This is a genomic window from Corallococcus silvisoli, assembly GCF_009909145.1.
Lineage (GTDB): Bacteria > Myxococcota > Myxococcia > Myxococcales > Myxococcaceae > Corallococcus > Corallococcus silvisoli.
On the sequence record NZ_JAAAPJ010000023.1, the window covers coordinates 57,672 to 115,006 of the forward strand.

At 69.9% G+C, this 57,335-nt stretch carries 43 protein-coding genes (2 of these 43 cut by a window edge); 17 read left to right on the forward strand and 26 right to left on the reverse strand.

Going from position 1 to position 57,335, the window contains the following annotated elements; all coding sequences use genetic code 11:
- The 4 genes in view from GTY96_RS33340 to GTY96_RS33355 are tightly spaced (at most 5 nt apart) and all read left to right on the forward strand, a layout consistent with a single transcriptional unit that may run on beyond the window.
- A protein-coding gene (locus GTY96_RS33340) for a type I polyketide synthase (RefSeq protein ID WP_161666823.1) crosses the window boundary here: on the forward strand, positions 1-4,793 show its 3' portion. Its footprint begins 835 nt before the window's first position; the window shows 4,793 of its 5,628 coding nt (coding positions 836-5,628); the start codon falls outside the window, past its left edge; it ends in the stop codon at positions 4,791-4,793.
- Positions 4,790-11,683, forward strand: a complete 6,894-nt coding sequence (locus GTY96_RS33345) for a type I polyketide synthase (RefSeq protein ID WP_161666824.1) — start codon at positions 4,790-4,792, stop codon at positions 11,681-11,683. The genes GTY96_RS33340 and GTY96_RS33345 overlap by 4 nt, the downstream gene beginning before the upstream one ends.
- Entirely contained in the window at positions 11,680-17,106 is a 5,427-nt protein-coding gene (locus GTY96_RS33350; protein ID WP_161666825.1) for a MupA/Atu3671 family FMN-dependent luciferase-like monooxygenase, read from the forward strand. The genes GTY96_RS33345 and GTY96_RS33350 overlap by 4 nt, the downstream gene beginning before the upstream one ends.
- A gap of 5 nt (positions 17,107-17,111) precedes the next feature.
- The gene (locus GTY96_RS33355; RefSeq protein ID WP_143905678.1) at positions 17,112-18,110 is read left to right on the forward strand and encodes a thioesterase domain-containing protein; all 999 of its coding nucleotides are present in this window, start codon (positions 17,112-17,114) and stop codon (positions 18,108-18,110) included.
- A gap of 165 nt (positions 18,111-18,275) precedes the next feature.
- On the opposite strand, the gene GTY96_RS33360 is transcribed toward GTY96_RS33355, so the two are convergent.
- The 4 genes from GTY96_RS33360 to GTY96_RS33375 all read right to left on the reverse strand — a co-directional run bounded on the left by GTY96_RS33360 (position 18,276) and on the right by GTY96_RS33375 (position 22,915).
- Entirely contained in the window at positions 18,276-19,934 is a 1,659-nt protein-coding gene (locus GTY96_RS33360; protein WP_161666826.1) for a CAP domain-containing protein, read from the reverse strand.
- A 90-nt stretch (positions 19,935-20,024) separates the two neighbouring features.
- A complete protein-coding gene (locus GTY96_RS33365) occupies positions 20,025-20,537 on the reverse strand; it encodes a hypothetical protein (protein WP_161666827.1) in 513 nt (170 codons plus the stop codon).
- Positions 20,538-20,682: 145 nt separating this feature from the next.
- Complete coding sequence (gene cml, locus GTY96_RS33370; RefSeq protein ID WP_201756642.1) at positions 20,683-21,936, reverse strand: CmlA/FloR family chloramphenicol efflux MFS transporter; 1,254 nt, start codon at positions 21,934-21,936, stop codon at positions 20,683-20,685.
- Positions 21,937-22,228: 292 nt separating this feature from the next.
- Positions 22,229-22,915, reverse strand: a complete 687-nt coding sequence (locus GTY96_RS33375) for a hypothetical protein (RefSeq protein WP_143905670.1) — start codon at positions 22,913-22,915, stop codon at positions 22,229-22,231.
- Positions 22,916-23,147: 232 nt separating this feature from the next.
- Here GTY96_RS33375 and GTY96_RS33380 point away from each other — a divergent pair, with 232 nt between their 5' ends.
- Positions 23,148-24,641 carry a DUF1570 domain-containing protein gene (locus GTY96_RS33380; protein WP_161666828.1) on the forward strand — a complete coding sequence of 498 codons (1,494 nt, stop codon included), beginning with the start codon at positions 23,148-23,150 and terminating at the stop codon, positions 24,639-24,641.
- 39 nt (positions 24,642-24,680) lie between these two features.
- Here the strand turns inward: GTY96_RS33380 and GTY96_RS33385 are convergent, their stop codons facing one another.
- The 5 genes from GTY96_RS33385 to GTY96_RS33405 form a co-directional block, all read right to left on the reverse strand.
- Positions 24,681-25,031 carry a hypothetical protein gene (locus GTY96_RS33385; protein ID WP_143905666.1) on the reverse strand — a complete coding sequence of 117 codons (351 nt, stop codon included), beginning with the start codon at positions 25,029-25,031 and terminating at the stop codon, positions 24,681-24,683.
- A gap of 304 nt (positions 25,032-25,335) precedes the next feature.
- A complete protein-coding gene (locus GTY96_RS33390) occupies positions 25,336-25,929 on the reverse strand; it encodes a hypothetical protein (RefSeq protein ID WP_161666829.1) in 594 nt (197 codons plus the stop codon).
- Positions 25,930-26,040: 111 nt separating this feature from the next.
- On the reverse strand, positions 26,041-26,238 hold the full coding sequence (locus tag GTY96_RS33395; protein ID WP_143905662.1) for a hypothetical protein: 198 nt from the start codon (positions 26,236-26,238) through the stop codon (positions 26,041-26,043).
- Between the two features lie 22 nt (positions 26,239-26,260).
- Positions 26,261-26,980: a DUF1775 domain-containing protein gene (locus tag GTY96_RS33400; RefSeq protein WP_143905660.1), complete on the reverse strand. Its 720-nt coding sequence runs from the start codon at positions 26,978-26,980 to the stop codon at positions 26,261-26,263.
- Positions 26,981-27,080: 100 nt separating this feature from the next.
- Positions 27,081-27,944: a hypothetical protein gene (locus GTY96_RS33405; RefSeq protein WP_161666830.1), complete on the reverse strand. Its 864-nt coding sequence runs from the start codon at positions 27,942-27,944 to the stop codon at positions 27,081-27,083.
- A 198-nt stretch (positions 27,945-28,142) separates the two neighbouring features.
- Between GTY96_RS33405 and GTY96_RS33410 the strand changes: the two genes are divergently transcribed.
- Positions 28,143-28,880, forward strand: a complete 738-nt coding sequence (locus GTY96_RS33410) for a class I SAM-dependent methyltransferase (RefSeq protein ID WP_161666831.1) — start codon at positions 28,143-28,145, stop codon at positions 28,878-28,880.
- Positions 28,881-29,030: 150 nt separating this feature from the next.
- On the opposite strand, the gene GTY96_RS33415 is transcribed toward GTY96_RS33410, so the two are convergent.
- The 4 genes from GTY96_RS33415 to GTY96_RS33430 form a co-directional block, all read right to left on the reverse strand.
- Positions 29,031-29,660, reverse strand: coding sequence for an MXAN_6652 family MXYO-CTERM-anchored protein (locus GTY96_RS33415; protein WP_235686054.1), 630 nt, complete (start codon positions 29,658-29,660; stop codon positions 29,031-29,033).
- Positions 29,661-29,691: 31 nt separating this feature from the next.
- On the reverse strand, positions 29,692-30,891 hold the full coding sequence (locus GTY96_RS33420) for an MxcI protein (protein ID WP_235686055.1): 1,200 nt from the start codon (positions 30,889-30,891) through the stop codon (positions 29,692-29,694).
- Between the two features lie 277 nt (positions 30,892-31,168).
- Positions 31,169-32,095 carry a serine protease gene (locus GTY96_RS33425; protein ID WP_161666834.1) on the reverse strand — a complete coding sequence of 309 codons (927 nt, stop codon included), beginning with the start codon at positions 32,093-32,095 and terminating at the stop codon, positions 31,169-31,171.
- Positions 32,096-32,146: 51 nt separating this feature from the next.
- Positions 32,147-33,727, reverse strand: coding sequence for a M6 family metalloprotease domain-containing protein (locus tag GTY96_RS33430; protein WP_161666835.1), 1,581 nt, complete (start codon positions 33,725-33,727; stop codon positions 32,147-32,149).
- A 241-nt stretch (positions 33,728-33,968) separates the two neighbouring features.
- On the opposite strand from GTY96_RS33430, the gene GTY96_RS33435 reads away from it, so the two are divergent.
- On the forward strand, positions 33,969-37,325 hold the full coding sequence (locus GTY96_RS33435) for a bifunctional serine/threonine-protein kinase/formylglycine-generating enzyme family protein (RefSeq protein WP_268903996.1): 3,357 nt from the start codon (positions 33,969-33,971) through the stop codon (positions 37,323-37,325).
- Between the two features lie 12 nt (positions 37,326-37,337).
- On the opposite strand, the gene GTY96_RS33440 is transcribed toward GTY96_RS33435, so the two are convergent.
- The 4 genes from GTY96_RS33440 to GTY96_RS33455 all read right to left on the reverse strand — a co-directional run bounded on the left by GTY96_RS33440 (position 37,338) and on the right by GTY96_RS33455 (position 41,368).
- The gene (locus tag GTY96_RS33440; RefSeq protein WP_161666837.1) at positions 37,338-38,390 is read right to left on the reverse strand and encodes a hypothetical protein; all 1,053 of its coding nucleotides are present in this window, start codon (positions 38,388-38,390) and stop codon (positions 37,338-37,340) included.
- 101 nt (positions 38,391-38,491) lie between these two features.
- Positions 38,492-39,301, reverse strand: a complete 810-nt coding sequence (locus GTY96_RS33445; protein ID WP_161666838.1) for a DUF4347 domain-containing protein — start codon at positions 39,299-39,301, stop codon at positions 38,492-38,494.
- A gap of 19 nt (positions 39,302-39,320) precedes the next feature.
- Positions 39,321-39,830 carry a hypothetical protein gene (locus GTY96_RS33450; RefSeq protein ID WP_161666839.1) on the reverse strand — a complete coding sequence of 170 codons (510 nt, stop codon included), beginning with the start codon at positions 39,828-39,830 and terminating at the stop codon, positions 39,321-39,323.
- 47 nt (positions 39,831-39,877) lie between these two features.
- Complete coding sequence (locus GTY96_RS33455) at positions 39,878-41,368, reverse strand: sigma-54-dependent Fis family transcriptional regulator (RefSeq protein ID WP_161666840.1); 1,491 nt, start codon at positions 41,366-41,368, stop codon at positions 39,878-39,880.
- Between the two features lie 211 nt (positions 41,369-41,579).
- Here GTY96_RS33455 and GTY96_RS33460 point away from each other — a divergent pair, with 211 nt between their 5' ends.
- Positions 41,580-42,107: an ureidoglycolate lyase gene (locus GTY96_RS33460; protein ID WP_143905650.1), complete on the forward strand. Its 528-nt coding sequence runs from the start codon at positions 41,580-41,582 to the stop codon at positions 42,105-42,107.
- Positions 42,108-42,190: 83 nt separating this feature from the next.
- Here GTY96_RS33460 and GTY96_RS33465 read toward each other — a convergent pair whose 3' ends face one another.
- On the reverse strand, positions 42,191-43,582 hold the full coding sequence (locus GTY96_RS33465; RefSeq protein ID WP_161666841.1) for a hypothetical protein: 1,392 nt from the start codon (positions 43,580-43,582) through the stop codon (positions 42,191-42,193).
- Between the two features lie 143 nt (positions 43,583-43,725).
- Positions 43,726-44,640: a DMT family transporter gene (locus GTY96_RS33470; RefSeq protein ID WP_161666842.1), complete on the reverse strand. Its 915-nt coding sequence runs from the start codon at positions 44,638-44,640 to the stop codon at positions 43,726-43,728.
- Positions 44,641-44,764: 124 nt separating this feature from the next.
- Here GTY96_RS33470 and GTY96_RS33475 point away from each other — a divergent pair, with 124 nt between their 5' ends.
- Both GTY96_RS33475 and GTY96_RS33480 read left to right on the forward strand, forming a co-directional pair.
- A complete protein-coding gene (locus GTY96_RS33475; protein WP_161666843.1) occupies positions 44,765-45,712 on the forward strand; it encodes a LysR substrate-binding domain-containing protein in 948 nt (315 codons plus the stop codon).
- A 103-nt stretch (positions 45,713-45,815) separates the two neighbouring features.
- Entirely contained in the window at positions 45,816-46,130 is a 315-nt protein-coding gene (locus GTY96_RS33480) for a hypothetical protein (RefSeq protein ID WP_161666844.1), read from the forward strand.
- Positions 46,131-46,198: 68 nt separating this feature from the next.
- On the opposite strand, the gene GTY96_RS33485 is transcribed toward GTY96_RS33480, so the two are convergent.
- Positions 46,199-46,831 (reverse strand): NAD(P)-dependent oxidoreductase, encoded by a 633-nt coding sequence (locus GTY96_RS33485; RefSeq protein WP_161666845.1) that lies wholly within the window; start codon positions 46,829-46,831, stop codon positions 46,199-46,201.
- Between the two features lie 98 nt (positions 46,832-46,929).
- On the reverse strand, positions 46,930-47,916 hold the full coding sequence (locus GTY96_RS33490; protein WP_161666846.1) for an NAD-dependent epimerase/dehydratase family protein: 987 nt from the start codon (positions 47,914-47,916) through the stop codon (positions 46,930-46,932).
- Positions 47,917-48,021: 105 nt separating this feature from the next.
- On the opposite strand from GTY96_RS33490, the gene GTY96_RS33495 reads away from it, so the two are divergent.
- The gene (locus tag GTY96_RS33495) at positions 48,022-48,657 is read left to right on the forward strand and encodes a TetR/AcrR family transcriptional regulator (protein WP_201756637.1); all 636 of its coding nucleotides are present in this window, start codon (positions 48,022-48,024) and stop codon (positions 48,655-48,657) included.
- Between the two features lie 36 nt (positions 48,658-48,693).
- Here GTY96_RS33495 and GTY96_RS33500 read toward each other — a convergent pair whose 3' ends face one another.
- Positions 48,694-49,578: an NAD-dependent epimerase/dehydratase family protein gene (locus tag GTY96_RS33500; protein WP_161666848.1), complete on the reverse strand. Its 885-nt coding sequence runs from the start codon at positions 49,576-49,578 to the stop codon at positions 48,694-48,696.
- Between the two features lie 247 nt (positions 49,579-49,825).
- On the opposite strand from GTY96_RS33500, the gene GTY96_RS33505 reads away from it, so the two are divergent.
- Positions 49,826-50,005 carry a hypothetical protein gene (locus GTY96_RS33505; protein WP_143905631.1) on the forward strand — a complete coding sequence of 60 codons (180 nt, stop codon included), beginning with the start codon at positions 49,826-49,828 and terminating at the stop codon, positions 50,003-50,005.
- 37 nt (positions 50,006-50,042) lie between these two features.
- Here GTY96_RS33505 and GTY96_RS33510 read toward each other — a convergent pair whose 3' ends face one another.
- Positions 50,043-51,128 (reverse strand): aldo/keto reductase, encoded by a 1,086-nt coding sequence (locus GTY96_RS33510; protein WP_161666849.1) that lies wholly within the window; start codon positions 51,126-51,128, stop codon positions 50,043-50,045.
- Positions 51,129-51,217: 89 nt separating this feature from the next.
- Between GTY96_RS33510 and GTY96_RS33515 the strand changes: the two genes are divergently transcribed.
- Positions 51,218-51,625: a MarR family winged helix-turn-helix transcriptional regulator gene (locus tag GTY96_RS33515; protein ID WP_186002070.1), complete on the forward strand. Its 408-nt coding sequence runs from the start codon at positions 51,218-51,220 to the stop codon at positions 51,623-51,625.
- A 146-nt stretch (positions 51,626-51,771) separates the two neighbouring features.
- The gene (locus GTY96_RS33520; protein WP_161666850.1) at positions 51,772-53,151 is read left to right on the forward strand and encodes a hypothetical protein; all 1,380 of its coding nucleotides are present in this window, start codon (positions 51,772-51,774) and stop codon (positions 53,149-53,151) included.
- A 22-nt stretch (positions 53,152-53,173) separates the two neighbouring features.
- Here GTY96_RS33520 and GTY96_RS33525 read toward each other — a convergent pair whose 3' ends face one another.
- Positions 53,174-53,473 (reverse strand): DUF3817 domain-containing protein, encoded by a 300-nt coding sequence (locus GTY96_RS33525; protein ID WP_143905625.1) that lies wholly within the window; start codon positions 53,471-53,473, stop codon positions 53,174-53,176.
- Positions 53,470-53,838 carry a hypothetical protein gene (locus GTY96_RS33530; RefSeq protein WP_161666851.1) on the reverse strand — a complete coding sequence of 123 codons (369 nt, stop codon included), beginning with the start codon at positions 53,836-53,838 and terminating at the stop codon, positions 53,470-53,472. The genes GTY96_RS33525 and GTY96_RS33530 overlap by 4 nt, the downstream gene beginning before the upstream one ends.
- A gap of 202 nt (positions 53,839-54,040) precedes the next feature.
- Here GTY96_RS33530 and GTY96_RS33535 point away from each other — a divergent pair, with 202 nt between their 5' ends.
- Positions 54,041-55,000, forward strand: coding sequence for a GlxA family transcriptional regulator (locus GTY96_RS33535; protein WP_161666852.1), 960 nt, complete (start codon positions 54,041-54,043; stop codon positions 54,998-55,000).
- A 5-nt stretch (positions 55,001-55,005) separates the two neighbouring features.
- Here the strand turns inward: GTY96_RS33535 and GTY96_RS33540 are convergent, their stop codons facing one another.
- Positions 55,006-55,938 carry an MBL fold metallo-hydrolase gene (locus tag GTY96_RS33540; RefSeq protein ID WP_143905619.1) on the reverse strand — a complete coding sequence of 311 codons (933 nt, stop codon included), beginning with the start codon at positions 55,936-55,938 and terminating at the stop codon, positions 55,006-55,008.
- A gap of 109 nt (positions 55,939-56,047) precedes the next feature.
- On the opposite strand from GTY96_RS33540, the gene GTY96_RS33545 reads away from it, so the two are divergent.
- Complete coding sequence (locus GTY96_RS33545) at positions 56,048-56,935, forward strand: LysR family transcriptional regulator (protein WP_143905617.1); 888 nt, start codon at positions 56,048-56,050, stop codon at positions 56,933-56,935.
- Positions 56,936-56,972: 37 nt separating this feature from the next.
- Positions 56,973-57,335: the 5' portion of an NYN domain-containing protein gene (locus GTY96_RS33550; protein ID WP_143905615.1), read on the forward strand. 225 nt of this gene lie beyond the right edge of the window; only the first 363 of its 588 coding nucleotides appear in the window; it begins with the start codon at positions 56,973-56,975; the stop codon falls past the right edge of the window.

The window sequence follows — 57,335 nt, forward strand, 5'->3', positions numbered from 1 at the left end:
GCCTGTCGGATGCGCTGGCGGACGGCAGCCCCATCCTGGCCCTCATCCGCGGCTCCGCCGTCAACCAGGACGGGCCCAGCGGCGGCATCACCGTGCCGAGCGGCCCCGCGCAGCAGGCCGTCATCCGTGGCGCGCTGGAGAGCGGCGGGGTGGATCCTTCGCAGGTGCGCTTCGTGGAGACGCACGGCACGGGCACCTCGCTGGGGGACCCCATCGAAGCGGGGGCCCTGGGCGCGGTGTTCGGAGCGAGCCACACCCGGAATCGGCCGCTGGTGATTGGATCCGTGAAGAGCAACGTCGGGCACCTCGAGAACGCCGCCGGAATCGCGGGGCTGCTCAAGGTCGTGCTGGCCCTCAAGCACGAAGCGCTCCCGCCGAGCCTGCACTTCCAGCGGCCCAGTCCGCACATCCCATGGGAGCAGCTGCCCCTGGATGTCGCCACGGAGCTGCTGCCCTGGCCTTCGGGGCAGGGGCGCCGGCTCGCGGGGGTGAGCTCCTTCGGCTTCAGCGGAACCAACGTCCACGTGGTGCTCGAGGAAGCACCGTCACCCGACGCAATCCCAGCGCGCCCGGTGGAGCTCTCCACGGGCGGGGAGCCGGCGCGAGAGCGCCCCGCGCACCTGCTGCCCTTGTCGGCGCGCACCGAGCCAGCGCTGCGTGAGCTGGCGCGGTCCTACGCGGCGCACCTCGGCGCGCACCCGGACCTGCCCCTGGCGGACGTCTGCTACTCCGCGGGCACCGGCCGCTCGCAGTTCGCGCACCGGCTGGCCATCACGGCGGCGACCTCCGCCGAGGCTCAGGAGGCGCTGTCCGCGTTCAGCGAGGGACGGGAGGCCGCTTCCGCGGTCGCGGCCGATGGCGCGACGCCGCCCAAGGTCGCCTTCCTCTTCACGGGCCAGGGCTCGCAGTACGCGCGGATGGGCCGCCAGCTCTACGACACCGAGCCGGCGTTCCGCCGGACCGTGGACGAGTGCGAAGCCTTGCTGCATCCGCACCTGGGAGCACCCCTGCTGCCCGTTCTCTTCGCCGAGGGGGCGGAAGCCTCGCGGCTGGATGAGACGCGCTTCACCCAGCCCGCGATCTTCGTCCTGGAGTACGCGATGGCCTCGCTGCTGAGGTCCTGGGGCATCGAACCCGCGTTCGTGATGGGCCACAGCGTGGGCGAGTACGCCGCAGCGTGCCTCGCGGGGGTGTTCAGCCTCGAGGACGGCCTGAAGCTGATCGCGGCGCGGGCGCGGCTGATGCAGGCCCTGCCACGCGATGGCGCGATGGTCTCCGTGACGGCCAGCGTCCAGCGCGTGCAGTCCGCGCTGAGGGCCGTCGCGGACCGCGTGTCCGTCGCCTCGCTCAACGGCTCCGACAGCACCGTCATCTCCGGCCACGCCGAGTCCGTGCGGCAGGTGGCCTTCGCGCTCCAGGCGGAAGGGGTGCGGGTGACGCCGCTCAACGTGTCCCACGCCTTCCACTCGCCGCTGATGGAGCCGATGTTGGCGGACTTCGCCCAGGTGGCCAGACAGGTGCGCTACGCGGCGCCTCGCCTCGGCTGGGTCTCCAACCTGACCGGAGCGCTTCATCCCGCCGCGCCCCCGTCCCCCGATGATTGGGTCCGCCAGGTGCGTGAGCCCGTCCGCTTCGCCGCGGGCATGGAGACGCTGGAGAAGCTGGGCTGCGACACGTTCGTGGAGATCGGCCCCCGGCCCACGCTGCTGGGGCTGGGGCGGGCATGCCTGCCAGACTCACGGCACCACTGGCTGCCCACCTTGCGCCAGGGGCAGCCGGAAGGACCGGCCCTGCTCCGCGCCGTGGGCGAGCTGTATGCCCGGGGAGCCTCCGTGGACTGGGCGGCCGTCGAGTCGCGCGCGCCGCGCAAGCGAGTGACGCTGCCGGCCTACCCCTTCCAACGCCAGCGCTACTGGCTCGACCTCCCGGAGCAGCCCACCCACGGCGCGGGTCCCTCCACGGGAGGCCCCGCGCTCCACCCGCTGCTGCACCGCGCGCTGCGCTCCCCGCTCGTCAAGGAGATCGGCTTCGAGTCCCGGCTGGGCACCGACACGCTGCCCTTCATGGACGACCACCGCATCCACGGCATCGTGGTCGTGCCCAGCGCCAGCCATGTGTCGATGCTGGTGGCCGCGACGGAGCTGGCCTTCGGCGCCACGTCCTGCACCCTGCGCGATGTCCTGTTCCCCCAAGCCCTGGCGCTGCCTGACTCCGGTCAGCGCACCGTCCAGGTGGTCCTCACCCCGGGCGCCGGGGGCGAGGCCAGCTTCAAGTTGATCAGCCTCCGGGGCGACAGCCTGGAGCGTGACGAGACCTTCTCCGTCCACGCCACCGGGAGCCTGAGCTGGCCGGACCGGGGCGCGGCGGGACTACTGGAGCGCGCATCGCTCGAAGAGGTACGGGCGCGCTGCGGCGAGGAGATCTCCGGCGCCGGCTTCTACGAAGTGATGGGCCAGCATCAGGCCCGGCTCGGCGAGCGCTTCCAGGTCATTCAGTCGCTGCGGCGGGGGAACGAGGAGGCCGTGTGCGAGCTGCGGCTGCCCTCCGCCCTGGGTGACGTGCGCGACCACCAGCTCCATCCCGTCCTGCTCGACGGCTGCTTCCAGATCCTGGGCGGGATGATCCCCGGCGGCAATGAGGGCACCTACGTCCCCTTCGGCCTCGAGCGGTTCCGCTTCCTGGCGCGGCCCGTGGGCGAGCGGTTCTGGTGCCACGCGCGCATGCGTCGCGGGCAGCAGGGCACGAGCGTCTTCCTGGACGTGCGCCTGCTCGGAGAGGCAGGCGAGGAGATCGCCGTCATCGAAGGCCTCCAGTACCAGCAGGCCAGCCTCGGCGCGCTGGAGCGTGCGTTGCGCCCCAGCCACGCGGATTGGCTCTACGCCCCCACCTGGGAGCCTCGGCCCCTGGCGACCGCGGCCCGCAAGGCTCCCGCGCTCGCGCCTGATCAGGCGTGGCTTGTCTTCACCTCCGAAGGAGCGCTCGGTGACGGACTGATCCGCTCCGCGAAGGAGCGGGGCGGGCACGGCATCCGGGTGAGCGCGGGTGCGTCGTACGCGAGGCTAAGCGGCGCCCACTTCCAGCTCGACCCCTCGCGTCCGGAGGACTTCGCGCGGCTGTTCGAGGCGCTGTCCGTCGAAGGCAAGGCCGTCGCGGGCATCGTCCACCTCTGGAGCCTCACGGCGGCGCCCGTTCGCGAGGAGGCCACCGACGCGCTCGCGGCGCTGGAGCGTGCGCAGCAACTGGGCTGCGGCAGCGTCCTGCACCTCATCCAGGCACTGGCCCAGGCGGGGCTCGCGCGCGCCCCGCGCCTCTGGCTGGTGACGCGCGGCACCCAGCCGGCGGGCGGCCATCCCCTGCCCCTGAACGCCGAGCATGCGCCGCTCTGGGGTCTGGGACGGGTCATCGCGATAGAGCACCCGGAGCTCTCGTGCGTCCGCGTCGACCTTCCCCCCGACGAATCCGCCGGGGATGTCCCCGCGCTGCTCGAAGCGCTGGAGGCCACGGACGGCGAGGATCAACTCGCCTACCGCGAGGGAGCGCGCTTCGTCGCACGGCTCGCCGCGCATCGCGCGACCCCGCCGCCTCGCGAAGTCGCCGTCCATGCACAGGCCAGCTACCTCGTCACCGGGGGCCTCGGAGCGCTCGGCCTGGAGGTGGCGAAGTGGCTCGTGACGAAGGGCGCACGCCACCTGGTGCTGCTCGGGCGCAACCCGCCCTCCAGTCACGCGACGACCACGCTCCAGGCGCTCGACCAGCAAGGAGCGCGGGTGCACGTGGTGGCCGCGGATGTGTCGCGGGCCGATGAGCTCTCGGGCGCGCTCGCGTCCCTGCCCTCCGGGATGCCTCCGCTCGCGGGCGTCGTCCATGCCGCCGGAGTCCTCGAGGATGGCGTCCTCGTCCGCCAGGGCTGGGAGCGCTTCTCCCGGGTCCTGGCCCCCAAGACCGCGGGCGCGTGGAACCTCCATGTGCTGACGCGTGGGCTGTCCCTGGACTTCTTCGTCTGCTTCTCCTCCGCGGCCTCGCTGCTGGGAGCTCCCGGCCAGGGCAACTACGCCGCGGCCAATGCCTTCCTCGATGCCCTGGCGCACCGCCGCCGCGCGCTCGGCCTGCCCGCGCTGAGCATCAACTGGGGCCCCTGGAGCGGTGTCGGAATGGCCGCCACGGGCGCGCAGCGCCGCGCCGCCTCGGACTGGCTTGGCCCCCTCGCCCCCGAGCAGGGGCTTCAGGTGTTGACCGGCCTGCTCGAAGAGGACACGCCCCAGGTGGGCGTCCTGCCTGCGACCTGGTCCAGGCTCGAAGCCCGTCCGGGCGCGGCCCCCTTCCTGGAGCGCTTCACCCGCGAGAAGAGCCCGCCCGCCGCGCCCGTCCCGCTCATCCTCCGCCAGTTCGAGTCGGCGGCCCCCGGTGCCCGGAAGACGGTGCTCGAGCGGCAGACGAAGGCGCTCGTGGCCCGGGTGCTGGGGCTGCGCGCCGACGACCTGGGCCCCCGGCAGAGGTTCTTCGACCTGGGCGCGGACTCCCTGATGGCGGTGGAGCTGAAGAACCAGCTGGAGACCCAGGTGGGCCGCACGCTGCGCTCCACGCTCATCTTCGACTTCCCCACCCTGGACGCGCTGGTCGAACACCTGCTGGCCGAACTCTCCGGAGCCGTCCCGGAGGTGGCCCCAGCGCCGCCTCGCGGCGAGTCCGAGCACGCCGCCCGCCCCGAGGAGCTCGAGGAGCTTTCGCAGGACGAGCTGGCGAACCTGCTGTCCCAGAAGATCGCATCGCTTCAGCGAGGTCGCGCGCCATGAGCACGAGCGCAGAAGGACGGGACTACCGGTCCCTGATGAAGAACGCCCTGGTCGAGCTGGAGCGGCTGCAAGGCCAGCTCGACGCCGCGGAGGCCGCCCGACGCGAGCCCATCGCCATCATCGGACTCGGGTGCCGTTTCCCTGGCGGCGCGGACACCCCCGAGCGGTACTGGCGACTGCTGCGCGACGGCGGCAGCGGCATCGTCGAGGTGCCACCGGATCGCTGGGACGTGGATGCCTGGTACGACCCGGATCCGGACGCCCCGGGGAAGATGTACACGCGCTTCGGCGGCTTCCTGGGACCGGTGGATGGGTTTGATCCGCGGTTCTTCGGGATCTCGCCTCGCGAGGCGAACAGCCTGGATCCCCAGCAGCGCCTGTTGCTGGAGGTCACCTGGGAGGCGCTGGAGCGGGCCGGGATTCCCCCCGAACGCCTCTATGGCACCCAGACGGGGACGTTCCTGGGCGTGAGCAACTTCGAGCACGCCACCTCGCTGGGGAAGGTCCCCCCGGCGCGGATCGACGCGTACTTCGGCACCGGCGGTGCGCTCAGCGTGGCCTCTGGTCGGCTCTCGTTCGCGCTGGGGCTGACGGGGCCGAGCATGACGGTGGACACCGCGTGCTCCTCGTCGCTGGTCACCGTCCACCTCGCCTGCCAGAGCCTGCGGAACCGGGAGTGCGACCTCGCGCTCGCCGGTGGCGTGAACGTCATCTTCGCCCCGCAGGTGGGCATCACCTTCTGCAAGGCCCGCATGCTGGCGCCGGATGGGCGCTGCAAGACCTTCGACGCCGCCGCGGACGGCTTCGTCCGAGGCGAGGGCTGCGGGATGATCGTCCTCAAGCGGCTGAGTGACGCGCGGGCGGCGGGCGACCCCATCCTCGCGCTCATCCGCGGCTCGAGCGTCAACCAGGACGGCCCGAGCGGAGGCCTCACCGTGCCCAGCGGCCCCTCACAGGAGGCCGTCATCCGGCAGGCCCTGGCCCGCGGAGGCCTCACGCCTCAAGAGATTGACTACGTGGAGGCGCACGGCACGGGCACCTCCCTGGGGGATCCGATCGAGGTCGGCGCGCTCGGAGCGGTCTTCGGCCCGGGCCGCACCGGGGGCCCGCTGCTGATTGGCTCGGCGAAGACCAACCTGGGCCACCTGGAGGGCGCGGCGGGCATCGCGGGCATCATCAAGGTGGTGCTCGCGCTCCAGCACCGTGAGCACCCGCCCCACCTGAACTTCAAGAACCCCAGCCCGCACATCCCCTGGGAGCGGCTGCCCGTGGAGGTGCCCACCACGCCCAGGGCCTGGCCCATCCGGGAGGGCGCGCGCAGGGCGGGGGTCAGCTCCTTCGGCTTCAGCGGCACCAACGCCCACGTGGTGCTGGAGGAGGCGCCGCCCGTCGAGGCGTTGGAGACGGCCATGGAGCGGCCGATGCATGTGCTGGTGCTCTCGGGGCGCACGCCCCAGGCGCTGGAGCAGCAGGCGAGCCGGTTCGAGGCGCACCTGGACACAACGGACGCGCGGCTCGCGGACATCTGCTTCACCGCGGCGGCCGGCCGCTCGCACCACGCCCACCGGCTGGCGCTCGTGGCCAGCTCGCGGGAGCAGGCGCGCGAGCTGCTGTCAGCGTTCCGCGCGGGCCAGGAGTCCGCGGGCCTCTTCACTGGGCAGGCGCGGACCACCGGCCGGCCCCGCCTCGCCTTCCTCTTCTCCGGCCAGGGCTCGCAGTACACCGGGATGGGGCGGCAGCTCTACGAGACGCAGCCCGCATTCCGCCGGATCCTCGACACGTGCGCGGAGGTCGTGCGGCCCCACCTCGAGCGCCCGTTGCTCGACGCGCTCTTCGCGCCGAGCGGTGACGGGGCGCTGGACGAGACCGGCTACACCCAGCCCGCGCTGTTCGCGCTCGAGTACGCCCTGGCCCAGCTCTGGCGCGAGTTCGGCGTCGAGCCATCCATGGTGATGGGGCACAGCGTCGGCGAGTACGCCGCGGCCTGCGTGGCCGGGGTCTTCAGCTTCGAGGACGGCCTGAAGCTCATCTGCGCGCGGGGGCGGCTGATGCAGCGGCTGCCCCCAGGCGGGGAGATGCTCGCGGTGATGGCGGAGGAGGAGCAGGTCGCGCCACTGCTCGCGACACACGCCTCCGCGCTGTCCCTCGCGGCCCGCAATGGCCCCCGCAGCGTCGTCCTCTCCGGGACCCAGGCGGCCATCCGCGAGGCCAGCGCCGCGCTGAAGGCCCAGGGAATCAGCGTGACGCCGCTCAAGGTCTCTCACGCGTTCCACTCGCCGCTGATGCAGCCCATGCTGGCCGACTTCGAGCAGGCGGCCCGGCAGGTGACGTACGCCCCCCCGACCCTGCCGCTCATCTCCAACGTGACCGGCGGACTCGCGGGCGACGAAGTGGCCACGGCTGACTACTGGTGCCGGCACGTCCTCGCGCCGGTGGACTTCGCCCAGGGCATGCGGACCCTGCACGCCGAAGGCTGCGGCGTCTTCGTGGAGATCGGCCCCAAGGCGACCCTGCTGGGACTGGGACGCGACTGCGTTCCTCCCGACGCCGGCACCTGGCTGCCGAGCCTGCGCGCCAACGGGCAGGAGTGGCAGGCCCTGCTCGACGCGCTCGGCAGGCTCTACGTCCTCGGCGCCCCCATCTCCTGGTCCGGCTTCGACCAGGACTTCGCGCGGCGCCGCGTCACCCTCCCGACCTACCCGTGGCAGCGCCAGCGCTATTGGCTCGACGGGCTTGGAGAGGCCGCGCCGGACGCCGCGCCCAGTGTCTCCAACGTGTCCCCAGCCCGGCCCGCGGGCCCCACCCTGCATCCGCTGGTCGGAGCGCGGCTGCGCTCGGCCCTGCGGGAGATCCAATACGAGGCGCGGCTGAGCGAGGACGCCCCGGCCTACCTGCGGTACCACCGCGTCTTTGATCAGGCGGTGGTCCCCGCCGCCGCGTATCTCGACATGGCGCTCGCGGCCGGAGGGGCGCTCCTGGGCTCCTCCGAGCTGGTGTTGCAGGACGTGCTCATCCAGCACGCCATGGTCCTCCCTCAGGGCACGACCCGGGCCGTCCAGACCGTGCTGTCACCTCCGGAGGGAGGCTCGCTCGGCTTCCGCATCCTCTCCGCGCCGGAGGGAGCGCAAGACGTGGAATGGACGCTCCATGCGTCCGGGACCGTGCGCCTCCGCGAGGCGGGCGACGCCCTGCCCGGCGTGGACCTGCCCGCGCTCCAGGCCGCGCTCTGCGACGAGCTCGCGCCCGAAGCGTATTACCGGACCGCGCGGGAACACGGGGTCGACTATGGGCCGGCCTTCCAGGGCATTGAACGGCTCTGGAGGCGCCCTCATGAAGCGCTGGCCCGCGTCCGCTTCCCGGACGGCGGAGCACCAGGGTCGGAGGGGTACGTGCTCCACCCGGTGCTCCTGGACGGCTGCCTTCAGGTGCTGGCCTCCGCCTTCGAGGACGACGGCCGGAACGAGCCGTACCTGCCGGTGGGCTTCGAGCGCCTGCGCGTCCACCGGAGCCCAGGCCCCGTGCTCTGGAGCCACGCGCGCGTCCGCCCCGTGCTCGATACGGGGCGGCTGACGCACACCGTGGACCTGACGCTGCTCTCCGAGGAGGGCGAGCGGGTCGCCACCGTGGAGGGCATGATGCTCAAGCGCGTGGACGTGCGGGCCCTGCTGGGCACCGCGCTCACGCCAGCCCTCGCGCAGAGCCTCTACGAGCTCACCTGGCGTCCCCGCGAGCGCCGCCACCAGCCTCCTCCGGACTTTCTGCCGGATCCCCAGGCACTCTCCGAACGGCTCACGCCCCAGGTGAACGCGCTCTTCGCCGAGGAGGACTTCCGCGTCTACGCGGAGCAACTGCGGAAGCTGGAACCGCTGTCCGGCGCGTACGTGCTCCAGGCGCTCTCGCGGCTGGACGTGACGCTCCGGCCCGGCGAACACCTGACCCTGGAGGCCCTCGCGGAGCGCGCTGGCGTGACCCGGCAATACCACCGGCTGCTGAGCCGCCTCCTCGACATGCTCACCGAGGACGGCGTCCTGCGCCGCGTGGGAACGGGCTGGGAGGTCATCACCGCGACGCCCATGCCCGACGTGCGCAGCCGGGTGCTCGAACTCCAGGCCAGCGCCCACGCCATCAAGGCCGAGCTGACCTTGCTCGACCGCTGCGGGACCCAGCTGTCCGACGTGCTCCGGGGACGGCGGGATCCCCTGTCGCTCCTCTTCCCCGAGGACGACACCACGACCGCGGCCATCTACACCGACACGCCGGGCGCACGGGCGATGAACACCCTGGTCCAGCGCGCCATCGCGGAGGCCGTTCAGGCGCTCCCCGGCGGGCGCCGGCTCCGTGTGCTGGAAGTGGGCGGAGGCACGGGCGGCACCTCCCGCCACGTCCTCCCCATCCTCCCGGCGCACCGGACGGACTACCGCTTCACGGACGTCTCCCCGCTGCTCGTCGCCAAGGCGAAGGCCCAGCTCCAGGAGTGGGCGTTCGTCGACTACCGGGTGCTCGACATCGAGCGAGAGCCCGCCGCGCAGGGCTTCGAGCCGCACCGCCACGACCTCATCGTGGCGGCCAACGTGCTTCACGCGACCAGCGATCTCCAGCGGACGCTGGAGCACCTCCGGCGGCTGCTGGCGCCGGGAGGTCTCCTCGTGCTCCTCGAGGGCACCGCGCCGGTGCGCTGGCTGGACCTGACCTTCGGCCTGACCCCGGGTTGGTGGCGCTTCACCGACGTGGAGCTGCGACCAGACCACCCACTGCTGGCGACCCACCGCTGGGAGTCCCTGCTGCGACAGAGTGGCTTCCCCGACGTCGCGAGCCTCGCCCCCAAGCTGCCCGGCGGCGATGAGCCCTCGCAGCAGGCGGTCGTGCTGGCCCGCGCGGCGCGCGCCTCCACGCCCCCGCGCGAGGCCACGGGCCCCTGGCTCATCCTCGCGGACGCCCAGGGCACCGGCCACCGGCTGGCGGACGCGCTCCGTGCGCGCGGGGCCTCCTGCATCCTCGTCCGCCCGGCCGACCCGGACCTGCCCGAGGAGCCAGGGGTGCTCCGGGTGGACCCTGCCCTTCCGCGGGACTTCGACCGCCTGCTGGAGGCCGTTCGCCAGCCGGGCCAGCCGCCCCTGCATCGCGTCGTGCATCTGTGGAGCCTGGATGTCCGCGACGCCCGGGAGCTGGAGGCGAGCGCGGGCGAGCGCGGCGTGACGGCGGAGGAGACCGCAGCGGTGGAAGGGGCCGCCCGCCACGGGAGCCTCGGTCTGCTGCACCTGACGCAGGCCCTGGCACGCCGCAAGGAGTCCACGTCGGTGTGGGCCGTGACGCGCGGCGCGCAGGCCGTCGGGGGCCCCCACCCGGTCGCCGTCACCCAGGCACCGCTGTGGGGGATGGGCCGGGTGCTCGCGCTGGAGGAGCCCCAGCTCTGGGGAGGCCTCATCGACCTGTCTCCGGCTTCAAGCCCTCAGGAGAACGCCGAGACCCTGCTGGGCGAGCTCTGGGAGCCAGAGGACGAGGAGCTCATCGCGTGGCGCGAGGGCATGCGCCACGGCGCGCGGCTCACTCGCGCCAACGCCACGGCCGCCCCGGCGCTCACCCTCCATGCCCAGGCCACCTACCTCATCACGGGAGGCCTGGGGTTCCTCGGGCTGCGGCTCGCCCAGTGGATGGTGGCCCAGGGGGCTCGCCATCTGGTGCTGGTGGGGCGCGGTGGGCTTCCCACCCGGGAGCGCCGGACGGACGCGGACCTCCCCACGGACCTGCGGCGGCGCCTCGACGCCATCCAGGCGCTGGAGGCCGCCGGCGCCACGGTGCGGGTCGAGCAGGCCGACGTGGGGGATGCCACCCGCATGGGGCGCCTCATCGAGGAGCTGGGGGCGACGCTGCCTCCCCTGCGAGGCGTGATCCACGCCGCGGGGGTGACGGGCGAGGGCTACCGCGACGTGCAGGAGGCCTCCGCCGAAGGGCTCACCGCGACCTTGCACCCCAAGGTGGCGGGGGCCTGGGTGCTGCACCGGCTCACCCGGAAGCAGCCGCTGGACTTCTTCATCGCCTTCTCGTCGGCCAGCTCCATCTGGGGGAGCCGGGGTCAGGTCCACTACGCGGCGGCGAACCAGTTCCTGGATGCGCTGGCGCACGACCGACATGCCCAGGGGCTGCCCGCGCTGACCGTCAACTGGGGCCTGCTGGCCGGAGGCGGAATGGTCGACGCCGGGTTCGACCAGTGGCTGAAGCAGACCGGCCTGGAGGCGCTGACACCGGAGCAGGGCTTCACCGCGATGGCGCATCTGGTGGGCACGGGCGCGGTCCAGGCCACGGTGGCCAGGGTGGACTGGTCGCGCTTCAAGCCCCTCTACAACGTCCGCAAGCAGCGGCCACTCCTGGCGGAGCTCGACGACGCGGCGCCCGTCGCGGCGCCACGGGCCGAGGAGCGAGGCTCGGCCACGCTGCGGCGACTCCGAGACACCCCGGCGGGTGAACGCCAGCAGCTGCTCGTCGGGTACCTCCAGGCGCAGGTCGCGAGGGCCTTGATGCTTCAGCCCGGCCAGCTCGATGTGGAGCAGCCGCTGAGCAGCCTCGGCCTGGACTCGCTGATGGCTTTCGAGCTGCGCAGCCGGGTGAAGAGCGAGCTGGAGATCGACGTCGCGCTGGTGGACTTCCTGGAGGCGGGTGACGTGACGACGCTCGCGGCGCGGGTGCTCGCGCGGCTACCCGAGGCCCCAGCCCCCAGCGGCGCAGGGCCCGCGCGTGACGAGCCGCGCCCCGCCGCGCCAGCACTCGAGCCGGCCCCGAAGGACCTGGGACAGACCCTGGCAGGACTGAACGAACTGAGCGATGCGGGTGTGGAGGAGCTGCTCAAGTCCCTCCTGGCCCGGCAGACGCAGGAAAGCGACCCCACGACATGAGCACGAATCGTCCCCCCCTGGAGGGCCTCTCCGCCGATGAAAAACGCTCCTTCCTGGAGCGGCTCCTGCGGCAGGAGGCGTCCCGCACGCGCGCCACGCATCCGCTGTCCTACAACCAGAAGAGCCTCTGGTTCGTGCACCAGCTCGCACCGAAGAGCGCGGCCTACAACGTGGCGTTCAGCGCCCGCATCCACTCCGCCGTGGACGTCACGGCCCTGCGCCGGACCCTGCAAGCGCTCGTGGATCGCCACCCCGCCCTGCGCACCAGCCTGCCGGTCCGCGACGGAGAGCCCCTTCAGGAGGTGGCCGGGCACCGCGAGGCGCACTTCGAGCACGTCAACGCCAGCGGCGCGACGTGGGAGGAGGTGGAGCGCCAGCTGCTGGAGGCCTATCGCCAGCCGTTCGACGTCCAGGCGGGGCCGCTGTTCCGCGCGCACCTCTTCTCCCGCTCCGAGCAGGACCACGCGCTCCTCTTGAACGTGCACCACCTGGTGTTCGACGGCTGGTCGCTGTGGATGCTGGTGGAGGAGCTGCACCGGCTCTACCCCGCCCTGCGGGCCAACACCCAGGTGACGCTCCCGGCGGCGGCGGCCACCTACGCCGACTTCGCCCGCTGGCAGGCCGAGCTGCTGTCGGGCCCCACCGGCGAACGGCTCTGGCAGTACTGGAAGCAGAAGCTCGCGGGGAGCCTGCCCGCGCTGAACCTGCCCACGGATCATCCCCGCCCCCCCGTGCACCGTCACCACGGGGCCTCCCAGGGGCTGAAGCTCAAGCCCGAGCTGACCGCGCGGCTCAAGGCGCTGGCCCAGGCGGAGGGGACGACGCTCTTCGTCGTGCTGCTCGCCGCCTATCAAGCGCTCCTGCACCGCTACAGCGGCCAGGACGACATCCTCGTGGGCTCGCCGACGGCGGGCAGCGCCCGTGGCGAGAGCCGCTTCGCCAGCACCGTGGGCAACTTCATCAACCCGGTCGTCCTGCGCGGGGACCTGTCCGGCAGCCCCTCCTTCCGGGCCCTGGTGGGGCAGCTGCGCAAGACGGTGCTGGAGGCGCTGGAGCACCAGGACTTCCCCTTCGCGCTGCTCGTCGAGCGGCTGCAGCCGGAGCGCGACAAGAGCCGCACCGCCCTCTTCCAGGCGGCCTTCATGTTCCAGCGGCCGCAGTCCACCTCGCAGCGCGTGGTGCGGCTGTTGACCCCGGGTGAGCCAGGCCTGCGGGAGGAGCTGGGCGGGCTCCAGGTGGAGCCCCTGTTCCTGCCGCAGCAGGAGGGGCAGTTCGACCTCGCGCTCGAGATGATCGAAGCTCGGGAGGCCGTCTTCGGCGTGCTCAAGTACAACACCGACCTGTTCGAGCCCGCCACGGCGGCGCGGATGGTGGGGCACCTGGAGCGGCTGCTGGAGTCCGCGACGGCCGCGCCGGATCAACCCCTGTCCACCCTGCCCCTGCTCACCCAGGAGGAGCGACACGAGCTGGTGGTGTCCCGGAACGAGACCCGGGTCCCGCTGCCCGCCGACCGGAACCTCCACGCGCGCATCGAGGCCCAGGTGGCCCGGACGCCCGACGCGGTCGCGCTCATCTTCGAGGATCAGCGGCTCACCTACCGGGAGCTCGACGTCCGGGCCAACCAGCTCGCCCACCACCTGCGCGCGCTGGGCGTGAAGGCGGATCAGCCGGTCGCGCTGTGCACCGAGCGCTCGCTCGAAATGATCGTGGGAGTCCTGGGCATCCTCAAGGCCGGTGGCGCCTGGCTGCCGTTGGATCCCTCCTTCCCCGCGGATCGCCTGTCCACCATCGCCTCGGACGCCCGCGCCTCGGTGCTGGTGACGCAGGCGCGGCTGCGCGAGCGCCTGCCGGCCGCGCCCCACGTGGTGTGCCTCGACACGGAGGCGGCGGAGCTCTCCCGCCACCCAGAGGCGCCTCCCGAGTCCCTGAGCGGGCCGCACCACCTGGCCTATGTCATCTACACCTCGGGCTCCACCGGACGCCCCAAGGGGGTGATGATCGAACACCGGCAGGCCCTCAACTTCTTCACCGCGATGGACCAGCAGCTCGGCGGCGAGCCGCGCGGCACCTGGCTGGCCGTCACCACGCTGTCGTTCGACATCTCCATCCTCGAACTGCTGTGGCCCCTCACGCGCGGCGACCGCGTCGTCATCCAGGGCGACACGGAGAGCTTCTTCGCCGCGCCACATGCCCCCCGCCGGCCCGCCGCACGCGCACGCGATCTCGACTTCAGCCTCTTCTTCTTCGCCAACTCGGAGCACCGCACGCAGCAGCAGGACAAGTACCGGCTGCTGCTCGACGCCGTGAAGTTCGCCGACACCCACGGCTTCTCCGCGGTGTGGACGCCGGAGCGTCACTTCCACGACTTCGGCGGCCTGTACCCCAACCCCTCGGTGCTCGCGGCGGCGCTGGCGACCCTCACCCAGCACGTGCGGATCCGCGCCGGGAGCATCGTGCTCCCGCTCCACAACCCCATCCGCGTCGCGGAGGACTGGTCGGTCGTGGACAACCTGAGCCAGGGCCGCGCAGGCATCTCCCTCGCCACCGGCTGGCAGGCCAACGACTTCGTCCTGGCTCCCGAAAACTACGCGGACCGCAAGCAGGTGATGGTCCAGGGCCTCCAGACCCTCCGCGAGCTGTGGAGCGGAGGGGCGCTGCACCTGAAGGACCCCAACGGCGCGGACGTGGAGGTGACGCTGCGGCCCAAGCCCCTCCAGCCACGGCTGCCCATCTGGCTGACGGCGGCGGGCAACCCGGAGACCTTCGAGCTCGCGGGCCGGCTCGGGGCCAACATCCTCACCCACCTGCTCGGCCAGAGCCTGGAGCAGCTGCGCGACAAGTTCAGGGTGTACCGCGAGGCCTGGGAGCGCCACGGTCATGGCCCCGGGGGCGGCCACATCACCTTGATGATGCACACCTTCGTGGGCGCGGACCGCGACAGCGTCCGCGACACCGTGAGGGGCCCCTTCCTCGACTACCTGCGGACCTCGTTCGACCTGATGAAGCGGCTCGCGCAGAGCCTCGGCCAGGGCGAGGACGCCCAGCGGCTCGGCGAAAAGGACCTGGACGCGCTGCTCTCGCGTGCGTTCGACCGCTACTTCGAACAGAGCGGCCTCTTCGGCACACCGGAGAGCTGCCACGCGATGATTGAACAGCTCGAGGAGCTGGGGGTGGATGAGGTGGCGTGCCTCATCGACTTCGGCATCGACCCGGGCACGGTCCTGAAGGGGCTCGAGCAGCTGAACACCCTCCGGGAGCGCAGCCGCGCCGCCTCCGAGGACGCGCGCCCGGACTTCTCCATCCCCGCGCAGATCCTCCGCCACGGCGTCACCCACCTGCAGTGCACGCCCTCGCTGGCGCGGATGATCACCCTGGACCCGCGAGGCGCCGACAGCCTCCGCGCCCTGAACACCCTGCTCGTGGGGGGCGAGGCGCTCCCCCTGACCCTGGCCCGGCAGCTGCGAGAGCTCGTCCCGGGCCGCGTCCTCAACATGTACGGCCCCACGGAGACGACCATCTGGTCGACGACCTGGTCACTCCAGGCGTTGAACGGCCCCGTCTCCATCGGCCGGCCCATCGCCAACACCCAGGTCTACGTGCTGGATCCACGGCTTCAGCCCGTGCCAGCCGGAACGCCGGGCGAGCTCTACATCGGTGGAGCGGGCGTGGCGCGCGGCTACCTGGGCCAACCCGCGCTCACGGCCGAGCGCTTCATCACCGACCCCTTCGCCAGCGATCCGGCGGCGCGCCTCTACCGCACCGGGGACCTCGTGAGGTACCGCCCTGACGGCACCCTGGAGTTCCTGAGCCGGGCCGACCATCAGGTGAAGGTGCGCGGCTTCCGCATCGAACCGGGCGAGGTCGAGACGGCGCTCCAGCGCCACCCGGGAGTCCGGGAGAGCGTGGTCGTGGCGCGCGAGGACGTCCCGGGCGACACGCGGCTCGTGGCGTACCTCGTCCCGTCCGCCAGCGCGCGGCCCCCAAGCCCCGAGCGCCCCGGCGGCGCGCCCGACGCCCGTCCGCGCCACCGGCTCCCCAACGGGATGACGGTGTTCCACCACACGGCCCACCAGACCGCCGGCATCGCCAAGGAGGTCTTCGGCGATCAGGTCTACCTGAAGCACGGGCTCACGTACCGGGACGGGGACGTCATCTTCGACGTGGGCGCGAACATCGGCCTGTTCACGCTCTTCGCGAGCCAGCAGTGCCGCAACCCGACGCTCTACGCCTTCGAACCCATCCCGCCCACGTTCGAGCTGCTGAAGGCCAACGTCGAGGCGCACGGGCTGGACGTCAAGCTGTTCAACCGAGGCGTGTCGGACAAGCGCGAGACGGCGGAGTTCACGTTCTACCCGCTCATGTCCGGCCTCTCCGGGCGCTTCGCGGACGTGGAGGCGGATCGCCAGGAAGCGCGCTCCATGTTCCTGCACTACCTGGATCCCCAGGAGCGCGCGGCCAGCCAGCTCACGGAGGAGCAGATCGACGCGCTGCTCGAGGAGCGCTACCGCGCGCAGACCTTCCCCTGCCCGCTCATCCCCTTGTCGGACGTCATCCGCGAGCACGGCATCACGCGCATCGACCTGCTGAAGATCGACGTGGAGCGCAGTGAGATGTACGTGCTGCGCGGCATCCGGGACGAGGACTGGCCGAAGATCGGTCAGCTCGCCCTCGAGGTGCACAGCAAGGAGCTGCTGCAGGAGGCCAGCGAGCTGCTGAAGGCCCGGGGCTACGAGCTGGAGGTGGATGACGCGGTCATCATCGAGGCGGACGCGCGGCAACCCGGGGTCTTCATCTACATGCTCTACGCCTTCCAGCCGGGGCTGCGCACCCGCCGGGGGCCGCAGGGCACGGCCGCCCTGATGCCGCTCGCGCTGGGACAGGCGGAGCTCAACGCGGCGAACCTGCGGAGCTTCCTCAAGGAGCAGCTCCCACCGTACATGGTGCCCACCGACTTCGTGGTGCTGGACGCCCTGCCCCTGACGCCCAACGGGAAGGTGGACCGCAAGGCGCTGCCAGCACCGAGCGCGGCCGCGCGTTCCCCGGAGCGGCGCCACACCGCGCCCCGCACCGCCATCGAAGAGACGGTCGCGGGCATCTGGGCCCAGCTGCTGCGCGTGAACCAGGTCGGCGTCCATGACAACTTCTTCGAGCTGGGCGGCCACTCGCTGATCGCCGCGCAGCTCATCCACCGGCTGCGAGACGCCTTCCACGTGGACATCTCCATCCAGACGCTGATGGAGAACGAGACAGTGGCGGCGATGTCACTCGCCATCCTGCAGATGCAGCTGGGCGACGAGCCGGAGAAGCTGCTCGAGAGCATCTCTCACCTCTCGGACGAGGAGGCGGGGGCGCTGCTCCAGCACCTCCAGGGCCAGCAGCAGCCCGCCACCGGCGCCGCACGTCCCCCTCGCCTGACCCGGTGAAGCCCATGAACAACCCCGCCAAGACCCCGGAGAGCTTGTCCCCGGTCAAACGACAGCTGCTCGAGCAGCTCCTCAAGCAGAAGCAAGGCGTCGGCGGCCAGGCCCCGCTGGGCCGCGCCGTCCCTCCCGTCGTCCCCATCCGGGTGAAGGGCCACCGGGAGCCCTTCTTCCTCGTCCACCCCATCCTCGGGGTGATCTTCCCGTACTACGAGCTGTCCGCGGCGTTGCAGCTCGACCGGCCCATGTTCGGCATCCAGTCCTTCGAGGACAGCGGGGCGCTCATCCCGCAGCGGACCATGGAGGACATCGCCGCCTACTACGTGCAGCGGCTCCGAGAGGTACAGCCCACGGGCCCCTACTTCCTGGGCGGCTGGTCCTTCGGAAGCATGGCCGCGTACGAGATGGCGCGTCAGCTCACCGAGCAGGGGCAGGAGGTCCGCTTCCTCGGGCTCTTCGACACCTGGGCACCGGGCGCGGGCACGGTGACGACCTACTCGCGCTTCGGGTACTCCGTGGCGCGCGACATCTGGAGTCTGGCGTCTGACTATGTCTACCTGCGGGAGCAGCGGACGCCCCCGAAGGCCCAGGGAAGCGCGGAGACGTCGCGCAGCCGCTTCGCCGCGGTTCCGGATTGGGTCCAGACCCGGGTGCGCGGAGTGCGCTCGACCCTGCGTGAGATGCGAGCGGGCTCCTCCGACTTCCAGGCCGGAGCCGAGCAGACGCCGAGCCTACGCCCGCTCTTGAACGCGTACGCGATGAACAGCGCCGCGGTGTTCCGCTACAAGCCCAGGCCGTACACGGGGCGGGTCACGCTCTTCCGCACACGGGCGGACTCCGCGCTGCATGGCCGCGACCCCAGCTGGGGCTGGGGCAGGCTGGCCCAGGGCGGCGTGGATGTTCACGCCATCGACGGCAACCACATGACCCTGCTCAAGCCCCCGCACGTGCAGAGCCTCGCGGCGAAGGTGAAGGCCTGCCTGGAGGCGCTGGACGCTCGGACCTGAGGGCCTCAGTGATACCGGCGCTACACCGGCGGGGGCGCGAGCGCGGCGTCCCCACCGGTGCGGGTGCTACTGGACGGCGAAGAGCAGGTCGTCGTGGTCGTTGCAGGCACCGCGCGCGGTGAGCCCCGGCACCTTTGAGAGGAAGCCCTCGAGCCTGTCGTAGGGCTACCGCTGTGGTGCAGGGACCCTGGCGTAGATGATGGCCACCCGGGCGGCGTTCGGTCCGCCACCGGGCACGCCCGCGGGCTGGGCGCCCACACCGACGTGCGTCAGGCTCGCATCCATCAACCAGGGCGAGCGCGGCAGCCCCAGGGGGTCATCGACCGCATGCACTTCAATGGCCACCGACTCGGCGCCGGGGAGGGCCTTCAGCGCCCGCTCGTACAGCGCCGGGTCGGTGACTTCTCCGGGAGGCTGGCTGCTCCGAGCCACCTCCGCCGCGAGCTTCGCCAGGACGGCGTTGGGCTTCAGCGCGCGGAGGGTGGCGGGCCGCAGCCTCGCCAGCAGCCGGTAGGAGAGGGCTTCGGGCGTGGCCGCGCCGCCCTTCATGGAGTCCAGCGGACGCCGGGTCAGCACTTCCACCACGAGCGCTTCGCGCCGCCCCTCGACCTCCCGCCACGCGAGCCCCACTCCCGCGAAGCGCATCGCGGGCTCCAGGAGGTTGCGGCGGGCCTCGGCGGTGGTCTCGAGGCTGAAGTGCGCCGCGAGCGCGCCGGCGCCCCAGCCCACGTTCTGCCCACCCCACAGCGGATCCGTCTCGCGGGCGTCGCACATCGCGGACAGATCGACGTTGCGGCGCTGGTCCACGCTGGCATCCTGCGGGACGTAGTCACACGTGGGGTTGTCGTCAGGCAGGCGGTCGCGCGCCGAAGTGCCGTCCGGTGCCTCGATGCCGAAGAAGCCCTCCCTCACCATCCGGTCCGCGTAGGCCTGTGCCACTCGCTCCACGAGCCCGTCGCGCTTCACGGGCACGAGCCCGGCCGCGGAGCGCAACGCATTGATGCGGGCCTGCATCCCGAGGCGGGCCTCGGCCAGTCCCGCAGGTTCCGCGGGGGCCGGAGCCGACGCGCCCACCCGGACCCGGAAGACGCCGCCAACGTTGAGGCGTGGGCCGTCCCCTCCCGTCACCGTCACGGTGTGGACGCCCGGCTGGGAGAACCGCGGCTCCACGCAGAAGGACCGCGTTTCGGTGGGGGCCGGCAGGTCGCGCTGCCGCACGAAGCCGACCCCCTGGACCTCTCGGCCAGAGGGCGCCGTGCGGGCCGGAAGCAGCTTCATCCGGGTCACCGTTCCATCCGGACGGGAGACGTCGACGTTCGGTGCGCTCAGCGGAGGCAGCAGCTCACCACACAGGCGCACGCCCTGGTCGGAGGCCGACAGGGCCCGGGGAAAGCGTTCGAGCTGGACCCGACGGTCCGTCTTCATCACGACGAGGGCCACCTGCGAACCCTCGAGGGCCACCCCTACGCCCAGGTGCGTGCCTCCAGCCTTGCGCAGCTCCGGGTTCTCTTGAAGGAGCTCGAGCGCATGGGAGGGAACTCCCGCATGCACCGCCACGGTGGAGACCACGATGTCGGCGCCGCCTTCCTCGCTGATGGCATCCGTTGCCGTCAGCGCATCAGGAGCCCGCGCCGCCCCGGCGCCCAGCGCCCGCTTCGCCAGACGCCTCGCGGCCCGGACGAGCACCTCATCCAGCACCGGCTCGGGTTGCCCTGCCGCCGCGGCCTGCGTCTGCAGAAATCGAGCAGCCCGCTGCTCCAACACCGCCGGCTCCGGCTCGGCCGCCGCCGCCACGAGGAAGACAATCAGCCCAGCTGGAATCATCGAGGCAGCCTATGGAATCCACCGAGGGAATACGAGCGCGACGCCTCGCCCCATTCGCCGCGCGGATGATCTCATCAGCACCCCATCCCGTCACTCCGTGGGCGTCGCGCTGTCAGTGGGAGCCACCGCGGGCGCGGCCTCCATCACCTGGGTCACAGGGGAATTGAGCACCCAGGAGAAGCCATGCCCCGCCCGAATCGCCCTGTAGGTTCCCCGCATTCCGCAGCCGGTGACTCCCACCGTCACCGGGTCCAACTTGGACACCGTGAGGTTCGTCCGCTCACACGACAGGTCGAACTCCGCGCGGAACCTCACGTCGGGAATCCAGGTGCACTGGCCCATCCGGCAGCGCAGCTCGTAGACCCCTTCAGAGCCACAACCGCGCATCTGATACTGATTCTCCCCGAGATAGTTCGGCGTCAGCTCCGCGGCACACTTGAGATCCCTGGCGGCGATCTTCTCCAGGTTCGCATAGCGCTTGGCATTGATGGATGGTCCCATCTGGGACAGGTCGACCTTGGAGTTGCTCCGGCTCCCGCCACAACCAGCCCCCAGCAGCAACGAAACACCCAGGCACGTCATCGACCATCGCGAGAGGTTCATGGGCGCCTCTCTACCATGCACTTGACTGCCCATTCACCGGGCAAACGCAGCCAACGATGACGTCGAACCGCGGCGAAACGCCGCATGGCGCCGCGCCGGAAGGGAATGCCTTCCGGAGCGGCCTGACTCCGCGAACGCCCAAGCCTCAGCTGGCCTTGGGCGGCTCGGCTGACTCGGGTGCCCGCTGACGGACGCCGAGGAACAGCAGGGAGGTCAACGTCATCAATGCCATCAACGATGCGTATCCCACCAAGGGCCAGGCGGTGTCACCGTCGAGCATGACGATCATCAGCGTCCCCAGGACCCCGACGATGAGGCTCTGGACGCAGAAGTAGAGCGCGACGGCCGTCCCCGCCACGGCGCCGAAGGCCTGGAGTGCGCCATTGGCGGTGACGGAGGCGGCGAACACGATGCCCGCCGCGATGACCCACATCGGCACGATGAATGTCCAGAATGACGGGGCCGCGAGGAGCTGTCCGGCGGCCAGCATCGCGGCGCCCAGCAACAACAGGAGCATCCCTCGGGTGAGGCTCCCCGCCAGCCCCCAGCGGGCCACGAAACGCTTCGCGAAGCGCGTCGTCACGATCATCGCGAGCGCGGCGGTGGCGAAGGCAAGGCTGAACCCGAACGCCGAGAAGCCAGCCTGCCCCATGAGGACCCGGGGCGCGGTGGAGAAGAACACGAAGAAGGCCCCCATCGCCGCGCTGAAGCCCAGGGTGTACGTCCAGAACGTGGCGCTGCGCAGGATGGGCTTGAACGCGGCCCCACGGTGAGGCCCGCCGGCCGGACGCGTCTCGTGCCACCTTGGCAAGGCATTCAGCATCGCCGCCGTCGCCAGGACGCCGAGCGTGATGAAGATGGCTCGCCATCCGAAGTGTTTCGCGAGCAAGGCCCCGGCGACCGGACCGAGCGCCGGAACGAAGGCCAGCATGCTGCTGAACAAGCTGTAGATGACCGCGCTCTCGGGCCGCTCCGCGTACACGTCCCGGACTGTCGCGAACGTGGCGACGAGGGCCGCGGAGGCCCCTACCGCTTGCAGGAGCCGGAAGCCAACGAAGAGCGCGGCGTTGGACGTCCCCGCGAGCAGGAACGAAGCGGTCGCGAACAACAACGCACCGCCCAGCAACACCCGGCGCCGGCCGATGCGATCCGAGACCGGACCGAACACCACCTGTCCAAGCCCAAGCACGGCCATGTAAAGGCTCAGCGTGAGCTGGATGAGGGTGGGAGAGGTATCAAGGATTCCGGCCATCGCCGGAACCACGGGCAGGTAGATGTCCATGGCCAGCGAGGCCAGGAGGTCGAAGGGAGCCATCAGCCACAGCGCTGCTGGCACGGAGTGATTCCACGACAAGGATTTCGGGTCAGGCACGATCGCATCCGCACAAATGAGGAACATCTGGCGGCGCTCTGCCACTCCACGGGGACCGGGATGAGCTGGGGCAGATGGCCGCGGCAACGGTTGACGTGTCGCCGCGGCTCACTCATCTGCGGATTTGGAGTTTCCCATCCTGTTGGCTCCGGCGTGCGCCGTGTCCGCGCACGAAAGCGGGCGTGAGGTTAGCAGCCGCGACCACGCTGCTCAATCACCCGGAGCGCCGCGAGCCAGCGGGCCGCGGCACCGGCCCGCACCCGTGGGGAGCCAGGCCGAGCAGCCCACCGGTGCGGGTGCCGCAGGGTTGGGAGTGGCGCTACTGGAGGCCGACGGGCGGCGCGTTCTGCGCCAGTCTCCTGGCCACGGCCGCCGCGCTGTCGCGCATGTGATGGAGCTGGTCGTCGAACCCCCCAACGCCCGCGCTCCCCGCGCGCTCGGTGTAGAGCAGCTCTCCGCTCTCGTTGATGTAGTGGACATAGAAGAGCGCGGTGCCATCGGCGCTGAAGCGCTCGGTATCCACGGTCGCGACCTGCGTCCCGTCCGCCGACCGGATCTCCTTCTGGATCGGGGAGCGGAACAGGTTCGCGACGGGGATGATCACGCCCTTGGCTCCGGACCGCTTCACGTACTCAGCCAGCTCCTTCTTCAGTCTCGGCGGGACGTTGAAATTGTCGGTGGCGATGTTCTGGAGGGCCTCGCACCACTCGCTGTCACCCTTCATTCTCTTGACCTTGGCCTGGGAGACGTCCTGGCCGTACGCGCTCCAGATCGCCGGCGCCACGTAGTCCTCGATGTTGCGGCTGACCTTCTCGTTGTTATCCGCCGGGTAGGCACAGGCGAGCAGAGGGGTGAGCGCATAGGGGCCGTCCAGTTGGGTCCACTTCCCGCCGGTGAAGTAGGTCGGGTTGGACGTCGCGAGACCTGGGACGCAGCCGGAGAGCGTGGCGACCGCCATCGTTGTGAGCAGCGCGGCGCGGAGGAGGGGTGCACGACAGGGGATCATGGGGACTCATCGAGCGAGGAGAGACAGCTCACGGAAATCCGTGAGCTGGTTGTACGTCCCGCCCCTCACCCAGGTTCCAACCCTTTTTCCTGGTTCACGGCGATTGCATCCGTCAAGCCCGATTGAAGCGGGCACGGGAGATCGCTCCAGATCGAAACCACTTCATGTCCACCCCGGGCGTTCACCCAAGGCCTCTGTCCTTCAGCCGAGCGTTCTGGCAGAAGCCGCGCGCATGAGCTTGCGATTGGGGATCTGGGGGCTGGCGTTGACGTTGTTCTCGGGCTGCGCGGCGAGCCGGGCCTTGTGCCCGGCCGAGGGAGGTCGACCCTGGCGCGAGGTCCGCAGCACGCATTTCCGCCTGCGCACGAACCTGGAACCGAAGGCGGCGTCCCAGACCGCCGTGGAGCTGGAGGAGTTCCGCAGGGCGCTGCTGCTGGCCTGGGGACCGGACTTCGACCCTCCGGGCACGGTGGACGTCATCCTGCTGAGCAATCCCCGCGACATGGAGGAGTTCACCCAAGGCCAGTACGCGGGCTTCGCGGGACAGACTCCGGACGGGCCGCGGATGGTGATGACGGGCGGCGGTGGCTACCTGTTGCCAGACGCCCCTGGTGACAAGGAGACCCAGGCGCATGAGATGGCGCACTACCTGAGCGCCTTCGCCCTGCCCCGCCAGCCCCGCTGGGTGGCGGAAGGCCTCGCCTCGTATCTGCAAACCGTCACCATCAAGCCCAGCAACCGCGACGTGGTCCTGGGTCAGGCCAGCCGGCCGCTGCTCCGCTACGTCCGCGAGCACGGCTGGCTCACGCTGGACGAGCTGTGGCAGTGGGACGGCCAGACCCAGCAGAGCTCCGCGGAGCTCCAGCGCCACTACGCTTCCGCGTGGCTGTGGGTGCATTACCTCATCAATGAGCACGGCGACCGGTTCGGCACCTTCCAGGATCAGCTGTCCCGGGGCGAGGAGCCGAAGCGAGCCTTCGCGGCCGCCTTCCAAGGAGCGACCGGCTTCCAGGAGGCCGTCACCCAGTACGTGCAGCTGGGGCGCTACGTCATCTCCACCCAGCCCCTGCCGCCCGTCCCCACCCAAACCCAGACGCGCGACCTCGCGCCCGCGGACGTGCACGTCATCCGGGCCCTGCTCTTCACCCAGGCGCCAGGGGACACCTCCCCGGAGGAGCGCCAGCGCAAGACGGACCTGGAGCTGGCGCAGGCGCTGAAGGAGGACCCCACCCACGTGGAGGCGCAGCGACTGCGGGCCGAGGGATTGGACAAGCCTGAACGGCTGAAGCTCGCGCGGCTGCTGGTGGAGACGCATCCGGAGGATGGCCTCGCGTGGGCGCTGCTCGCCGACGCGCTGGATGCCGAAGGGGAGCTGTCCGCCCCACAGGAGCAGGCCCGCAAGCGCGCCGCCGAGCTGCTGCCGGACAGTCCCTCCGTCCAGAACGAGCTCGCCTGGTACTACGCGCGCATCCAGCAGCCCCAGCAGGGGCTGGCGCCGGCCCTGCGCGCGGTGCGACTGATGCCGGGAAACGCCGGCATCCTGAACACCCAGGCCGCGCTGTTCTTCCAGTCCGGACGGTGCAAGGAGGCCGTGGCCATGGCGCGTCGCGCGCTCGACATGCTCCACGAGCAGGCCCCGGACACGGCGCGCCAGAAGTTCAAGCAGGTCATCACCTTGTATGAGACGAAGTGCGCCCCGGCCTCGGCCTCGGCGAAGCCGGAGTAGCGGCCTCCTCCGGGGGCCCGTCCAGCGCGGGCCCCCGCATCACCGTGCCGTCCGCCCCTGACCGGAGGCCGCACGCGCCGACTCAAGATCCTGGAACAGCGCCCCCCTGGGAATCCCTGCGTCCATCAGGTGCTTCTCGGCGGGACCGCTCACCCACCAGGCCGTGCACCCCGTGCGCGCGTGGAACCTCGCGAAGAGCGGATGAAGGAACGTGCCCATCCCCTCCAGGTTCGAAAGGTCCATCAGGAGGGGCGCGTCCGGGCCGACCGTGGCGAAGAGCGATTCAAGGTCCTTCGCATGCAAGGTCGAAAGACTTCCGAAGAGCCGGATGCGCCGAGGCGTCTCCTCGAACACCTTCGCGGTCAGCTCAGCGCTGACGTATGCGAACACCTGCTCCAGGTACCGCGAGGTTCCAGGTTCTTGGACCCCATCAGGAGCGCCGCGTCTTTCAGTGTGGCGGTCTCACCACGCCATCGGATGCTCAGCGTCCAGACGGGGAGCCCCTCGTAGACCGAGCCCACGACCGGGGCCCGTTCCACGAAGTCACATGACAGACAGAAAAGAGAGAACCAATCCCCAAGAGGCCCCCACTCCAGCCGGACCTCCCCGATGAGGCCACCACAGCGGGGACATCGGGAACCTCTCCTGGGATGAACTTGCATGTCACCTCTGGGAATCGAGGCCCGGGTCTGGCTCAGCGCTCGGCTTCGCCGGTTTCGAAATCCATTCTCGGACAGGCCCCCTGCAGGACCGCTTCCTTCACCTTCCGGAACCGGCCCGCCTCGATGACGAAGTCCCGCAGGGCACAGGTCTCGGGTTCATCCAGCGAGCCCCCTCTCCAGATGGCTCGCATCCACCGGCTGTCCGGGCGGAAGGCCAGCTGGAGCAGTCGGTAGCGCTCTCCGCTGACGGGCAAGGCCCGGATGTGGCCGTTCGTCTCGTCGATGACGAACCCGAAGAGGCACTCGGTGCCACAGCCACTGAGCATCACGCCGTACCGCCCTCCGAACGTCACCCCTGCCGCGGCGGCACGGCGGAGGCGGGTCCGGTAAAGCCTCACCTCCGCGTCGCCCCCTGCCACGTCCGGCTTCGCGAGGGGCCCGGTGTAGACCTGGACGGGGTGCGCCTTGAACGCGGCGGGCGGCAGCGTCGCGACCGGCTCCTCGGAGTCCCCCGCTGTCGAGGACTCCGTCGGTGGAGTGGCTGGCTCCGGGCGCGGCGCGGACGCGGCCTGCCCTCCCCACGCGACCCATGCGGCCACGAGCAACCCAGAATTCGCACTCGCCACGTTCGACCTCTTCGAAGGTCGCATGACCCTATCGTGCAAGGCCTGGCGCTGGAAGCCACGGCTCCCCCTCGCGCGAGGAGCCCTCCAAATCCGCTGGCGCCGCGCACGGCGCTACCGGCCGGGCGGCTTCAGGTCCTCCGGCAACCGGTCCCCGGGCGGACGCGGCAAGGTGTCAGGACGGTCCAGGCCGGACGGCGTCACGCCTCCATCATCCGAGCCCGCGTCGACAGCAGGCGGAGGCGACACGGGGGCTTTGTCCGAACAGCCGGCGAAGACCCCAAGACACATCACGAAGAGCCAGTGGCGCATGGTCGCTGTCTCCCGGCCGCGGCTAATACTTCACCCAGATGACCGTGCCCGGGTGGATCTCCGTGAGCGGCGTGGTGCCCGGCTCCTTCTGGATGAGCGCCTGGGTGACGGGGTTGAAGCTGTATGCCTGCGTGCCGGACCAGACGATGAGCGCGTCCTTGAACACCGTGAGGTCGTGCACGTGCTCCTCCACCGTGTACTGGTTCCAGCCCGGGAGGCGCGTGGGCAGCAGGTAGAGCGAGGGGGCCGGGTTCTCCGCGGGCGCCGTGCCCGCATCCGAGTCATGGCCATGTTCACCGCCGCTCGTGCCCGTCCAGGCCACCGTCGTCTCGACGCCGGCCGCCGTGCGGCATGTCTGTTCGGTGGGGAAGAACACGGTGGTGAACGGCTTGGCGGGCAGCTTGAAGCGCAGGCCCAGATGGAAGTAGTGCGTGTCCGCGGCCTTGACGTCCCCCAGCGCCTTCGTCCAGACCACCGCCGTCACGTTGCCCGCGCCGTCCTTCTCCACCTCCGCCTTGCCGAACGTGGAGTCCACGGGCCGCACCCCTGTCACGCCCTCCGGGATGAGCACCCGCATCCGGTACGTGTCCGCCCCGTCACAGCCATGGCTCACGGTGAAGTCGGCATCGAACGAGCCCCCCGCGTACGGCGGAGTGGGACCCGCCACCGCCGCATGCGCGAAGGCCGTGGTGGACAGCAGCGAACCCGCGACGACGCACAGCGGCCCCAGGGGAAACTTCATCGGTGACTCCAGGAAGGAAGAGGAGAAGCCGTACGGATAGCAGCCCTCCCTGTCATCCCCGGATGCGGTCAATTGTCGCAGCACCCTCCCCGGCAACACTTCACGGCAGGGCGATGCGCCCCGGCGCGTTGCTGGCCCCCTGCTCGGTATGACAGGTGTTGCAGTCCCCGTTGGTCTGGAGCGTGCTCATCTCACGCGAGCGGCCATCCGCCCCCACCAGCCGCACACGGTAGGGCAGCGGGAAGGACGGCTGAAGGCTGTTCGACATGAAGTTGCCCGCGGAGTTGGGCGTGAGCGTGAGCCGCGTCTGCCCTTGCGAATCCAGGATCTCCACCTTCACCTCGGACGGCGACGCCAACCGGGGGTCGCACCCATCCGCCTCGTGGAGCGTCGGGTACACCGTGCCCATGAAGAAATACGCCATGGAGGGCGCCTGCTGGAGGTGACAGTTCCGGCACGCATGTCCGGGCGCCATGCTGGCGCCGGTTCCGCTCGCCTCGCTCCAGAAGCTCCCGCTCGAGCAAGTCGTCGGGGCCGGGCCGGCTGGCAGGCTTCCGCACGTCCCCGCCGGCATCCCCGACTCCAGCCACGCCGTGAGCACGGCGCGCTGCGCGTCTGGAAGGGACGGCTCCGACTTCGGAGGCATGGGCGCCGCCGCGCTGCCCAGCCGCTCCAGGCTGCGCTGTCCTACGCTCTGCAGGGCATTGACCGAGGAGGCGCGCTGGAAGTCCGAGCGCGCGAGCAGCGCCATGGGCGCGCTCCCCTTCAGGGGCGTGGTGTGACAGTACGCGCAGCGCTCCGCCACCACGGCCTTCACGTCACAGGGCAGCTCATCCGGTCCCAGGTCGGTGCCCGCGTCGCTCCCGCCCCCACCCTCGTCGGTCCCCGAACAGCCGAGCGCGCCGCACAACAGCAGGCCCCACATCCAACCCCGGCTCAGCGCCCCGCGATGCGTCCTCGTCATGGTGTCCCTCATCCTTTCGCGCGCGCGTTTAACACGCCCCCGCCCCCCTCCCACCTGTGGCAAATGCGCGCAGGCGTGAAGGGATGCCGCATCGACGCCGCGCCAGTCCCAGTGACACGATGCCCGCCCCGCATGGACTGTCGTGCCGCGGGGCTGGCGCCAGGGCGCCTTTGGCATTGCAGGGAAAGGTCGAGGGAAATGTCGGCGCAATATGACCGGATTGGGGAGAAGGTCGCGGACTGGGATGTCCTGCCGGTGCGCTCGGAGTCCATCGAAGGCCACACCTTCTTCAAGGCGCTCGGGGCCGTGCAGGGCCGTGCGGTCCTCGACCTGGCGTGTGGCGACGGGCTCTACACGCGGCAGTTGAAGGCGCGCGGCGCCAGCAGGGTGGTGGGCGTGGACATCTCCGAGGAGATGATTCGCGGCGCCAGGCGGCACGAAGAGGAACAACCGCTGGGCATCGAGTACCACGTGGCGGACGTGGCCGACATGTCTCCGCTGGGCACCTTTGATTGCGTGACGGCCGTCTATCTCCTGCACTACGCGCACTCGCCCGAACACATGCTGCGGATGTGCCGGAACATCCATGCCCACCTGAAGCCAGGGGGCAGCTTCGTCACCTATGCGTTCAATCCCGGGTTCAGCGCGAAGGGTCCCAACAGCACCCGGTATGGCATCACGATGTTGGACTTCCCTGTGTCACCCCGGGATGGGCAGGCCATCTCCGCGGAGCTGCACACGAAGAGCCCCTTCACCATCCACTTCTCCTACTGGAGCCAGGCCACGCACGAGCAGGCGCTGCGAGAGGCGGGCTTCCACACGCTCACCTGGAGGCGCCCCGAGTGCGCGCCCGAGGGGATCGCCCGGTACGGACAGGCGTTCTGGCAGGACTACCTCGACAACCCGCACGCGGTCGCACTGCGCTGCGAGCGGTGAACCGGGCCCCGTGAAGGCCACGGTGTTCGAAGCCGCGAAGGCCCACGCGTTCCCGGCTGGGGCCGCGCCGTCCTCCCCGCGCCGGGGGTGAAGCCCCTTCCCCATGCACCAGGGAAAGGGGCTCCGTGCCGCGAGAGCGCCGCGGACCGTTCAGCGCTGGCGGCGGCGGCGCGCGGCCAGGGGAAGCGCCATCAGCGCGAGCGCCCAGACCGGAGCGCTGCTCGCGGCGGTGCAGCCCCCACCCCCCTCGCCTTCGCCGCCAGGGACGGGATCCACGACAGGTGAACCGTTGCCCACCTTGACGCTCAGCTTGGTGGACGCGGCGCGGTCCCCGTCACTTCCCTGGTCCGCGTTGGTGGAGTTGCCGGCGCCGAACACCGTGAGCGTGACGTCGGTGGAGGGCGCGACGAGGGAGAAGTTGAACCGCAGCTCCGTGCCAGTGAAGGCCTGGGGCGCCGTATGGGTCAGCTCGTTGCCCAGCTTCTTCATTCCGGTGCCGGCCTGGAGGTTGGCCGCCGTGCTGTCCACGGCGATGCCCACCCCACCCGTCTTCGCGGCCCCACCCCGGATGATGAAGGTGTACTGGCCGGTGGCCCCCGGCTCCAGCGCCGTGGGCCCCTCCAGCACGACGGTGGGCATTTCCCCGCCCTTGTGACACGTGCTGCAGGTCACCCCGTCCTTGCCCGACTGGCCGGTGATGCCCGTGCTGGTGGCGAAGGCGGGAGCCGCCCCCAGCAGCGCGACGACAAACACGCCGGTGCCGCGGAGCGGATGACGCATCTGATTTCCGTGCATGGTCTGGAGCCTGGCGCTAGCGCAGCTGGAGGAAGGAGAAGGACAGCCCCTGCGTCGTCACCGTGGGCTTGCCGCTGTCGCCCAGCACGTGGAGCGTCGTGGACGCCGCGCCCGCGCCGAACTCCGTGTAGAGCGTCTGGTTTTGCGACTCGAAGAGGAAGACGCTGCCGGAGGTGGACGGGAAGTCGCTCCTGCGCGTCGCCTTCAGCGTGTCGAGCTTCAGCTCCCACCACTGCCAGCCGGTGCCGCTCGCCACCGTGCGAGGATGGGTGCCCTCCGCCACGGGCGCGAGGCTCTCGTCGAGCACGCGCACGTACGCGGTCCCCTGCGCGCCCGGAATGAGGGCCCCCGCGGTGCCGCCGCCCACCAGCGCGTCCAGCGACTGGTAGAAGCTCGGGTCGAAGGTGTGCGTCTGGGGGTCGTACCGCAGCAGGCAGGGCTCCGGCGCGTCCTGGCCCACCACCCGGCGCACCGCCGCGCCGTAGGCCTCCGTCGCGACGTAGACCTTGCCATCCAAGCCCAGGGCGGCGTCGTGCGTGTAGCCGCACCGGTCATCCGTCGCGAAGGTGGCCGCGTCCGTCGCCGTGTTGATGGCGACCACGCCCGCCCGCTTCGTGACGTTGACGCCCGTCACCGGACGCCAGCCCACCGGCATGAGGATCTGCCCACCGGTCCGCACGACGGCCCCGGAGAACGCCATGATCGTGCTCGGGATGACGAGCGAGTCCAGCGGAATGGAGCCCGTGACCGTCATCGCCGAGGGGTTCCAGATGACGACCTGCGCGGTGGCGCCGTCGAAGAAGTAGGCCTTGGTGTCCGAGACGAACTGGAAGTTGGCCTGGTACTCGCCCAGCGACGTCACACCCTGGCTGGAGAAGCTCACGGTGCCCGCGGCCTCCAGGGCGCCGCGGCTGTTGAGCGTGTAGCGCGTCACCGTGGCGCTCTCGTCGCTCACCACGTAGACCGAGCCGGACTTGGGAATGCCCACGCCGAGCGCCCGGCCGGACACCTTGATGGCGCCGTCCAGCGACAACGACGCGGCCTGCTCGGCCTTCGCCGTCACCACGACGTAGCTCTCCACGGGGTCCGCCACGAGCAACTGCGTGGTGATGGCATACAGCGGGCCTTCATTCTCGGTTCCTTCCTCTCCCGAGTCGCCGCATCCCACGAACAGGGACAGGGCGAGCGCCGCGGTGGAGAGTGGGAGGGAACGCAAGGCAAACGAATGCTTCATCGGCGATGTCCTCTTGGAACGGGGGGATGGAATGCGCGGCGCTTCACCCGGGACGGGGACCCGGAAATGAAGATGATACGCATTCTCATTTTCAACCCAATAAGGACGCAGACACGAGATGTCAAGAAAGGGATGCGTTCCCGCCGAATCCGGACAACCTGGGGTTACCCTGGACCCTGGCCGGGGCCCAAGGCCGGGGGCTCCGGACCTGGGCATGCGCCTGTGCCTGCGCGGGGACGCCAGACGGCCTCCCCGAGGGTCAAGGCTCGAGCACGTCCGCGATCCAACTCTGGAACGAGGCGACCCGGGTATACACCCCGTGGAAATCCGGACGGGCACAGCCCTTGCCGAAGCTGGTGATGCCCACCTGAACCACCTGACCATCGGGCTGAGCCATCAGCAGGGGGCCACCGCTGTCCCCCTGGCAGGCGTCCTTACCGGGTTCGATGCAGCAGAGCATGCTGTCGAGGATGGGATACACATTCACGTACCGTGCCGAGCATTCGGCCTGGTTCGCGACGGGCAGGGTCACCTCCCGCAGGAGGAGGGACGTCGAGCCTCCTTCACGCGTGGCCCCCCAACCAATGGCCGTGACGGGCCGGCCCTCGGGAACCACCGTGGCCGCCGTGGCGAGTTTCACGGGTGCGAAGTCCCTCACGGGCTCCGCCAGCCGAAGGATCGCGATGTCGTTCTGGAAAGCGCCCTCGCCGGACCTGGGATGCGCGATCACGGAAACAATCGGAATCATCCTCCCTTTCTCCGTTCTCAGATTGTGTCGGCCGACAATCGCGAAGGAGCCGGTGGACACGTTGCAATGCGCGGCGGTCAGCACCGCGTCCTGTGAAATCAGTGAGCCCGCGCAATACTGGGTCAGCGTTCCTTCAGGGTTGCGGTAGGCCAGGGCCACGGCGAATGGCCATTTGCCTTGAGTCGATACAGTGCCTCCGACGATGGGCTGGAGAGTACGGTACTGAGGGGAAACCGCACGCATGCTACGGCCGACCGGCAGTGCTTCTGGGGCCTTGAAGACGACCGCGGAGCTGGAGACTCCGGTCGACGCATCCTGTCTCGCGGCCCCGCCCTGCTTCTTCGAGACAGTGGGTGAAGACGTAGCGCTGACCGCGGTATGGGCAATCACCAGCACCAAGGTCAGAGCCAGGGAAGCTCCAAGTGTCATGAACCTCATGAGGTGTTCTCCTCTTCGACGTGTGAAAACAATCTGAATGGGGAGCCGAGCTCACGGATGGGGCAGCCTGCTCGTCCTGGATGACACCTGGCCACCGGAGGAACAATCCGCGCCTCGGACGATCCGCACGCGCATCACAGCGCCTGGATCCGAAATATCGCAGATCCCCAGTCTGCCCATGGCGGCTGGGCGTGTCGTCGCATCAAACTGACGTGCACCCGCGCTTCCAGGAAAGAGATCGCCTCGCCGGGCCGTGGACCCTCGCTCGTCCAGCCACTCGGAGCCATCCGCCTCCACCAGATCCACGCCCTTGGAGCCAGGACGAACATTCACTTGGTTGAGCTTCCACCCGGCTTCAAGGGCGGGGGGCTTCACATGCCAGACCTGGAGCCCTGAGATGGGCAGGTCTCGGTCGAACCCCTGCTGCTGGGAGTTGACGACAATGTAATAGCCCGCCTTGTCACCAGGGGCTGCAACCGCATAGGCCACGCGGTGGCGCTCGACATCCGGGAGCAGGATGGACTGTTCGGCCACTGAGACCCATTGCAGGTCCAGCCAGCCCATATATGCCTTGGCCCAGGGTGACAGGTGAACAGGGCGCTGTGGTGATTCCCAGTCCGCGCCCCAATTTCCGGCAGCCATCAAGCACCAGGTGCCCAGTCCAGCCCAGCCGTTCGTGGCTCCATCCGTGTCATACAAGTCGGGAAGCGTGAAGGCGTGCCCCAATTCATGCGCGAAGACACCGATCTGGATCATCGTGCGACCATCACAGGCAAGGCTCGGCAGTATCACGTAGTCATCGACCAGGATGTTCCCATCTCCGCCGCGGCGTGGCACGGAAGTGTCATAGGGAGCACCGCCTTCATAACTGCTCAAATTGAAGTGATGGGACCAGAGATTGAGGTTCGACCCGTTGCACTCCCCGCCTGTCTCCGGATGCTGGATGACCACGAAATCGACGAATCCATCGTCATCTCCGGAATCGGGCAGGCCGTCGGGCCCATCATTGTCATACTGGCGCCAGTCGACCTCGGAATGAAGCGCAAGCACCTCCTTGATCAGCTCCGGGACCCGGTCCCTGACGCAGCGCCCGTTGCATGTCACTGAAACATCACCCTCTGCGATCGAGGATCCTTCGTACCAGGCATCCTCACGCGACACGGTCTTCCACTCCCCGACATCACCGGTCAGGGTGAGGGCGCCATAGGAAACCTCGCGGTAGTAGTCCGTCAGTGTGCCTGTGGGCCACAAGCCAAAGAGCTGCTGTTGAAGCGCCTGCTGTGGGTAGGGAGGAGGTCCCGAGTTCTGGAACAGGAGGGGAAGAACCAGGATGCGACGTGTGCCATCCACCTGAATCGGCTGCAATGGCATGCCGAGTTCCGTGAGATACTTCTCGGGCGGCGCCGTGGTCTGGTAGCGCGCGACAGACTCCTGGCGCAGGCGCTGGACATGGCGCACCAGCGGCTTGAACGCGTGTTTGAACGCGGATCCTCTCTCGTCCCAACGCTGGGGCGCCAAGGAGGTTCCATCTCCGGGAGGAGCTGTCTGCCCGAATGCCGACGAGGCGAGGCAAAGCGCGACGAAAAGAACTGCCGCGGGAGCGCACATCCAGCCTTGGGTTCGTGGGTTCATGGCCTCTTCGCGCCAAGCAGGTTCGTACCGCCGGGCCTGAGCCATTGCGCGCGCCGTGCCATCCCCAAACCTGGCGCGGGCGGAGCCGCGTCACCTGATTGGCACCTGCACTTGTCCATTCGGGATGAATGGCGGGCCCCGCGCTGTCCTATCGTCTGGACAATCCAGGCAGCTCCAGCGAGCCGGAGGAGGCGGCCGCCCAGTTGCATCTCCGCGAGGCATTGACGGACACTCCCACCCAATGCCGGGAACCTCGTCCGCGCAACCCAGCTCCCAGAATCTGGACTCCATTGAGGCAGGCAGCCTGGTGGATGGCTTCCGCATTCTCCGCCTCCTCGCGGAGGGGGCGATGGGAGAGGTCTTCCTTGCCCAGGATCTAGAGCTGGGACGAAGGGTCGCGCTCAAGTTCCTCAAGGTCGAGCTGCTGGGGGACGACCACGCCGAAAGGCTCGTCGAGGAAGCCCGCACCACGGCACGCTTCAGCCATCCCAACATCATCACGGTGCACACCGTGAGCCGCTATCGTGGCCGGCCCTACCTCGCCCTCGAATACGTGGAGGGCGAGTCTCTTCGCGAGCGACTCACCCGCCAGCGGCCCGGACTCGACGAATCCTTGCGCATCTGCCGCGCTGTCGCCGAGGCCGTCACCGAGGCGCATCGCAATGGCGTCATCCATGCGGACCTCAAGCCGGAGAACATCCTCATCCCCAGGGATGGACGGGTGCGGGTGCTGGACTTCGGTCTGGCCCGCCACGCGGGTGGAGCGACCGGCGCGGCCTCTGGAACCCCCGCGTACATGGCACCGGAGCGTTGGCTCGCGACCGCGCCCTCCCCTGCCATGGACGTGTGGTCGCTGGGCATCATCGCGTGGGAACTGCTCGAGGGCCGCAGGCCGCTGGATGATGCGCAGCTCGCGGCCTTCGCATTCAACCCGCGACCCCTGCCCCCGTCGCCTAGCATCCAGGGGTTGCCAGGGGGGGCATTGCTGGAGGCATGCCTCGCGCTCGAGCCCGAGCGGCGCCCCGCAGCCATGGAGGTGGCCCGAGCGCTCGCGGAGACCCTCAGCCCCGAACCGCTCCGCTCCACGGCGGAGCGCGTGCCCTTTCGAGGACTGCGCTCGTTCACCGAGGCGGACACGGAGGACTATTTCGGCCGCGAGGCGGAGCTGGACGGCTTCGTCGAGCGCTTGAGACACGAGCCGCTGGTGCCCCTGGTGGGGCCTTCCGGGATTGGGAAGAGTTCCTTCCTCCACGCGGGAGTGTTCACGCGGTTGCGGAGGATGGACCGCTGGACGGTGCTCCATGCGAGGCCGGGCCCCAGGCCCTTGATCCGGCTCGCCGCGGCGCTCGTCACCGGACTCGGAGGCGAACCTCCCGTCGGCATCCTCGCGGAGTCGTTCTCCCGCAAGCCCGGAGAGGTGGTGCGCCTGTTGCGCAGGCACCGCGATGTGGCCGGCGGCCCGGTGTTGCTCGCTCTGGACGCGTTCGAGGAGGTCTTCACCCTCGCCTCGCCCTTGGAGGTGCGTCAGTTCGCCGCGTGTCTGGCCGCGGCGGCGGCCGTGGATGACCCGTGGCGCATCGTCCTGGCGATGCGGGACGACTACCTGGGGTCGTTCTGCCAGTTGGAGGCCCTGCGCCCGTTCCTGGGAGCGGCGTTCGTCTTGGGGCAGCTGCCCCCCTCCGCGCTCCAGGAAGCCATCACCGGCCCCCTGCGGCGGGTGGGGCACGCCGTGGACAGCCCCTCGCTGATCTCGCGGTTGGTCGAGGACGTCCAGGCCCAGACAGCGGGCCTGCCCTTGTTGCAGTTCGCGTGCATGGCGCTCTGGGAGCGCCGGGACGTGGAGGCGCGCAGGTTGCTCACCTCCGTCTACGTGGAGCTGGGTGGCGTAGGCGGGGCCATCGCCTCCCATGCCCAGACGCTGCTCCATCAGCTCCCCTCGGACGACGTGCGCGTGGCGCGTGCACTGTTGCTGCGTCTCGTCACCGCGGAGGGGACGCGGCAGCCGAGGAGCCGAGCCGAGCTGCTGGAGGACCTGGGCGCCACGGCTCCAGACGTGCTGGAGAAGCTCCAGTCCAACCGGCTGGTCGTCACGACGCGAGATCCGCAGACGGATGAACCGCTGGTGGAGCTGGCGCACGAATCGCTCGCGGTGGTCTGGCCGACCCTTGCCCGCTGGCTGGAAGAAACCCGCGAAGAGCGGCTGCTGGCCCAGCAGATCGAAACCGCCGCCCAGTTGTGGGAACAGCGCGGACGCCACGACGACGAGACGTGGTCGGATGAGTCTCTTCGACAGACACTCCACAGAGGAGCGCAATGGCAGGCGTCGCTGCCCGTCCGTTCACGCGAGTTCCTGGAGACGGGGCGACGAAGGGCCCGCAATCGCTCGCGCCGCAGACGCCACCTGGTTGGAGGCTTCATCGCCCTGTTGGCCGTGGTGACGGTCGCCGCGATCCTGGCGGCGCTGGCCTTCCGGGAGAAGCAGCTCGAAGCCATCCGCCAACAGGACATCATCCGGCTGGCGGCGGCGGACATCGGCGTCTTCGACCTCGTGCTGGAACCGATGGACTTCGATGCTTCGACGCAGCGCTGGACGAAGGCAACCCTGCTCATGCCCCTGGACTGGGAGTTGACTCCCGCGCAAGCGGACCCGCGTGCGGAGACAGCCCAGCCGTACCTCCCCCCAGACCTCCGACGAAGCCACCTCCAGCGTGAAGCAGGCGGAAGTCTGCACGAGCATGTCGAAGCCCCGTCTCGCGCCGCGTGGCTCATCGTGAAGCGGGGGGACTGTCCTCCCTCCCGGGTGCGGCTGGAGCACCTGCCAGGATACAAGGAGCGCGGGCGCGTGCCGCCACGGGAGCTCCGCCTTCCGGTCCCGACCTGCGCGGCCTCCCGGATGGCGATGCTGGTGGTTCCCGCTGGCCCCTACTGGCGTCCCGCCGACGAGGACCTGGGGGAGTCCGAGCAACGCGTCGGCGTCCCCCGCTTCTCCATGGACCGGACCGAGGTCACGAACGGCCAGTTCAGTCTCTTCGAGGAGCGAATCATGCCCTGGACCACGAACGCCCATGAGCCTCCGCCGAGACACCCTGCGTTCGCGCGTTCGCTGGAGTTGGCCAGCCCCGTTACCGGTATCGACGCCTTCACCGCGGAGGCCTTCTGCGAATATCTTGGCAAGTCGCTGCCCACGGCCGACGAGTGGCGAAAGGCCTTCCGTGGAGGCCTGACACTGGATGAGACGGGACGGTGGCCCAATCCAGCCCCGCGGCGAAACACCGTCTGGGCCGTGGAGAAACGCAACCCTCCCACGAATCTCCTGGGAAGGGACCCGTATCCCGGAATCGCACCAGTGGACTCCTTCCCCGAGGACAGCGGCCCCTATGGCCATCGGGACCTGGCGGGCAATGTCGCGGAGTGGACCTCGACGACCAGCGTGCAGGGCGACTTCCGGAACCTGCGTCTTGTCCTGGGGGGAAGGTGGGATGCGCCAGTGACGGAGGGCCACCACCAGATCGCCTGGAGCAACCATCTCCCCCCCAGGCGCTTCGACTTCGCAATCGGGCTGCGCTGCGTGGAGCGCACCGAAGCCGCGAGCCCCTGACGTGAGGCTCCGCTAGTTGCTGGCGCCCGTGCCCGTTCCCACTCCGGAACTCGAGCGCGGCTCGGCGACGATGCGAACGTTTTGACACAGGGTCAGTTGATCAAGCGCCATGAAGAGATCGCTCGAGAGTGCCTCCTCGAGCCCGGACGAGGCTGGCCCTGTTCGACCTTCTCTCCCTGTTCCATTGTTGTCCGGAACAGGCGCACAGGCCGACAATGCCATGGGATATTCCTTGGCCACGACCGCCTTGACCGGTTCCGAACCATTTGCCTCTTCCTGGATGAGATCAAAATTCCTGGCGCTCAGCCGAGCTGAGATCCTTTCTCGGATCTTGTTCTTCGCCGCATCCGCAAGTTCCGAGTCCGCGATCACCCCAGACACGGCCCGCCACATTTGCTGCTTCTGGCGATAGCACACCATCAGCTTGCTCGCATTCATGAGGCGCGCTGTCCGCTCGGCCGCGAGGAGCTCGGCGGTGGGCCGCTTCTCTCGGCAGTCGACCACGAGATCGACTCCTTCGAAGAGCGCGGCCAGCGCCGCCGACGTGATGGTGGCATACCCCCAATGGCGCTTCGCGGAGGTGTTCTCCACGGAGGACTGAATACCGCCTGAGATCGCGGTCATCGCAACCGCGCTCAGTGCTGCGGCCCTCAGAACTCCAGATCCGACGGGGCAGCGCTCCGCGACATCGCGCGCGTCCTTGATCTGACGCGCACATGAGACCGCGGCATCGCGCGTTTCTGGACCCGCGAGCGCGTTGGGGATGACGACATCCGCGTCATCGAAGTCCTTCAACAACCTGTCCCATCGCTTCTGCTCGAACTGGCGTTGAAACGCCGACTCCATCGACCCGCCCGTTTCCTCCGCGGAGGGGCGTTCATCCCGAATGACCGTCGGCTCCGAGTTCGTCGCCCGGCCCTCCGAACTCAAGGTCGTGTTCTTGGCTCCGGCGCACGAGACAAGCATCAGCGCCATGACCCACCATCCCGTCGTCACCACTCCGCGAAAATGCACAAAGCCCTCCCACTGACGCTCAAATGCGTCGTTCCAATCCAGATGTTTCATCGCCTGAACCCTGAGTGCCCGCGGGAGCCACGGCCACGGTCCGACTCCACGCGCATCAGCGTGAAGCGGACCGGGTCGCGACTTCCTTCACGCGGATGCGGTCAACCCTTGACTTCCATCTTCCAGCCGGACCGGGGCGTCAGCAGTTCGGTGAGTGGTACAGGCTTGGGGCTGCTCCACCGGAAGAGGAGCGGCGCATGTCCAGGCTGATCGTCCACCAGCACCAGCTGACAATCACACGCGAACGTAACCTTCACCCCTCCGTAATACATCCGGAAGTCGACCACCGCGGCCGCATGCGCACGCTGGATGACCTCGTAGCCCGCCGGCAACCGAGGCACCCAGCTGGCCGCCGCATCGATCACCGCTTGAGGAGGAGCTGGAACACCCCTCGCGGCCGCTCTGAGGGCCTGGCGGCCCACCCCGGCTGCTTGGGAAGACAGCAGTGGCGCGAAGGTGTCCTTGAGCCCGGTCTCTCCGAAATGGTCCGGAGTGAGGACATCGAGCGGAACGACCACCTCCAGTGCCAGCTCACTGGAGACCGCATCGAGCAGGGTCAAGCCCTTGTCCTGGGATCCCGTCAGACACCCCAGGAGGCGAACGGTAGCGGCGCGCGGAAGGATCGTCTTGAGCTCACTCAGCTCCGGCGAAATCCTGCTCCCACTGACCAGCGCTTCGTCCCCCAGTTCGAAGTATCCCGCGCTCCCGTGCCCGACGAGGTCCAGGCAGGAGACGTCCGCCCGCAGGTGACGCATTGGCGCGGCCTTCATGATCGCTCCGAGCAACCCCTCCCTGCGCTGGCACCTCACGAACTGATGCTCGGGCAGCTGATTGTTGGCTTGACTGGCGACCGCCTCGAACATCGGATGAAGGGTCGATGGATAGGAAACAACGGTGAGATGAATTCCCATGATTCACGCTCCCAATGGGCTACTTGAAGGCCTCGCGGACCAGTTCGAGCAACTGCGCCTGCAGGTGCTTGTTCGCGACCCGCCCGGAGATGAGGTCCCGGATCAATTCGGCCATCGCGCTCAAAGGCCACTTCCCACCGCCGGTTTCCGCGAGCGACAGGAGATTGGGATTGGGATCCTTTCCCAAGTGCCGCAGCTGCGCGTTCTCCTTGGTCGCCCAGGCCTCCGTCAGGAAGATGAACCCATAGGGCTTGTCGGGCGTGGCGAGCTGAACCGTGGAGGGCAGGTCAGGCCAGACCAGGTCAAGCTGATACTTCAGGTCGACCTGGAACTCGCCGTATTGAGGAGCACGTGCCAGCGTGAAGCAGAGCACATCCTGCTTGTCCCCTTGAACCTGCCGCACGAGCCGCGCCTTGAACGGGAAGAAGAGCCCGTTCCAATCCCGGCGCCACCATGAGCTCAACTCCTCAGGGGTCGCCTTCGTGACGTCTGTCCTATAGAAATCAGTATTCGACGTGACGGTGCCCATGCGCTGCCTCCACGGACTGCGGTGTAAACCTTCAAGGGACTGGCGCGTCACTCACGCATCAATCCAAAGGCCTTGATGAGGTTGTAGACATGCGACCGGGTGAGATCGAGCCTGCGTGCCACCTCGCTCACATTCCACTCCGCCGCATCCAGCTCACGGCGGAGCAGGTCTCGCTGGAACACCCGTGTCGCCTCATGGAAGGACGCCGCCCGATCCTGCGGATTGCGCGTCCGGTCCGTCAGGTGATGCGGCTCCAGGCAGGGCGCCCCCTCGGCGCACGCGCGGATGAGGGCGGCTTCCAGCCGGTGTCGCAGCTGGCGCACGTTGCCGGGCCACTCCGCCGCTTCGCAGACACCATGAAAGCCGGGAGTGGCGCGCAGCGCCTTCAACCCGTGCTCCTCCGCCAGCCTGGCGATGAGCTGCTCCACCAGCGGCCCCAGGTCCTCACGGCGATCCATGAGCGAAGGCATCCGGAGGGTGAAGACATTCAGCCGGTAGAACAGGTCCTCACGGAACCTCTTCTCCAGGATCATCTGCTCCAGGTCCGCGTTGGTCGCGGCGATGATCCGCACGTTCGCCTTGACCAGACGAGGACTGGCCAAGGCGTAGTACTGTTTCGACTGGAGGAGCTGCAGCAGCTTTCCCTGCGCCGCCAGGGGAATCTCCGCGATCTCATCCAGGAACAGCGTGCCCCCTTCGGCGGCTTCCACCTTGCCCACGGTCCGGCGCGCACCGGGAAACGCCCCCGGCAGCGCGCCGAACAGCTCACTCTCGATGAGGCCTTCGGGGATGGCCGCGCAGTTGATCTCCATGAAGGGGCCCGCGCGCCGCTTGCTGTTCTCGTGGATGGCCTGCGCCAGCTGGGTCTTCCCCGTCCCCGAGGCGCCCGTGACGAGGACGCTGACATCCAACGGCGCAACCAGGGCCACCTGTTCGAAGACCTGGGCCAGGGCCTGACTTCTGCCGGCGATTCCCCCCAGTGCGAGAGTCCTCCGGAAGGGTTGTGTCGGGTCCTCGGCGGCCCGCCAGCGCTCCAGGTCCAACCGCCGGACAGCTGTCCCCAGCGCCTGGGCGACGTTCTCCACGACGCGGATGACGTCGCTGGCGAACGGCCCCGCGCCGCGTCTCCCCTCCAGGTACAGCACCCCCGGCCCCCCGCCAGAGAGGGGCACGCACAGCACTGCCTCCAATCGCTGTTCCTTCACACTGCGAGCCGTGGAGAAGCGCTCGTCCAGCAATGCGAAGGGCGTATGCAGCGTCGTCCCCGACGCGATGGCGGCCACGACGATGCCCCGCGAGGTGACAAAGCGGATCTGCTCCTCCTCGTCCAACGAGCAGGCGTGGGAGAGCGACCAGCGTCGGTCGCCCGCTGTCGCATCGCCGTAGAGTTCGACGTATGCGCGCTGCGCCTGGGTCAAGGCGACGAGACTCGCGAGCACTTCCCGCAGGGGACTGCTCGGCTCCGGCGCACTCAGGATGCGGAGCACCTGGAGGTACAAATCGCGCTCGTGGGTGACACGGTTCGCTGGCTCGGTCATGCCAGGAACTCTAGGAGCCTCCTGGAAGGGCACAATCCGTTGGGCCAAAGCGAATGACATGCCCACACGGAAAGCATTTTGTGGGCCAGCCCTCGCCCCGAGAGGGACGCGACCCTGATTGTCTTCTCCGCTGGTCAGCTCCGGCGCGCCGGGTTCCAGTGGATTGGACAGGGCGCGCGTCTCCCGCAGACTCTCCGCCTATAGTCACCCCATGAAGGACGGCTCCGCCCCACTCCGCACGCTCGTCGCCCGCCCCCTGACACCGGAGGCGTTCGCGCCGTTCGGTGACGTCGTGTCCGCGGGCCTCAAGGCCGGCGCCGCCGCGAACCAGGGCACCGCGGTGCGCTTCGACTGGTCGGCGCGACTGGAGAATGGCCGGCCGGGCGCCAAGCCCAACCTCGCGGTGTTTCGTTCGGTGCCACAGGCCCTGCCCTTCACCGTGAAGCTGCTCGAACACCACCCCCAGTCGAGCCAGGCGTTCCTGCCCATGCGCTGCGCGCGCTTCCTGGTGTGTGTCGCGCCAACGGCGCCCACCGGAGGCCCTGACCTGGAGGGACTTGTCGCGTTCGTCTGCGGTCCAGGCCAGGGCGTGAACTACCACCGGGGCGTGTGGCATCACCCCATCGTCGCGCTCGATGCCCCGGCCGAATTCGCGATGCTCGCATGGGAGGACGGGGGCGAGGAGGACTGCGTCGTGCGCCCGTTCTCCACGCCCGTCTCCGTCGTCGTCGCGGACTGAAGGAGCCTCCGGATTGCGGATGCGAATCTCGCTTGAGCCAACGGAGCACTGGGTTTCAGCTCCTGGCCCCTGAGTCGCGGCCCCTACCCCGTCGTCCTTGGCTGGCGCGCGAGCCAGGCGCGCCATTCCTCGGCGCTCTCGTACTCCTCGCCCGAGAGCTGCTTCAACACCTTCACGGCGGGGTCGCGGTTGATGGGCTGCTGGAGCGCGGACATCGCCACCAGCGTCTCTCCCAACTGCCGGATGAGCCCGGCCCGCTGCGCCTTCAGCACCTCCGGCGCCAGATCCTCCAGCAGGTACGACAACAGGTAGACCGCCTTGTTGCGGTCCATCGTCGTCGGCAACGAGACCGCGTCCACCACCGTGGCCACGTCCACCATCGGCAGCTTCGCGGCCTCCTGCGTGGCCGTCAGCACGCGCAGGACGCTGTTGCGCACACCGTCGGAGCCGTCGCGGATGCAGGGCACCAACCTCCGGACCGTCTCCTCGGCCGTGGGCGCGTAGGCCAGCAGGAACGCCGCGGCGCCCCGCCGGTCCGCGTCAGCGTCGTCACGCAGCACCGCCGTCAGCGCGTCCAGGTTCCTCGGCACCTTCGCGATGAACTCGGGCTCGAAGCTCGCGAGATCCGGATGCCCGAAGCCGCCAAGGCAGTGCGCGATCCGGCAACTGGACGCATCATCGAGCTTCCCCTGCATCTGGAGTTGAAACAGGCGCTGCTCGTATTCGAGCCACCGGGCGACCAGCCCTTCCGGATCCGGGGGATGCCCCTTGGGCGCCGGGAGGAAACGCAGCCGGGACGCATCCTCGGCGTCCACCATGTCCGCGACGACGAAGGCCGTGCCTTTGCGCTCCTCGGCGAAGAAGAGGGTCATCCCCAACCGGACGAAGGACAGTCCATACCGCTCGCGCAGCAGGGCCTCCTTCAGCGAGACGAGCGCCCCGCTGAACACGATGGGCTTTCCCACCTCGAACCCCAGCACCTGACGGACCCCCTCCCGGTCCGCCTTCCGCGAACCAAAGGCATCCAGGCCCGCGAGCGTCGGAACCGGGAACGGCGCCTCGGGCGCCTTCGCGAGGTTCGCGCGAGCCTCCGCGACAATCCCCTCCCACGCGGCCAGTGAGTGCAGCGACACCAGCTCCGGGTTGTACTGGAGATGATCCGCGTCGAAGTAGCCCCCCTGGACCGCGCGCTTCAGCACCTCCACCGCCGCGTCCGCGTGGCCCGCGAGCGACGCACAGCCCGCGGAGCGATAGTAGGACTCGGCGCGCGCGCCCACGTCCGTGTCCACCTCCGCCGACGCACGGAAGGCCCTGGCACAGCCGTCGAAGTCGAGGGCCTTGTAAGCCTGCTCCGCTTCCTTCGTGAGCCGTTGGACCGCGGAAGCCTGCCCCGGTCCGCCCTCACCGACGGCCGACGGAGCATGCGCGCAGCCGGTGCCCACCGCGACCATGCCCAGCACCATCACGAAGCGCATCTGGACCTTCCTTTCGGAAAAGCCCGTATCTCACGCAAGCTGTGGCCAGGTTTCAAGGAGCGCCCACCTGGCCATCGCCAGCAGCTCCGCCCGGCAGCAACCCGTCGACGCGCTCGCGCGGGAGCTCGGGCGGTCCTGAAGCCTCATGTCCCCTTCGGTGCGGCGGGCTGCTGCCCCAGCGCGACGCTCCCCAGGATGAGCGTGCCCGCGACGAACATGGAGGACGTCAGCGGCTCCCCCAGGAGCAACCAGGCCCAAGCCACCGCGAAGAGCGGCACCAGGTAGGTGACGACGACGGCGCGCGCCGCGCCGATGCGCTGGATGAGGCGGTAGTACATCGCGTACCCGAACCCGGTGCAGAGCATGCCCAGGGCGGCCGCCGCCAGCCACGGCCCCGCGCCAATGGGCCGCGCCGGCCACGTGGCGACCGCGAAGGGCAGCGTCAGCAGCGCGGCGCAGGCCAGCGTCGCGGCGGCCACCGCCGCGGCGGGCAGTCCCGCGAGGTGGCGGCGCACCATGTTCGTACCAATGCCGTAAAGGAACGCAGCCGTGGTCCCCGCCGCAGCGGCCTGGGCGACGCTCTCACCCGCCGCCTTGCCACTGGCCAGCACCACCACACCGGCGAAGCCCGCCAGGAGCGCCACCACGCGCCGGGGGCCGATTCGCTCGCCGTAGAACAGGAACGCCACCAGCGCGGTGAACAGCACCGCCATGCTGTTGGTGATGGCCCCGACGCCCGCGGGCGCACGCCGCGCGGCCCAGGCGAACAGCGCGAAGGGAACCGCCGCGTTGATGAACCCCACCAGCGCCAGCCGGGGCCAGAGCCCGGGGCGCAGGGCGGAGCGCGCGCGCCAGAGGAACGGCATCAGCACCGCCGCGCCCAGCGCGAGCCGCAGCTCCACCAGGGGCAGCGGCCCGAAGGCCGGGGCCGCGATGCGCATGAACAGGAACGACGTGCCCCAGATGGCGGCCAGGCCGCCCAGCTCCAGCGGGGTGAGCCACGCCCGGTTGAGGGAGGGAGACACGGCGTGGGGATGGGTGAGACCGGATGCACTCATGGCGGGCCCCCTGGAGGGAGGAAGGAATCTGGCTTCTGCCAGGGCCTCTCTTCACGCCGCCACCCTCGCTTCACAAGCGCATCCTTTCCGTGCCAGACATGAGCCAGATTTGAGGCTCGAGCCCATGACCCTGCGCACCGAACTGCTCCCCGCCCTGGCGGCCTTCGAGTCCGCCGCCCGCCACCAGAACTTCGCCCGCGCGGCGGAGGAGCTGCACCTGACCGCCAGCGCGGTCAGCCACCACGTCCGCAAGCTGGAGGACCGGCTGGGCGTCATGCTGTTCCAGCGGCATGCCCGGGGCGTGGCCCTGACCACCGAGGGCCGTCAGCTCGCGGACGCCGCCAGCAGCGCGCTGTCGGACATGGACAGCGTGCTCGCGGGGCTGCGGCGGACCCGGGATGGCGACACCGTGGTGCGCATCACCACCCTGCACTCGCTGTCGTACGCGTGGCTGCTGCCCCGCCTGCCTCACTTCACCGCCCTGCATCCCGGCATCCGCCTCCATGTGGACACGGAGATGGCGCTCACCCGCTTCGACGAGGGCGGGCCCGACCTGGGCATCCGCTACGGCCAGGGCCCCTGGCCGGGCTTGAGCGCGCATCACCTGATGGATGACGCACTGTTCCCCGTGGCCTCCGCGCGGCTGGCCGGCGTCAGCCACGTCCGCGCGGCGGAGGACGTCGCGAAGCTGCCGCTCATCGCCGACCTGTCGCGTCAGGGCTGGCAGGACTGGTTCCGGGCCGCGGGGGTGCGCGGCGCGCGGTTCGAGGAGCGCTACAGCTTCAGCGACACCACCGGCGCGCTGATGGCCGCGGCCCAGGGCCTGGGCGCGGCGCTGGCGCGGGAGACCATCGCCACGCCCTACCTCGCGGATGGGCAGCTCTTGCGGCTGGCCGGGCCCACCGTGCCCACGCGCGCGAGCTACTTCGTGGTGCACCCCACGCACCGGAGACTCCGCCCTGCCGCGCGGATCTTCTTCGACTGGCTCTTGTCTCAGCGCGACAACGCCGACGCACCGCGCCCCTCGGCGACGCAAGGCGTTGCACCGTCCCGACGGAAAGTTCCCCAATGACAAACCCACGCCCGGGTGTCATCAAACCCACGCAATAACAGCCATTTACACATCATGAAACAAAGCCCACACTGACCGTGCTGTACTCTCACGAGGAGAACACATGCGCACGCTGGTGAAGTCCTTGTTGACGATGTCGGCGGTCCTGTCGCTCACGCCCTCGGTGGCCCTCGCACTCCCCCCCCAGTGCGACGACGTCTGTTTCTTCAGCTCGTGCGATGAGGCATGTGCCATTGGGGCTCGCATCTGGACGACGTGCGGGCAGTACACCGGCATGACCTGCGTGAACACCCCGGTGGACACCTCCGCTCCCGTGGCCTCCGTGACACCTGACGAGGCCCGTCAGGCCGAGGAGTCCTCGCAGGTGTGCAGCGAGGCGCATCCGGCGATGGAACAAGCCCTCACCGCCGGGAGCTGAATTGCTTCGCGAGGCCCGGACGACACCTCCGGGCCTCGCAGCCGTACCGGTGTCTCCGGGCGCGACGGTCAGCCGCCAATCTGGACCGCGTGCCGCACCCAGGTGTCCGTCTCCACGGCCTCCACGAGGAAGTCCGCCACGTCCGCCCGGGAGATGGCGAAGGGGACCTTCTCCAGCGCCGTCTTCTTCACGTATCGCCGGTGGGCGGGGCCGTCGGTGAGCCGCCCCGGCCGCGCGATGACCCAATCCAGCCCGCTGGCGCGCACCAGCTGCTCCTGCCGCGCGTGGTCTTCGAACGGCAGCTTCAGGATGAACGAGGCGAGCAGCGCGCCCAGCACCGGGTTCAGGAGCTTCCGGCTGTCACCCGTCCCCAGCGCGCTCAGCACCGCCAGCTTGCGGACGCCATGAGCCTTCATCGCGTCGATGACGTACCCGGTGCCTTGCGTGAAGTAGTCCGGGTTGTCCTTGAACGCCTTCAGGTTCGAGGACGCGGTGATGAGGATCGCGTCCTGCCCGCGCACCGCCTCATCCACCGACGCACGCTGGTGGAAGTCCCCCTTCAGCCGGGTGAGCTTCGGGTGCTCCAGCACCAGCTTCTGCGGACTGCGCGCGAAGGCCGTGACGTCATGCCCTCGCTCCAGCGCCGTCCGGACCGCGAGCGCGCCCGTTCCCTGTGATGCCCCAATGACCGCGATGCGCATACCGTTCCCCTCCGCTTGAGGCCCGGGAAGGTAGGCCCCACGCGTCCCCTTCATCAATCATGGGCCAGATGGACTGTTGCCCTCGGTGCTCCCCAGCATCAGGTCGCGGAGGGAACCGGCGCCGCGTGTGCATCCGCCTTCCGGGGCGCGCGCAGGGCCGCCAACGTCTGGCGGATGCCTTCCGCGTAGGACGTCTTGTGCACCGGGCCCAGGAGCCCCCTCAGCGCGGAGTCATCCAGCAGCACCGGGTTCGTGAGCAGGTAGTGCATCTCCACCAGCTCCCGCATGAAGGGATCGAAGAGGCCCATCAGCCGCACCATCCCCTTCCCCATCGGCAGCACCTTCGGGGCTCGGCCAGCCTGGGCGAACATCTCCTTCACCATCGCGCGTTGCGTGGTGGCGCCCGCGCCCGCCAGGTTCCAGAAGCGCCCGTACGCGCCGGGCGTATCCATCAACGCCGTGACGACGGGGCCCACGTCATCCACGAAGACGAACTCGTGCGGCGTGTCGATGGGGCCAATGAGCTGGGCACGCTTGCCCTGCGCGGCGGCGACGAAGGCGCGGTGCAGGAAGCTGCGCTCCACTCCCGGGCCGTAGAAGTCCGGCAGCCGGAGGATGGTGCCCTGGAGGGAGCCCGCCGCGTCCGCCGCGAGCAGCAGATCCTCCTGCTCCTTGCGCATGCGGCCCTTGTAGCTGTTCGGCTCGCGCGGATGGGCTTCCGTCACCGGTGCGGTGCGCGGCAGCCCGTACGGATACACCGTGCCGATGAGCACCACCCGCTCCACGCCCTCCGCGATGGCCGCGTCCAGCGTGCGGCGCATCAGCTGCGGGTGCAGGTGGAACTGCCAGTAGTTCACCCCCACCATGTAGATGAGCGTCCGGACGCCCCGCGCCGCGGCCCGGATGGACGCCGCGTCCTCGGGATCCCAGGTGACGATCTCCGCTCGGGGATCCGCGCCGAACTCCCGCCGCAGGCTCCCCGCCGAGCGCCCCACCACCCGGTAGCCACGCCCCTGCGCCTGGAGCGCGCGCGCCACACTCTGCCCAATGACGCCCGAGGCGCCGAACAACGCGACCGTCTCCATGTCGTCCTCCCTGAAATGAACGAATGAACTTTTTATGAACACCGTTCTGTGAACACCGTTCATTTATTGCTGGCCGTTCGTCCCGTCAAGTCCTACACTCGTGACATGGGCATCTCGGAGCGCAAGGAGCGCCAGCGGGCGGAGCTGCGGGAGCACATCCTCCAGGTGGCGCGCGACATGGTGACGAAGGAGGGCTTCGCCGCCCTGTCCATGCGCAAGCTGGCGGACGCGGTGGAGTACGCCCCCGCGACGCTCTACCTGCACTTCGAGAACCGGGACGCCATCGCGCGGGCGCTGGTCGTGCGCGGCTTCCAGGAGCTGCTTGCGCGGTTGGAGCCCGCGGCCGCCGTGGACGCTCCGGTGGAGCGGCTTTCACGCCTGGCCCAGGCCTACCTGTCGTTCGGCCTGGGGCACCCGGAGACGTATCGCCTCGTCTTCATGGAGGACCCGAGGCTGTCCGAGGCCCTCTTCCAGGACACCCACGAGGGCGCGGGACCGAAGTCCTTCGCGCTCCTGGTACGGACCTTCGAGGACCTCCAGGCCGCCGGACAGACGCTGGATGCCACGCCCCCGGAGCGGCTCGCGGAGGTGTTCTGGGCGGGGCTGCACGGCATCATCAGCCTCAAGCTCACCTGCTCCGGGTTCCAGGGCGCGCCGGCGGAAGTCCTGGCGCGGACCCTGGTCGCGACCCTCGTGCGCGACGAGCCGAAGCCCTCTCGGCCCGCGCGCCGCTCCCGCTAGGCAGCTCCACCGCCCAGGCGGCACCGGGACGCGGACCTATTTCATCTCCGCGATGACGTCGAACACGGAGGGCCGGTGTGGCTTCCAGCCCAGCGCGCGCGCCCGCTTCGCGCGGATGCGGCTGTTGGACGCGAGCGCCAGCCGCCCCAGCTCCACGCCCCAGCGCGCCTCCGCCTCCGCGACCGGCAGGCTGTCCACGGGCAGGTGGAGGCGCTTGCCGATGGCGGTCACCATGTCGCGGAAGTTCGCTTCGCCGTTCTCCGCGAAGAAGAACGTCCCGGCCGGGGCTCGCTCCAGCACCAAGAGGTAAAGGTCCGCCAGGTCCTCGATGTGGACGTTGGACCAGACATTCTCCCCCTTCCCGATGTAGCGCGCGGTGCCCGTTTCGCGCGCGTACCGGATGAGGGGCGGCAGTTGGACGCTGTCCGGGTTCAGGCCCAGCCCCTGACCGTAGATGAGGCATGGGCAGATGACGTCGGTGTGGATGCCGTCCTTCGCGGCGTCCAGCACCCGCCGATCCAAGGCGATGCGGGCCACCTTCTCCGGGACGGGCTCGATGGGCGTGTCCTCGTCGTGCACCCCGGACGTCGACTCGCCGCGCGAGTCGGTGGCGACGATGCTGGAGCCGCTGGTGTGGATGAAGCGCTTGCCGGTGCCCCTGAGCGCGGCGAGCAGCGCCTCCACCGGCCTGCGCTCGTCCGCGGACGCCGCGTTGATGACGGCGTCGGACGCCTTCGCCAGCCGCGCGAGCACGTCCAGGTCGTCGAACGACGCGACCGTCGCCTGGATGCCCCGCGCCCCCAGCATCCGGGCCTTGTCCGGCGTCCGGGCGGTGCCCACCACCTGATGCCCCGCGGTCATCAGCCGCACCGCCACCGAACCCCCGATGTACCCCGTCGCCCCCAAGACAAAGACTTTCATGTTCCGCTCCCGTGGATGGGCACCAACGTGCGCTGTTCCTCCAGGGAGAGCTAGTGGCGTGTGAAGCACATGTCCTGTTCCTGGAGTTCGCGAAGGCCCCTCATCCAGGAGCCCCTCGCTGGACTGGGCGCCTCATCACGCGTGCCTCGCGTACCTGCGCGAAGGCCCGCGTGTCCCCTGGCGGCTGAGCGGAACGCCGGTGGTCGTGCCCGGCCCCTTCGCGTGCGACATCAGGGGGCTCCAGTCCGTGAGGCCCGGCGTGTTCATCGTGCACCCGGAGCGCCGGCACCTGTCGCCTCGCGTGCGCGTGTTCGTGGACTTCGTATCCGACGCGTTCGCCCGCCCGGGGGCGCGGCCCTCCGCGACGACGAAGGGCCGCGCACGGAAGGCCGCGGCCCCGACGGCCTCCCGTGCGGTGAAGCGTTAGGGCCCTGGGCCTCAGCGCGTGTCGAGCGCCCGCGCGCTCAGTACGGCTTGTCGCCCTTCTCCAGCCCGAAGCCAGAGGTCGGCGCGTGGACTCCGTTCACGGTCGTGCCTCCGTTGTGGATGCTGGGGAACACGGGCTGCATGTTCTGAGGGAAGCCGAACGTGGGCCTGGTGAGCGCGTCGAGCCGAGCCAGCTCCTCGGCCGTGAGCTTCACGTCGAACGCCCTCACGTTGTCTTCGAGCTGCGCGATCCGCCGCGCGCCGATGATGGTCGAGCTCACGCCCGGCCGCGACTGCACCCAGGACAGCGCCACCCGCGCGACCGTGCTCTCATGCGCGCGGGCAATGGCCTCGAGCGCGTCGACCAGGGTGAACGTCTTCTCGTTCAGGTAGGGCTGGAGGAAGGCGCCTCGGTCCCCCTTCGTCTGTCCAACGTTCGAGCGCGTGTACTTGCCGCTGAGCGCCCCGCTCTTGAGCGGCGACCAGGGCGTGATGCCCAGCCCGTGCTCCAGGGCCATGGGCACGAGCTCCTGCTCGACGGTGCGCTCGAGCAGCGAGTATTCGATCTGCAACCCGATGAAGGCCGACCAGCCCCGGAAGCGCGCGAGCATGTTGGCCTCGACGATCTTCCAGGCGGGCGTGTCGGAGACCCCCAGGTAGCGCACCTTGCCGGCCCGGACCAGGTCCTCCAGCGCGGCCATCGTCTCGTCGATGGGCGTGTGCACGTCCCAGTTGTGCAGCCAGTAGAGGTCGATGTAGTCGGTCTGCAGGCGGCGGAGCGAGTTCTCGCACGCGGCGATGATGGACTTGCGGCCGGAGCCGCCGCCGTTCGGGTCCCCTGGATAGAGGTTCCCGCTGAACTTCGTCGCGATCACCAGGCGCTCGCGCCGGGCGGCGTGGCGCCCGATGTGGTCGCCGATGATCTTCTCGGAGTGGCTCTTCGTGTAGAAGTTCGCGGTGTCGATGAAGTTGCCGCCCAGCTCGATGTAGCGGTCGAGGATCCGCTGGGACTCCTCCACGCTCGAACCCCAGCCAAGGTCCTCACCGAACGTCATCGCGCCAAGGCACAGCGGACTCACGCGCAGGCCGGAGCGGCCGAGCGTCACATAGTGGTCGAGAGACATGGGTTCTCCTCGAACGTGATATCGTTCGAAAGCGAAGTTGTTTAAGTCGGAACTGATTTAATTTTGTACCAATTTCCGCGCAAGGCCCAATGTCGAAGATCGACCCGGCGAAGATCTGGTCGCTGAATTACCGCCTCATGATGTCGGTGATCACGAGCGTCACCCCCGACATCGCCGCCCTGGGGCTGGAGGCGAAGGAGCTGTTCGTGCTCACGGAGGTGGACGAACACCCCTACCCCGCGGAGCTCGCGACGACCCTGAGCATGCCCAAGCCGACGGTCACGGTGTACGTGAAGCGGCTCGAGGCCGCGGGCTTCCTGCGCCGGGAGATCGACGCCATGGACCTGCGGCGCCACCGGCTGCAGATCACCCCCGCCGGGCGCAAGGCGATGCATCAAGGAATCGCGCTGCTGTCGGAGGCGTACGGAGCGCGGCTCGGACGGCTGAGCGCGGCGCAGCAGGCGGAGCTGCGGACCCTGCTGGAGAAGATGGGCTGACGCCCCTGCCCGGCGCCCCCGCACGCTCGCCTTCGATTCCTGCCTGGGAAGACGTCCGCCCGGCTGCTTGAATCCAGCGGTTCTGCTGGTACGTATTCCTCATCGGTCGCCGAGGCGGGCTCCGCCCGGCCGGAGGTTCCCTGGACATGTGCACGCGTCGCGAGGGTGGAGCGGTTCTGGGTGCGGTGGTCGGTCTGATGCTCGCCGCGTGCGGCGGGGACAAGGTGAAGGTCCAGGGGCACGTCACCAACGGAGGGGGCCAGCAGACACAAGGGCTCACCGACGGTGCCCCCGCGCTGGGTGGGGAGGGAACGGCCTCGGCGGCCACCACCGTGCGGATCAGCCGCGTGGTGGCGAGCGGGGACCTGAACACGCTGGCGAAGGCCGACGTCGCGGCGGACGGCAGCTACACGCTGGAGCTGGATGACGTGGGCCAGCGGCTGATCATCGAAGCGGTGAACAAGTCCGGCATCACCGTGGCCTCCGCCCTGCTGGACTCCACGGAGCCCAGGTCCGGACAGGCGGCGCGCACGGCGCCGCCCATGACGAGCGAGTCCTCACTGGAGGCGGAGGTCTTCGTCCAGATGGTGCGGGACGGGGACGCTGCGGGGAGCGTGGACACGGTGGACCTGCGCACGCGGCTGACGGCGGAGCAGGCGGCGGCGGTGCGCGGCCAGACGAAGGAGACGGCGGCACAGTCGGTGGCGGCGCTCGGCGCGGCGGTGCGGGCGGCGCAGGCGACCCGGCTCAAGGCGTACGCGCGGTCGGGAGCCCTGGTCACGCAGGAGGGGCTCTTCAACGCGTCGCTGGCGCCGGCGGCGAAGCTGGACGCGGCCCTGGACGCGGGCGGGCAGGCCGCGGCGGGGGCCTATGACACGTTCTTCGCGGAGGTGCGCACGGCCACGCCGGAGGCGAACGACACCCAGGACCAGCAGGCGGAGCGGGAGGCCGGCATGGCGTACCGCATCGCGGTGGAGGCGCGGCTGTCGTCGGGCGCGGGGAGCGCGGTCGCGGATGCCGCGGTGCGAGCCGCCGCCGGGCTGGAGGCCCGCGCCACCGAGGCCGCCGCGCAGGCCGTGCTCAAGGGCTCCGGCGCCACGGCCGCGGTGCTCGCCCAGGCGGACACCGCGGCCACGTCGCTGCGCGAGGGCCTCTCCAGAGCCACGTCGGCCAGCGCGTCCGCGATGGAGTGGGCGAACTACAGCGCAAAGCTCGGCACCGGCAACACCGCGTCCGTGATGGGGGCGCATCTGGGCGTGACCAGCGACACCAACCTGGCCTTCCTGTCCGCGATGCACACCGGCGTTCAGGCGGGGGGGACGCTCGCTGGCACGCTGGGCACGCTGCGGGAGCAGTCCGGCAAGGCCACCGCCGCGGCGCTCGCGGAGGCCGTGGTCAACGCCTACGCCACCTACGACGCCGCGGTGCGGACCGACGCCACCGGCGTCCTCACCGGCTTCGGACCGAAGGCGGCCCCCAGCGTGGAGCTGCTGATCATCTCCGAAGGCGCATTCCGCCTCCGCTAATGCCCAGGCACCCGGGGGCACCTCAGGCGGCCCTCCCCTGCTCCTCCCGCCGCAGCGCGCGGTCCAGCACGAAGGTCCCGAACGGCACCAGCGACGCGCCGAACGCCATGAGCGAGCGGCGCGTCGGCCACCCGTGCTCGGCCGCCACCCGGAACAGCGAGGACACGAAGAGCAGGAACAGGAGCCCGTGGACGCTGCCCGCGATGCGCACCGCCAGCGGCTGGCCCCCCAGGTACTTCACCGGCATCGCGATGAAGAGCAGCCCCAGGAAGGACACCCCTTCCAGGAAGGCCACCCACCTCAACTGCCGCAGCGCGCTCATGGGTCCACCCCGGGCCAACGCGGCCGGAAGATCATCAGCACCAGCACGAAGAAGAACGGCACGGCCGCCAGCAGCGCCCCCACCCAGGTGCGCCGCTCCCGCGACGCCATGGCGACCAGCGACAGCTGCGAGACCAGCGACAGCGACAGCCCGCCCAAGATCCACGGCTCCGTCAGCGCCACGTTGAGCTGGAGCGTGAGCAGGTAGCCCGCCGTCCACGTCACCACCAGCCCCGGTGACGCGATGGCGTGCACCGCGCGCTTGCGGTCGAGCGCGGACGTCGTGGCCAGCGCCCCGACGAGCCCTCCTCCGTAGAGCACCACGCCCACGAACTTCAGCAGGAGCAGCAGGCGGTAGGTCACCATCCGCCCCCTCCTCCGCTCCGCGCTCGCCTGCCCCGCGTCAATGTCGGACCCCGTTCGCGCCGTGGCGGCCACCGCCATGGGAGTCCCGTCCCTATGGCACGCGGCGCATGAGCGAGGCGAGTGGCGGAAACGCCAGACTTCGACGACTTCCCGCCACGCCCACGGCCTTGGCGGAATCCCGGCGCGCTGGCATCTTCCCGCCATGCACACCGTGGCCATCGTCGCGCTGGAGGGAGTGGTGCCGTTCGACCTCTCGATTCCCACCGAGGTGTTCGGCCGCGTACGGCTGCCCGGCGGCGGCGAGGGCTATCAGGTCCGCGTCTGCGGCGTTTCACCCGAGGTCCACGCCGGGGCGTTCGTGTTGAAGACCCGCCATGGGCTGTCGGCGCTGGCGCGCGCGGACACCATCATCCTGCCCGGCATCGCGGACGTCTCCGCCCCGGCGCCCCCCAGGCTCCTGAGCGCGCTCCGCGCCGCGGCGACCCGGGGCACGCGCATCGCGTCCATCTGCTCGGGGGCGTTCCTCCTGGCAGCGGCGGGGCTGCTCGACGGGCTTCGCGCCACCACCCACTGGCTGGCCACGGAGGAGCTGGCCCGGCGCCACCCGGCCATCCAGGTGGACCCGAACGTCCTCTACGTCGACAACGGACAACTGCTCACCTCCGCGGGCGCCGCGGCGGGACTCGACCTGTGCCTGCACCTGGTGCGGCGCGACTACGGCGCCGCGGTGGCGGCGGACGCGGCGCGGCTCGCCGTGATGCCGCTGGAGCGTGATGGGGGCCAGTCGCAGTTCATCACCCACGCTCCCCCCACGCCCGAGGGCGCGTCGCTGGAGCCGCTGCTGCGCTGGATGGAGGACCACCTCCACCGGCCGCTCACGCTCCAGGCCCTGGCGCGGCGGGCGGCGCTGAGCGAGCGAACCCTGAGCCGGCGCTTCCGGGAACAGACGGGCACCACCCCGCTCCAGTGGCTCCTGCGCGCCCGCGTGCGCCGCGCCCAGCACCTGCTGGAGACCACGGGCCAGTCCGTGGAGGCCGTCGCGGAGAAGGTGGGCTTTGGTTCAACGACCACCTTCCGCGACCACTTCCAGCGCTTCGTCACCACCAGCCCCCTGGCCTACCGCCGCGCGTTCCGAGGCGGCACCCGGCCCGCGCCGCGCTGAGGCGCTCAGTGCTGGTGGCCGAAGCGCACTTCGACGCCGGGGTGCGCCGCGACGAACGCGCGCAGCTTCTTGAAGCTCTCCACGCCCCGCGGCCCGTCCTGGGTGAAGCTGCCCGGCTCCACGTCGTGCTCCCAACCCCAGCGCGTGTGACTGGCGTCGCCCAGCAAGAGCACCGGCCCCTTCGTCGAGCGCACCAGGTACGCGGTGCTGCCCGGCGTGTGCCCCGGAACCCAGAGCGCCCACACCGACCCGTCCCCGAAGACATCCACCGCGCCCTCGAAGAGGCCCTGGGGGTCGGCGTTGAAGCTCCACTCCGACAGCGCCGGCTTGCCCTCCAGCGCCCGGTCCGTGGCGCCCTGCACCACCAGGTTCACGAACGCGCGCTTGGACGCCTCCCCCGGCCCGGTGAACACGGGCGTCCCCGCGGGTACATCCGCCATGCCCGCGATGTGGTCCGGGTGCAGGTGCGTGAGGAAGACACCGGCCAGCGGCTGCGACTGCCCCGCCAGCCACTCCCCCAGCGGCGCGTACACCTTCATCTTCCCCATGTGCATCGCGTTCGCCACCATGCCGCGCATCGCCGAGCGGTCCGGCGCGTCCCGGAGCGCCGTCTCCACCCCCGTGTCCACGATGAACAGCCCGCGCGTCGGGTGGCGCAGCGCGTGGAAGAAGACCTGGATGGGTTCATCCCCGTCCTCCAGGTGCGCCGCCTTCGCCGTGGGGTGGTCCAGGTTGATGAGGCCACCGCGCTCCACGCTCCAGTCGCAGGAGGTCACCGTCTCCAGCTCCACTGGCCCCGGCTCGTCCAAGTGCGCGAGCACCGCGTCCGCGGACCGCGCCACGCCGAGCGCGGACTTCTGGACGTCGTGGGAGGACGTGGCGCAGCCGGTGCCGAGGGCGACTCCAGAGAGGCAGAGCACGAGCAGGGAGGACTTCATGGCGGGACTCCTTTCCGGGCGCGGGGCACCGGTGGTTCAGGACAGGCGGGACCATGCGCGATGCGCTGATGGATGGGAATCCACGAAAATGGCATGATGCCATCCATTCATGGATATCTCCTGGGATGATGCCCGGCTGTTCCTCGCCATCGCGGAGACGGGCAGCTTCAGCGGGGCCGCGCGGCGGTTGCGCATCGGCCAGCCCACGGTGAGCCGGCGGCTGGCCGCGCTGGAGTACGCGGTGGGCGCGGCGCTGTTCCGCCGGGGCGTGGAGGGCGCGGCGCTCACGGCGGCGGGCGAGCGGCTCGTCGTGCCCGCGAAGAAGATGGCGGAGTGGGCCGGGGAGCTGCACCGCGCGGCGGAGTCCACGGACAGCTCGCCCCGGGGCATCGTGCGCGTGACGGGCACGCCCTACTTCAGCTTCGACTTCCTGGCGCCCTTCGCGGCCTTCGTCGCCCAGAAGCACCCGGGCCTGCGCCTGGAGGTCCAGTCCCAGATCCAGTACCTGGACCTGGTGCGCGGGGAGTCGGACCTCGCGCTGCGCGGCCGGCCTCCGACGAGCCCGGACCTCCAATGCGTGGACACGCTGGACGTGCCCAACGCCGTCTTCGTCTCCAAGGCCCTCAAGGCCCGGCTGCCGAAGAAGGTGACGCCCCAGGATTTGCCCTGGGTGGCGTGGTCGCCTCCCTTCGAAGCGGTGCCGCCCAACCCCCAGCTGGAGACGATGATCCCCGGCTTCACGCCGTCGTTCACGGCGGACAACTACCTGGTGTTGGTCGCGGCGGCGGAGGCCGGCCTGGGCGCGCTGGTGATGGCGCGGATGTCACACCGCTTCACACGCGCGACGCAGCTGGTGCCGCTGGAGGTGGAGCTGGGGCCCTTCTCCCGGAGCCAGACACACCTGGTGTGCGCGAAGTCCGCGTTGGACATCCCGCGCGTGCGGCGGGTGTCGGAGCTGCTGGTGGAGGAGTTCCAGCGGATCCGCGCGCATCGATGAAGCCCCCAAGCGCCAGCGGCCCGCGTATGGTTCCCCCATGCAATCCGTTCGTCCCGCCGCCGCATCGTATGTCCTCATCGACGCCGAGAACGTCGACTGGGCCGTCTCCAACATCGTCGGACGCAAACCCGAGCCCCAGGACCGGGTTCAGTTCGATCGGCTGGTCGCCTTCTGCGACACCTACTTCCCCAAGCCGGTGCGCTGCGTGGTGGTGCTCAACGCACGCGGAGAGCAGCTTCCGGACGCGATGATTGGCTTCGTGCGCGCGCTGAAGTCCGCGGGCTGTGAGGTCGCGCTGCTGCACGGCCGGCCGGACCAGAAGGTCGTGGACCTGGGCATCCTCAAGCTCCTGGAGAACATCCGCACCCAGCGTCCGGGCGCGGCGGTGGGTCTGGCCAGC

Excerpts from the sequence above, each read along its gene's own strand:
- GTY96_RS33345 (WP_161666824.1), top strand. The coding sequence starts at position 4,790 with ATGAGCACGAGCGCAGAAGGACGGGACTACCGGTCCCTGATGAAGAAC.
- GTY96_RS33350 (WP_161666825.1), top strand. The coding sequence starts at position 11,680 with ATGAGCACGAATCGTCCCCCCCTGGAGGGCCTCTCCGCCGATGAAAAA.
- GTY96_RS33355 (WP_143905678.1), top strand. The coding sequence starts at position 17,112 with ATGAACAACCCCGCCAAGACCCCGGAGAGCTTGTCCCCGGTCAAACGA.
- GTY96_RS33360 (WP_161666826.1), bottom strand. The coding sequence starts at position 19,934 with ATGATTCCAGCTGGGCTGATTGTCTTCCTCGTGGCGGCGGCGGCCGAG.
- GTY96_RS33365 (WP_161666827.1), bottom strand. The coding sequence starts at position 20,537 with ATGAACCTCTCGCGATGGTCGATGACGTGCCTGGGTGTTTCGTTGCTG.
- cml (WP_201756642.1), bottom strand. The coding sequence starts at position 21,936 with ATGTTCCTCATTTGTGCGGATGCGATCGTGCCTGACCCGAAATCCTTG.
- GTY96_RS33375 (WP_143905670.1), bottom strand. The coding sequence starts at position 22,915 with ATGATCCCCTGTCGTGCACCCCTCCTCCGCGCCGCGCTGCTCACAACG.
- GTY96_RS33380 (WP_161666828.1), top strand. The coding sequence starts at position 23,148 with ATGAGCTTGCGATTGGGGATCTGGGGGCTGGCGTTGACGTTGTTCTCG.
- GTY96_RS33395 (WP_143905662.1), bottom strand. The coding sequence starts at position 26,238 with ATGCGCCACTGGCTCTTCGTGATGTGTCTTGGGGTCTTCGCCGGCTGT.
- GTY96_RS33400 (WP_143905660.1), bottom strand. The coding sequence starts at position 26,980 with ATGAAGTTTCCCCTGGGGCCGCTGTGCGTCGTCGCGGGTTCGCTGCTG.
- GTY96_RS33405 (WP_161666830.1), bottom strand. The coding sequence starts at position 27,944 with ATGACGAGGACGCATCGCGGGGCGCTGAGCCGGGGTTGGATGTGGGGC.
- GTY96_RS33410 (WP_161666831.1), top strand. The coding sequence starts at position 28,143 with ATGTCGGCGCAATATGACCGGATTGGGGAGAAGGTCGCGGACTGGGAT.
- GTY96_RS33415 (WP_235686054.1), bottom strand. The coding sequence starts at position 29,660 with ATGCGTCATCCGCTCCGCGGCACCGGCGTGTTTGTCGTCGCGCTGCTG.
- GTY96_RS33425 (WP_161666834.1), bottom strand. The coding sequence starts at position 32,095 with ATGAGGTTCATGACACTTGGAGCTTCCCTGGCTCTGACCTTGGTGCTG.
- GTY96_RS33430 (WP_161666835.1), bottom strand. The coding sequence starts at position 33,727 with ATGAACCCACGAACCCAAGGCTGGATGTGCGCTCCCGCGGCAGTTCTT.
- GTY96_RS33435 (WP_268903996.1), top strand. The coding sequence starts at position 33,969 with ATGCCGGGAACCTCGTCCGCGCAACCCAGCTCCCAGAATCTGGACTCC.
- GTY96_RS33440 (WP_161666837.1), bottom strand. The coding sequence starts at position 38,390 with ATGAAACATCTGGATTGGAACGACGCATTTGAGCGTCAGTGGGAGGGC.
- GTY96_RS33445 (WP_161666838.1), bottom strand. The coding sequence starts at position 39,301 with ATGGGAATTCATCTCACCGTTGTTTCCTATCCATCGACCCTTCATCCG.
- GTY96_RS33450 (WP_161666839.1), bottom strand. The coding sequence starts at position 39,830 with ATGGGCACCGTCACGTCGAATACTGATTTCTATAGGACAGACGTCACG.
- GTY96_RS33455 (WP_161666840.1), bottom strand. The coding sequence starts at position 41,368 with ATGACCGAGCCAGCGAACCGTGTCACCCACGAGCGCGATTTGTACCTC.
- GTY96_RS33460 (WP_143905650.1), top strand. The coding sequence starts at position 41,580 with ATGAAGGACGGCTCCGCCCCACTCCGCACGCTCGTCGCCCGCCCCCTG.
- GTY96_RS33465 (WP_161666841.1), bottom strand. The coding sequence starts at position 43,582 with ATGCGCTTCGTGATGGTGCTGGGCATGGTCGCGGTGGGCACCGGCTGC.
- GTY96_RS33470 (WP_161666842.1), bottom strand. The coding sequence starts at position 44,640 with ATGAGTGCATCCGGTCTCACCCATCCCCACGCCGTGTCTCCCTCCCTC.
- GTY96_RS33475 (WP_161666843.1), top strand. The coding sequence starts at position 44,765 with ATGACCCTGCGCACCGAACTGCTCCCCGCCCTGGCGGCCTTCGAGTCC.
- GTY96_RS33480 (WP_161666844.1), top strand. The coding sequence starts at position 45,816 with ATGCGCACGCTGGTGAAGTCCTTGTTGACGATGTCGGCGGTCCTGTCG.
- GTY96_RS33485 (WP_161666845.1), bottom strand. The coding sequence starts at position 46,831 with ATGCGCATCGCGGTCATTGGGGCATCACAGGGAACGGGCGCGCTCGCG.
- GTY96_RS33490 (WP_161666846.1), bottom strand. The coding sequence starts at position 47,916 with ATGGAGACGGTCGCGTTGTTCGGCGCCTCGGGCGTCATTGGGCAGAGT.
- GTY96_RS33495 (WP_201756637.1), top strand. The coding sequence starts at position 48,022 with ATGGGCATCTCGGAGCGCAAGGAGCGCCAGCGGGCGGAGCTGCGGGAG.
- GTY96_RS33500 (WP_161666848.1), bottom strand. The coding sequence starts at position 49,578 with ATGAAAGTCTTTGTCTTGGGGGCGACGGGGTACATCGGGGGTTCGGTG.
- GTY96_RS33510 (WP_161666849.1), bottom strand. The coding sequence starts at position 51,128 with ATGTCTCTCGACCACTATGTGACGCTCGGCCGCTCCGGCCTGCGCGTG.
- GTY96_RS33515 (WP_186002070.1), top strand. The coding sequence starts at position 51,218 with ATGTCGAAGATCGACCCGGCGAAGATCTGGTCGCTGAATTACCGCCTC.
- GTY96_RS33520 (WP_161666850.1), top strand. The coding sequence starts at position 51,772 with ATGTGCACGCGTCGCGAGGGTGGAGCGGTTCTGGGTGCGGTGGTCGGT.
- GTY96_RS33525 (WP_143905625.1), bottom strand. The coding sequence starts at position 53,473 with ATGAGCGCGCTGCGGCAGTTGAGGTGGGTGGCCTTCCTGGAAGGGGTG.
- GTY96_RS33530 (WP_161666851.1), bottom strand. The coding sequence starts at position 53,838 with ATGGTGACCTACCGCCTGCTGCTCCTGCTGAAGTTCGTGGGCGTGGTG.
- GTY96_RS33535 (WP_161666852.1), top strand. The coding sequence starts at position 54,041 with ATGCACACCGTGGCCATCGTCGCGCTGGAGGGAGTGGTGCCGTTCGAC.
- GTY96_RS33540 (WP_143905619.1), bottom strand. The coding sequence starts at position 55,938 with ATGAAGTCCTCCCTGCTCGTGCTCTGCCTCTCTGGAGTCGCCCTCGGC.
- GTY96_RS33545 (WP_143905617.1), top strand. The coding sequence starts at position 56,048 with ATGGATATCTCCTGGGATGATGCCCGGCTGTTCCTCGCCATCGCGGAG.